This window comes from Actinopolyspora biskrensis, from assembly GCF_013408175.1.
In the GTDB taxonomy this organism is placed as follows: domain Bacteria; phylum Actinomycetota; class Actinomycetes; order Mycobacteriales; family Pseudonocardiaceae; genus Actinopolyspora; species Actinopolyspora biskrensis.
In genome coordinates this window covers 115,343-173,013 of record NZ_JACBYW010000009.1, presented here as the reverse complement: position 1 = coordinate 173,013, position 57,671 = coordinate 115,343, and the positions used below count along the sequence as shown (strand labels likewise).

Annotated in this window: 48 protein-coding genes (2 of these 48 running past the window's edge); 21 read left to right on the top strand and 27 right to left on the bottom strand. The window is 69.5% G+C overall.

Annotated features, from left to right (window positions below; all coding sequences use genetic code 11):
* A protein-coding gene (locus FHR84_RS20505) for an acyl-CoA dehydrogenase (protein ID WP_179537167.1) crosses the window boundary here: on the top strand, window positions 1-334 show its 3' portion. It extends 1,511 nt beyond the left edge of the window; the window shows 334 of its 1,845 coding nt (coding positions 1,512-1,845); the start codon falls outside the window, past its left edge; it ends in the stop codon at window positions 332-334.
* A 167-nt stretch (window positions 335-501) separates the two neighbouring features.
* Here the strand turns inward: FHR84_RS20505 and FHR84_RS20500 are convergent, their stop codons facing one another.
* The 4 genes from FHR84_RS20500 to FHR84_RS20485 form a co-directional block, all read right to left on the bottom strand.
* Window positions 502-1,536, bottom strand: a complete 1,035-nt coding sequence (locus tag FHR84_RS20500) for a zinc-dependent alcohol dehydrogenase family protein (RefSeq protein WP_179537166.1) — start codon at window positions 1,534-1,536, stop codon at window positions 502-504.
* A gap of 119 nt (window positions 1,537-1,655) precedes the next feature.
* Window positions 1,656-4,004 carry a VanW family protein gene (locus FHR84_RS23410; protein WP_179537165.1) on the bottom strand — a complete coding sequence of 783 codons (2,349 nt, stop codon included), beginning with the start codon at window positions 4,002-4,004 and terminating at the stop codon, window positions 1,656-1,658.
* Between the two features lie 162 nt (window positions 4,005-4,166).
* Window positions 4,167-4,487, bottom strand: a complete 321-nt coding sequence (locus FHR84_RS20490; protein ID WP_179537164.1) for a co-chaperone GroES — start codon at window positions 4,485-4,487, stop codon at window positions 4,167-4,169.
* A 133-nt stretch (window positions 4,488-4,620) separates the two neighbouring features.
* Window positions 4,621-6,504, bottom strand: a complete 1,884-nt coding sequence (locus FHR84_RS20485; protein ID WP_179537163.1) for an NHL domain-containing thioredoxin family protein — start codon at window positions 6,502-6,504, stop codon at window positions 4,621-4,623.
* 245 nt (window positions 6,505-6,749) lie between these two features.
* Between FHR84_RS20485 and FHR84_RS20480 the strand changes: the two genes are divergently transcribed.
* From FHR84_RS20480 to FHR84_RS20450, 7 genes are all read left to right on the top strand, one after another.
* Window positions 6,750-8,558 (top strand): thiamine pyrophosphate-requiring protein, encoded by a 1,809-nt coding sequence (locus FHR84_RS20480; RefSeq protein WP_179537162.1) that lies wholly within the window; start codon window positions 6,750-6,752, stop codon window positions 8,556-8,558.
* Entirely contained in the window at window positions 8,558-11,704 is a 3,147-nt protein-coding gene (locus FHR84_RS20475; RefSeq protein WP_179537161.1) for an FAD-binding and (Fe-S)-binding domain-containing protein, read from the top strand. Before FHR84_RS20480 ends, FHR84_RS20475 begins: the two co-directional genes overlap by 1 nt.
* Window positions 11,701-13,458: a glycoside hydrolase family 15 protein gene (locus tag FHR84_RS20470; RefSeq protein WP_179537160.1), complete on the top strand. Its 1,758-nt coding sequence runs from the start codon at window positions 11,701-11,703 to the stop codon at window positions 13,456-13,458. The genes FHR84_RS20475 and FHR84_RS20470 overlap by 4 nt, the downstream gene beginning before the upstream one ends.
* A 43-nt stretch (window positions 13,459-13,501) precedes the next feature.
* Window positions 13,502-14,524, top strand: coding sequence for an SDR family oxidoreductase (locus tag FHR84_RS20465; protein ID WP_179537159.1), 1,023 nt, complete (start codon window positions 13,502-13,504; stop codon window positions 14,522-14,524).
* A gap of 219 nt (window positions 14,525-14,743) precedes the next feature.
* Entirely contained in the window at window positions 14,744-15,025 is a 282-nt protein-coding gene (locus FHR84_RS20460; RefSeq protein WP_179537158.1) for a hypothetical protein, read from the top strand.
* Between the two features lies 1 nt (window position 15,026).
* Window positions 15,027-16,004 (top strand): TIGR03557 family F420-dependent LLM class oxidoreductase, encoded by a 978-nt coding sequence (locus FHR84_RS20455; protein WP_179537157.1) that lies wholly within the window; start codon window positions 15,027-15,029, stop codon window positions 16,002-16,004.
* Window positions 16,005-16,104: 100 nt separating this feature from the next.
* Entirely contained in the window at window positions 16,105-17,199 is a 1,095-nt protein-coding gene (locus FHR84_RS20450; RefSeq protein WP_179537156.1) for an AI-2E family transporter, read from the top strand.
* A 241-nt stretch (window positions 17,200-17,440) separates the two neighbouring features.
* Here FHR84_RS20450 and FHR84_RS20445 read toward each other — a convergent pair whose 3' ends face one another.
* Together FHR84_RS20445 and FHR84_RS20440 are read right to left on the bottom strand one after the other, a co-directional pair.
* Window positions 17,441-17,659, bottom strand: coding sequence for a hypothetical protein (locus FHR84_RS20445; RefSeq protein ID WP_179537155.1), 219 nt, complete (start codon window positions 17,657-17,659; stop codon window positions 17,441-17,443).
* Between the two features lie 867 nt (window positions 17,660-18,526).
* On the bottom strand, window positions 18,527-19,804 hold the full coding sequence (locus FHR84_RS20440; RefSeq protein WP_179537154.1) for an acetyl-CoA C-acetyltransferase: 1,278 nt from the start codon (window positions 19,802-19,804) through the stop codon (window positions 18,527-18,529).
* A 133-nt stretch (window positions 19,805-19,937) separates the two neighbouring features.
* Here FHR84_RS20440 and FHR84_RS20435 point away from each other — a divergent pair, with 133 nt between their 5' ends.
* Both FHR84_RS20435 and FHR84_RS20430 read left to right on the top strand, forming a co-directional pair.
* Window positions 19,938-21,275, top strand: a complete 1,338-nt coding sequence (locus FHR84_RS20435) for a 3-oxoacyl-ACP reductase (RefSeq protein WP_179537153.1) — start codon at window positions 19,938-19,940, stop codon at window positions 21,273-21,275.
* Between the two features lie 293 nt (window positions 21,276-21,568).
* The gene (locus FHR84_RS20430; RefSeq protein ID WP_179537152.1) at window positions 21,569-22,453 is read left to right on the top strand and encodes a MaoC family dehydratase; all 885 of its coding nucleotides are present in this window, start codon (window positions 21,569-21,571) and stop codon (window positions 22,451-22,453) included.
* 280 nt (window positions 22,454-22,733) lie between these two features.
* Here FHR84_RS20430 and FHR84_RS23020 read toward each other — a convergent pair whose 3' ends face one another.
* Together FHR84_RS23020 and FHR84_RS20425 are read right to left on the bottom strand one after the other, a co-directional pair.
* Window positions 22,734-22,856, bottom strand: coding sequence for a hypothetical protein (locus tag FHR84_RS23020; RefSeq protein WP_281361440.1), 123 nt, complete (start codon window positions 22,854-22,856; stop codon window positions 22,734-22,736).
* 313 nt (window positions 22,857-23,169) lie between these two features.
* On the bottom strand, window positions 23,170-23,373 hold the full coding sequence (locus FHR84_RS20425; protein WP_017972566.1) for a cold-shock protein: 204 nt from the start codon (window positions 23,371-23,373) through the stop codon (window positions 23,170-23,172).
* A gap of 370 nt (window positions 23,374-23,743) precedes the next feature.
* On the opposite strand from FHR84_RS20425, the gene purS reads away from it, so the two are divergent.
* Genes purS through purL form a run of 3 tightly spaced genes read left to right on the top strand, consistent with a single transcriptional unit; the run spans window position 23,744 to window position 26,987 of the window.
* The gene (gene purS, locus FHR84_RS20420; protein WP_179537151.1) at window positions 23,744-23,983 is read left to right on the top strand and encodes a phosphoribosylformylglycinamidine synthase subunit PurS; all 240 of its coding nucleotides are present in this window, start codon (window positions 23,744-23,746) and stop codon (window positions 23,981-23,983) included.
* Window positions 23,980-24,666 carry a phosphoribosylformylglycinamidine synthase subunit PurQ gene (gene purQ, locus FHR84_RS20415; RefSeq protein WP_179537150.1) on the top strand — a complete coding sequence of 229 codons (687 nt, stop codon included), beginning with the start codon at window positions 23,980-23,982 and terminating at the stop codon, window positions 24,664-24,666. The genes purS and purQ overlap by 4 nt, the downstream gene beginning before the upstream one ends.
* Window positions 24,663-26,987 carry a phosphoribosylformylglycinamidine synthase subunit PurL gene (gene purL / locus FHR84_RS20410; RefSeq protein WP_179537149.1) on the top strand — a complete coding sequence of 775 codons (2,325 nt, stop codon included), beginning with the start codon at window positions 24,663-24,665 and terminating at the stop codon, window positions 26,985-26,987. The genes purQ and purL overlap by 4 nt, the downstream gene beginning before the upstream one ends.
* Before the next feature lie 315 nt (window positions 26,988-27,302).
* Here the strand turns inward: purL and FHR84_RS20405 are convergent, their stop codons facing one another.
* Window positions 27,303-28,124 carry a lysozyme gene (locus tag FHR84_RS20405; RefSeq protein WP_179537148.1) on the bottom strand — a complete coding sequence of 274 codons (822 nt, stop codon included), beginning with the start codon at window positions 28,122-28,124 and terminating at the stop codon, window positions 27,303-27,305.
* Between the two features lie 394 nt (window positions 28,125-28,518).
* Between FHR84_RS20405 and FHR84_RS20400 the strand changes: the two genes are divergently transcribed.
* The gene (locus FHR84_RS20400; protein WP_179537147.1) at window positions 28,519-30,708 is read left to right on the top strand and encodes an EAL domain-containing protein; all 2,190 of its coding nucleotides are present in this window, start codon (window positions 28,519-28,521) and stop codon (window positions 30,706-30,708) included.
* 211 nt (window positions 30,709-30,919) lie between these two features.
* On the opposite strand, the gene FHR84_RS20395 is transcribed toward FHR84_RS20400, so the two are convergent.
* A complete protein-coding gene (locus tag FHR84_RS20395) occupies window positions 30,920-31,771 on the bottom strand; it encodes a GGDEF domain-containing protein (RefSeq protein WP_246300849.1) in 852 nt (283 codons plus the stop codon).
* A 370-nt stretch (window positions 31,772-32,141) separates the two neighbouring features.
* Between FHR84_RS20395 and FHR84_RS20390 the strand changes: the two genes are divergently transcribed.
* A complete protein-coding gene (locus FHR84_RS20390) occupies window positions 32,142-33,398 on the top strand; it encodes a glycosyltransferase 87 family protein (RefSeq protein ID WP_343075358.1) in 1,257 nt (418 codons plus the stop codon).
* Window positions 33,399-33,709: 311 nt separating this feature from the next.
* On the opposite strand, the gene FHR84_RS20385 is transcribed toward FHR84_RS20390, so the two are convergent.
* Both FHR84_RS20385 and FHR84_RS20380 read right to left on the bottom strand, forming a co-directional pair.
* A complete protein-coding gene (locus FHR84_RS20385) occupies window positions 33,710-35,242 on the bottom strand; it encodes a hypothetical protein (protein ID WP_179537145.1) in 1,533 nt (510 codons plus the stop codon).
* 227 nt (window positions 35,243-35,469) lie between these two features.
* On the bottom strand, window positions 35,470-36,528 hold the full coding sequence (locus FHR84_RS20380; RefSeq protein ID WP_179537144.1) for a hypothetical protein: 1,059 nt from the start codon (window positions 36,526-36,528) through the stop codon (window positions 35,470-35,472).
* Window positions 36,529-36,949: 421 nt separating this feature from the next.
* On the opposite strand from FHR84_RS20380, the gene FHR84_RS20375 reads away from it, so the two are divergent.
* Window positions 36,950-38,131, top strand: a complete 1,182-nt coding sequence (locus FHR84_RS20375) for an AI-2E family transporter (RefSeq protein WP_179537143.1) — start codon at window positions 36,950-36,952, stop codon at window positions 38,129-38,131.
* A 121-nt stretch (window positions 38,132-38,252) separates the two neighbouring features.
* On the opposite strand, the gene FHR84_RS20370 is transcribed toward FHR84_RS20375, so the two are convergent.
* On the bottom strand, window positions 38,253-39,449 hold the full coding sequence (locus FHR84_RS20370) for a diguanylate cyclase (protein WP_179537142.1): 1,197 nt from the start codon (window positions 39,447-39,449) through the stop codon (window positions 38,253-38,255).
* Between the two features lie 446 nt (window positions 39,450-39,895).
* On the opposite strand from FHR84_RS20370, the gene macS reads away from it, so the two are divergent.
* Both macS and FHR84_RS20360 read left to right on the top strand, forming a co-directional pair.
* Entirely contained in the window at window positions 39,896-41,146 is a 1,251-nt protein-coding gene (gene macS, locus FHR84_RS20365; protein ID WP_179537141.1) for a MacS family sensor histidine kinase, read from the top strand.
* The gene (locus FHR84_RS20360) at window positions 41,143-41,820 is read left to right on the top strand and encodes a response regulator (RefSeq protein ID WP_179537140.1); all 678 of its coding nucleotides are present in this window, start codon (window positions 41,143-41,145) and stop codon (window positions 41,818-41,820) included. Before macS ends, FHR84_RS20360 begins: the two co-directional genes overlap by 4 nt.
* A 268-nt stretch (window positions 41,821-42,088) precedes the next feature.
* Here the strand turns inward: FHR84_RS20360 and ptsP are convergent, their stop codons facing one another.
* From ptsP to FHR84_RS20345, 3 genes are all read right to left on the bottom strand, one after another.
* Entirely contained in the window at window positions 42,089-43,726 is a 1,638-nt protein-coding gene (gene ptsP / locus FHR84_RS20355) for a phosphoenolpyruvate--protein phosphotransferase (protein ID WP_179537139.1), read from the bottom strand.
* Between the two features lie 922 nt (window positions 43,727-44,648).
* Window positions 44,649-45,014: a glutaredoxin family protein gene (locus FHR84_RS20350; protein ID WP_179537138.1), complete on the bottom strand. Its 366-nt coding sequence runs from the start codon at window positions 45,012-45,014 to the stop codon at window positions 44,649-44,651.
* 177 nt (window positions 45,015-45,191) lie between these two features.
* Complete coding sequence (locus FHR84_RS20345) at window positions 45,192-47,357, bottom strand: MMPL family transporter (protein WP_179537137.1); 2,166 nt, start codon at window positions 47,355-47,357, stop codon at window positions 45,192-45,194.
* 122 nt (window positions 47,358-47,479) lie between these two features.
* On the opposite strand from FHR84_RS20345, the gene FHR84_RS20340 reads away from it, so the two are divergent.
* Entirely contained in the window at window positions 47,480-48,241 is a 762-nt protein-coding gene (locus FHR84_RS20340; RefSeq protein WP_179537136.1) for a TetR/AcrR family transcriptional regulator, read from the top strand.
* 197 nt (window positions 48,242-48,438) lie between these two features.
* Here FHR84_RS20340 and FHR84_RS20335 read toward each other — a convergent pair whose 3' ends face one another.
* From FHR84_RS20335 to FHR84_RS20285, 11 genes are all read right to left on the bottom strand, one after another.
* Window positions 48,439-48,819 (bottom strand): hypothetical protein, encoded by a 381-nt coding sequence (locus tag FHR84_RS20335; protein WP_218863503.1) that lies wholly within the window; start codon window positions 48,817-48,819, stop codon window positions 48,439-48,441.
* Window positions 48,820-48,882: 63 nt separating this feature from the next.
* The gene (locus tag FHR84_RS20330) at window positions 48,883-49,545 is read right to left on the bottom strand and encodes a response regulator transcription factor (protein WP_179537135.1); all 663 of its coding nucleotides are present in this window, start codon (window positions 49,543-49,545) and stop codon (window positions 48,883-48,885) included.
* Complete coding sequence (locus FHR84_RS20325) at window positions 49,542-50,981, bottom strand: sensor histidine kinase (RefSeq protein ID WP_179537134.1); 1,440 nt, start codon at window positions 50,979-50,981, stop codon at window positions 49,542-49,544. Before FHR84_RS20325 ends, FHR84_RS20330 begins: the two co-directional genes overlap by 4 nt.
* Window positions 50,968-51,273: a hypothetical protein gene (locus FHR84_RS20320; protein ID WP_179537133.1), complete on the bottom strand. Its 306-nt coding sequence runs from the start codon at window positions 51,271-51,273 to the stop codon at window positions 50,968-50,970. The genes FHR84_RS20325 and FHR84_RS20320 overlap by 14 nt, the downstream gene beginning before the upstream one ends.
* Before the next feature lie 132 nt (window positions 51,274-51,405).
* Entirely contained in the window at window positions 51,406-52,230 is an 825-nt protein-coding gene (locus FHR84_RS20315) for an ESX secretion-associated protein EspG (RefSeq protein WP_179537132.1), read from the bottom strand.
* 225 nt (window positions 52,231-52,455) lie between these two features.
* The gene (locus FHR84_RS20310; protein WP_246300848.1) at window positions 52,456-53,778 is read right to left on the bottom strand and encodes a hypothetical protein; all 1,323 of its coding nucleotides are present in this window, start codon (window positions 53,776-53,778) and stop codon (window positions 52,456-52,458) included.
* Between the two features lie 12 nt (window positions 53,779-53,790).
* Window positions 53,791-54,405, bottom strand: a complete 615-nt coding sequence (locus FHR84_RS20305) for a DUF3558 domain-containing protein (RefSeq protein ID WP_179537131.1) — start codon at window positions 54,403-54,405, stop codon at window positions 53,791-53,793.
* A gap of 5 nt (window positions 54,406-54,410) precedes the next feature.
* Window positions 54,411-54,743, bottom strand: coding sequence for a hypothetical protein (locus tag FHR84_RS20300; protein ID WP_179537130.1), 333 nt, complete (start codon window positions 54,741-54,743; stop codon window positions 54,411-54,413).
* Window positions 54,744-55,079: 336 nt separating this feature from the next.
* Entirely contained in the window at window positions 55,080-55,715 is a 636-nt protein-coding gene (locus tag FHR84_RS20295) for a DUF3558 domain-containing protein (RefSeq protein WP_179537129.1), read from the bottom strand.
* A gap of 262 nt (window positions 55,716-55,977) precedes the next feature.
* Window positions 55,978-56,178, bottom strand: coding sequence for a DUF397 domain-containing protein (locus tag FHR84_RS20290; protein WP_179537128.1), 201 nt, complete (start codon window positions 56,176-56,178; stop codon window positions 55,978-55,980).
* Window positions 56,175-57,032 carry a helix-turn-helix domain-containing protein gene (locus tag FHR84_RS20285; protein WP_179537127.1) on the bottom strand — a complete coding sequence of 286 codons (858 nt, stop codon included), beginning with the start codon at window positions 57,030-57,032 and terminating at the stop codon, window positions 56,175-56,177. Before FHR84_RS20285 ends, FHR84_RS20290 begins: the two co-directional genes overlap by 4 nt.
* A 138-nt stretch (window positions 57,033-57,170) precedes the next feature.
* Between FHR84_RS20285 and FHR84_RS20280 the strand changes: the two genes are divergently transcribed.
* Both FHR84_RS20280 and FHR84_RS20275 read left to right on the top strand, forming a co-directional pair.
* Complete coding sequence (locus FHR84_RS20280) at window positions 57,171-57,470, top strand: HC3 family zinc finger protein (RefSeq protein WP_179537126.1); 300 nt, start codon at window positions 57,171-57,173, stop codon at window positions 57,468-57,470.
* Window positions 57,470-57,671: the start of a hypothetical protein gene (locus FHR84_RS20275; protein WP_179537125.1), read on the top strand. Its footprint extends 248 nt past the window's final position; 202 of the gene's 450 nt are visible here — the first part of the coding sequence; it begins with the start codon at window positions 57,470-57,472; its stop codon lies off the right edge, out of view. The genes FHR84_RS20280 and FHR84_RS20275 overlap by 1 nt, the downstream gene beginning before the upstream one ends.

The following is a 57,671-nucleotide window of genomic DNA, read 5'->3' as shown; positions in this document are numbered from 1 at the left end:
GGACGACGCCCAGGCCATGCTCGGTGCGCTGATCGGCTTCGCCACCTCCGCCCAGGAGGACGTCAACGAGATCTACAAGGTCGGGCAGCAGGCAGTGACCCTGCTGATGAGCATGGGCGACCTGGTGATCGGCTGGCTGCTGCTGCGCCAGGCCGAGCTGGGGCTGCGGGCCCTCGACGGAGGGGTCTCCGACAGGGACGCCGCGTTCTACAACGGCAAGGTGGCCGTGGCCCGCTTCTTCACCAAGAACGTGCTGCCCGAGCTCTCCTCCAGGCGCCGTGTCGTCGAGTCCACCGACAACTCCCTGATGGAGGTCGACGAGTCCGCCCTCTGACGTGATCGAGGTTTCTGCTCGGCGTCCCCTCCGGTGCTGGCACACCGGAGGGGACGTTCTTTGCCCGGCACTCCCGGAGGGCTCGGCAGGACTTCGTCGGGTGCGCTCGTCCGCCGGTTCCGGACTCGGTCCCGTTCGGCGCCCCTGGTGCCGGACGGAGCACTTCTTCAGGGGCGGACGAGCACCTTCAACGACTCCCGCTCGGCCATGGCCGTGTAACCGGCGGGAACTCCGTCGAGATCGGTCTCCCTGTCGAACACCCGCGCGGGGTCGATCTTTCCGTACAGCACGTCGGGGAGCAGCTCGGGAATGTAGGCCCGCGCGGGGCAGACCCCGCCGGCGAGTCCCACGTTGCGCCCGAACAGCTCGCGCACGTCCACGCCCTCGCCGTCCTGGGGGACACCGACGTAGCCGACCCGACCGCCGTCCCGTGCCAGCCGCAGCGAGGTCCGCAGCGAGTCCCCGGTACCCACGCACTCCAGGACCGAGTGGGTTCCCGCGCCCTTCGTCAGCTCCCGCACGTGCTCGACGGCATCGTCCCCGCGTTCGGGAACCACGTGGGTGGCGCCGAGCTCGACGGCGAGGTTCGTGCGGGCGGTGTGCCTGCCCATGACGATGATCTGCTCGGCACCGAGCCTGCGGGCCGCCATCACCCCGCACAGTCCCACCGCGCCGTCACCGACGACAGTGGCGGTGCCTCCGGGGCGCACCCCGGCCGACACCGCGGCGTGGTGCCCGGTCGGCAGCACGTCGGCCAGGGTCAGCAAGGCGGGCAGGGACGCGTCGTCGTGCTCCACCGGCAGCCGGACCAGGGTTCCCTCCGCGTGGGGGACCCGGACGGCCTCGCCCTGAGCGCCGTCCGAACCGGCCGAGCCCCACAGGCCTCCGTTCACGCAGGAGGTGAACAGCTGTTCCCTGCAGTGGGTGCACTCCCCGTCGGACCACGTGAACGGGGAGACCACCAGGTCCCCCGCGCGCAACCCGCTCACCCCGGAACCGGTCTCCTCGACCACGCCGACGAACTCGTGGCCGATCCGACTGCTCGGCTGATCCTCGCCCATGCCGCGGTAGGGCCACAGATCGCTGCCGCAGATGCAGGTCAGGCTGACCCGCACGATCGCGTCGGTCGGCTCGGACAGCACCGGGTCGGGAACCTGTTCGACCCGCACGTCTCCTGCACCGTGAATAACAGCGGCACGCATGAAACCACTCCGTTTCGGGTTGAACCTCCTCCGAGGGGTTCACACACCGAAACGGCCGCTGAGATTCCCGCAAACGCTATGTGACATCCCACCGTGGGACGCGTCCCACGGTGAGGTGATCAATCCTTGGGTTTCTCGGCGCACTCCACGATCGGTTGCGGCTCGTAAACGGTCTTCTCCCGGTTCCTGGTGACCTCGCCGGTTTTCAGGTCCTTCCGAACCCGGGTGTCGTGCACGGTGAAGCCCTCCTTCCCCTCGGTGGAGATGCACTCCTCCCCTGCGGGCACCGTCTTCTTCTCGGGCTTGACGACGTCGGTCTTTTCCCCGGTCTCGGACTTGACCTCGTACTGCTTGGTCCCCCAGAAGGTGACGGTGATCGAGTCCGGGGTCCACTTGGTCCGGATCAGGATCCCGCTGTCGGAGACGTTCTTGAACTTCACGTCGATCATGCTGGTGCCGTCGGATCTCTGGAACACCGTGGCCTCGCGCCCCATCGGGTAGCGGCTTATGTAGTAGCTGTGCTCGGAGTGCTCGACGTCCTTCATCCCCGCGAAGTAGGAGGCGTTGAACAGGGTCGTCGCGAACTGGGATATGCCACCGCCGACGGCCTCGTCCGGGCGCCCGTCCTTGATGATGCCCGAGGCGACGTAGCCCTGTTCCTTCTGCCGAATCCCGGTGTGTCCGTTGAGGCTGAAGGTCTCACCCGGTTCGACGATCGCCCCGTCGACCTCCTGGGCGACCCTGCGGATGTTCACTCCCGAGTCCTTGCTGAAGCCTTTCGTGGTGAAGGTGCTCACCTTCTCCTCGATGCCGAGCGATTTGGCCTTCTCGGTGGTCAGCTCCGCCGGAACGTCGGTGTAGACCGCCTCGACCGTGTCGGAGCCGGACTCGGTCAGCATCTTGTTCAACGGGGAGAAGGTCTTCTCCCAGTCGATCGCCCTGCCCTTCTCGGAGGGCTGGACCGCCGGTTTGCCGTTCTCGAACTCGAACGAGGCGCTCTTGCTCTCCTTGAGGGTCGACTTCAGCTGCGGCCGGACGACCTCCTTGGCGCCGGGGACGTCCAGGTGCCACTTGAGACCACCCGAATCGTTCGGCTCGAAGCGCAGCGAGGAGGCGATGTCGGCCGGCGCGAGAGTGGCCTGCACCCCGTCACCGTTGACGGTCACCGGTCCGGACACGGCAGGCTTGGCCACGTTCTCCAGCGCCCTCCGCACCCCGGCCTCGGTGGTTTTGACCTCCTGCGTGGTGAAGGGCAGCTCGACCGGGCCCCTGCTCGCCCAGTCCCGCACGACCACGTCCATGGCCTGGTCGACGTTGACGTTGCGCCCGGTCACGGGGAACACGGGCGCGGGCTCGGAACCCTCGAAACGGATCGTTCCCTCCACCGGTTCGCGGTGCAGATCGGAACGTGCCCGGCTCAGCTCGCTCCGGAGGCTCTCCCGGTCGACATTGCTCACCGGGGTGACTTCCCGGGTGGTGAAGAAGGAGGTCACCCGGGTGACCGGATTGAGTGGTTGCGATCCGGCCTCGTCCAGCGTCGCCTTCCAGTCCATCGACAGGCCGGCCGCCTCCGGTTCGATGCTGCTCTGCGCCTTGCCCACGCGCAGTTCGACGGGTTCGCTCAACGTGGTGTCGAGCTCGGAGCGCAGTTTCCGCTCGGCCGCCGCCCTGTCCAGCCCGCCGACGTCGACGCCTGCCACCGCGGTGCCGCGCGGTACGGCGCCGCTGCTGAAGGCCAGGTCCCCGATGTAGAGCAGCGCCAGCACGCCGAGCGCGAGGCCCGCGGTGACCAGCGTGCGTAACAGCGTCCTGTTGCGGCCGGAGCCTCCACGCCCGCCGTTCGCCTCCGGCCGCTGCTCCGCCCCGGACGGCCCCCAGGCCATGCCGAACGGAGGTGCTCCGCTCTGCTCGGTCCGGTACTGCTCGCCCCCCGCCAACGGGGTCGGTTCACCGGCCGGGTAGCCGGGCATCGCCTGCGTGGACATCGCCTGCGTGGTCGCGGGCTCGGCCACCGGTTCGGGGATCTTGTCGGTCACCACCGGAATGGACTCGGTCCGCTCGGTGTCCTGCTCGGCGGGAGCCGGATCGGCGGCGGGAACGACCGGGATGGTGTCGGTGCGTTCGGCGTCCGGTTCCGCTTCGGTGTCCGGCTCCGCTTCCTGGGCGGAGGCGGAACCCGTCCCCCCGGGGCGGTCGTCCGGCTCGGCCTCCACGGCTTCGGTGTGGCCGAGCTCCCCCGGGGCCCGCATCCTGGGCTTGGTGTCCCGTTCGGAAAGGTCGTCCTCGCCCTCCGGCGCACCGTCGTCCCGGTGCGGATCGGAGCGGGAGCCCCGGTCGCCTTCCGCGGCACCGGATGCCACGCTCTCGCTCAGATCACCGGAAAGAAACCGGATACGTTCGGTCGGCTCGTCCGCTCGCGGTTCCCGCTCACCCTCGGTGTGCTCGGGGCGTTCGTGGTCTTCCGGCACCGCGTCCTCTTCTCCTCGGTCGTGCGGTGGGGTCGGCGACGAACAGCAGCCAGCCGACCACCATCACCGGTACCGCCCGGCTGCGGGGCATTCCACTGCTTCCGACCTGATCCTACGTGCGGTCAACCGCACGACGGCCACGTCGAACCGGGCGCACCTCGATCAAAGATACAGTCCGGTCCCCTGTTCGGTCCGCTCGGAAGCCACGGCGTGCAGGTCTCGCTCGCGAAGCACCACGTAGATCTCACCCTGAACCTCGACCTCGTACTGCTCCTCGGGGTTGAACAGCACCTGGTCCCCGGCCTGGACACTCCGCACGTGACTGCCCACGCCGTAGACCTCTCCCCAGAGCAACCTCTTGGCCACCTGGGCGGTCGCCGGGATGACGATGCCGCCGCTACTGCGACGTTCACCGGATTCTTCGGAGACCCGCACCATGACCCGGTCATGCAGCATCTGGATCTCAAGCTTGGCATCGGTCACCCGGAAAGTTTACGCGCCGCGTCGAGCCGACCGAGAGCGCAGGGCTTCATCGAAATCCTGCGCGGCGAAAGGGCCGTTCAGCCCTCCCGGACGCCACGCGGCGCGTCCCACCCCTCCGCGGGCGACGGCGCGGTCACTGCGCGTCGAGACCACCCATGACCAGCGGAAGCCTGTCCGCGCCGTCCGGGGTCACCCGTACCGGCACGCCCCAGTCCTGCCTGGTCAACCGGCAGGCCGGGTGCTCGACGCCGCTGTCGTCGTCGCAGCTCGCCGCCTGCGCCACCACGTGCAGGACCCCGTGCTCGAAACCGTCGCCCAGCACCAGCCTCCTGCTCAGCCCGGTCCCGGAGCCGGATCCGGAGACCAGCATCCCCTCCGGCGAGGAGCTCACCTCCAGACGGGTCGACGGGCCGTACCGCTCGTCCAGCTTCTGCCCCGGGGGAGGGTCGAACACCACGACGAGTTCCACCTCGCCCGGTCCGATCTCGGTGGCCGGGCGGGCCACCCGCTGCGAGGCTCCTTCGACCAGCCGCGCGGTGACCCCGGGAGGGACCGGACGCTCCAGGCGGTGCGCGGCACCGGCCACCACCACCAGCTCCCCTTCCGAGGTGATCGCACCGGAGGGCTCGGCGACCTCCGTCGCGAGGGTGGACACCGCGTCGCTCTCCGGGTCGTAGCGGCGGATCGCTCCGTTGTAGGTGTCGCAGACCGCCACGGTTCCGTCTGGCAGCACCGCGACCCCGAGCGGGTGCTGCAGCAGGGCTTCGGAGGCGGTTCCGTCCGCGTGGCCGAAGTCGAACAGCCCCTTGCCGACGGCGGTGCGCACCTCGAAGCCGTCCGAGACCGGTCGCACCCACCGCAGCGCGGAGGTCTCGGCGTCGACGAGCCAGAGCCTGTCGCCCCCCTCCGACTCGGGGGCTCCCCCGGCGACGGCGAGCCCGGAGGTCTGGGCGAAGAAGGCCTCGTCGAGGGCACCGTCGCGCAGTCCTTCCACGGTGGTTCCGCCGAAGCGGGAGACGGCGCCTTCGACGGGGTCGAACAGCCCCAGGGTGTGGTTGCCCGCCATCGCGATCACCACGCCCCCGGCACGCTCCCACCAGGCCACGTCCCACGGGCTGGTCAACGCGGTGCTCAGCGCGGGCCCGGTGTGCTCTTCGTCACGCCACTGCCGCCCCGTGCCCGCCACGGTGGTGACCGCGCCGTCGGCCAGCCGGACACCGCGCAGCAGGTGGTTCACCGTGTCGGCTACGACCACGTCGTAGCCCACACGGGCCGCGACGTGTTCCGGAAGCAGCGTCATCCCACCGGGTTCGCGGAAGGAGGCCGTTTCCGGGTCGCCGTCCGCGGCTCCGCGCGAGCCGTTTCCGATGCGGCGCAGCGGAGTCTCCCCGTCGGCGGCGAACTCGACCAGCGAGTGGCGGGCCGAGTCGGCGACCAGCATCGTGCCGCCTTCCAGGCCGAGCACCTTGCTCGGATAGCGCAGCGTGGTGTCCGGTTTCTCCTCCACCACGCGGGGGCCGCTGCCCCGGTGCAGGGTGCCGCGCGCGTCGTGCTCGGCGACCAGGTCCGTGACGATCCTGCGCAGCGCCTCGGCGTGTCCTTCACCGGCGGCCTCGTGCACCACGTAGCCCTCGGGGTCGACCAGCACCAGCGTCGGCCACGCCTTCACCGCGTAGTCGCGCCACGTGGCGAGCTCGGGGTCGTCGAGCACCGGATGATCGACTTCGTAGCGTTCGACGGCCGCGGCCAGCGCGTCGGCGTCGGCCTCGTGCTCGAACTTGGGCGAGTGCACCCCGATGGTGACCAGTTCCTCGGCGAACTCGCGTTCCAGCGGGCGCAGCTCGTCGAGCACGTGCAGGCAGTTGATGCAGCAGAACGCCCAGAAGTCCAGCAGCACGATCTTTCCGCGCAGGTCGGCCAGCCGCAGCTGCTCGCCTCCTGTGTTCAGCCATGCCCGGCCGGTCGGCTCGGGAGCGCGGACGCGGGCTCGTCGGGGGGTGTGCCGCTCGGTGCTCATACGCACAGTCAACAACAACGGGTTGCGGAGGTGTTCCCGGCGGGGCACCCAGGTGTCGGACGGCTCACCCGGCTCGACAGCGGAGCCTCGCGGCTGGGGCCCTCCGGCGTCCACGACGGTCGAGCGGACCACCGTCAGCGGCAGGCCGAGCAACCGCGCGCACAGGCCACTCGGGTTTCACAGCTGTTCACCGGGGGTAGCACCAGGACCGCGTCCGTCAGCTACGTCCGAGGGGGACGAAACCCATGCCACAAACGGCCGACTTCATACTGGAACGACTCCGCCAGTGGGGCGTCCACCGGATCTTCGGCTACCCGGGGGACGGGATCAACTCCCTGCTGGGGGCGCTGGACCGCGCCGACGGCGACCCGGAGCTGATCCAGCCCAGGCACGAGGAGATGGGCTCCTTCATGGCCACGGCCCACGCCAAGTTCACCGGTGAGCTCGGCTGCTGCATGGCCACGTCGGGCGGTGGAGCGATCCACCTGCTCAACGGTCTCTACGACGCCAAGCTCGACCACCAGCCCGTGGTCGCCATCGTCGGCCAGCAGAAACGGATCGCGCTCGGCAGCGCCTACCAGCAGGAGATCGACCCCAACACGCTGTACAAGGACGTCTCGGAGTACGTGCAGACCTGCATGCACCCCGCGCAGGCTCGTCAACTGATCGACAGGGCGTGCAAGGTCGCGCTGACCAACAGGACGGTCGCCACGGTCATCGTCCCCGAGGACGTGGCGATGGAGGAGCAGCAGACCTCGCCGCCGCGCGTGCACGGCGGCGTCTACACCACGGCCGGGCACGCGGCCTCGCGGACGATTCCGGCCGAGGAGGAGCTGCGCAGGGCCGCCGACGTCCTCAACGAGGGACAGCGGGTGGCCGTGCTGGTCGGTCAGGGAGCCGCCGAGGCAACCGACGAGGTCGTCGAGGTGGCCGAGAAGCTGGGTGCGGGCGTGGCCAAGACCTCGCTGGGCCGGGAGGTGCTGCCGGACGACCTGCCCTACGTCACCGGGCCGATCGGACTGCTCGGCTCCACCGCCAGCCACGAGATGATGATGAACGCCGACACGCTGCTGTTCGTCGGCACCAGCTTCCCCTACGCGGAGTGGCTGCCCCCCGAGGGGCAGTGCAAGGGCGTGGAGATCGACGTCGACGGGCGGATGATGGGGGTCCGCTACCCGATGGACGCCCAGCTGATCGGGGGCTCGCGGGAAACGCTGCGTGAGCTGATCCCGATGCTCGAGCGCAAGCCGGACCGCTCGTGGCGGGAGAGAATCGAATCCGAAGTGGACGAGTGGTGGCGGGTGCTCGACGACCGCGCTCACGACGAGGCCGATCCGCTCAACCCCGAGCTGGTGGTCCACGAGCTGTCCCAGCGGCTTCCGGACGACTGCGTGCTCACCACCGACGCCGGTTCGGTCGCCACCTGGTGGTCGCGGCACCTCAAGCTGCGCAGGGGGATGTCGGCCTCCCTCGCCGGCAACCTCGCCACGATGGGGCCGGGCACGCCCTACGCGATCAGCGCCAAGTTCGCCTACCCCGACCGCCCGTGCATAGCGCTGGTCGGTGACGGCGCGTTCCAGATGAACGGCATGCTGGAGCTGATCACCATCAAGCGTTACCTGGACCGGCTGAACCGTTCCCCGCTGATCTTCTGCGTGTTCAACAACGGCGACCTCAACCAGGTCACCTGGGAGCAGCGGGCCATGGGCGGTGAGCGGAAGTTCCCCGGCTCGCAGGACATCCCCGACGTGCCCTACGCCGAGTGGGCGAAGCTGCTCGGGTTCACCGGGATCCGCTGCGACACCCCGGACGAGATCGGCTCGGCCTGGGACCGGGCGCTGGGGGCCGAGGGGCCGGTCGTGCTGGAGGTCGTGGTCGACAGCGAAGTTCCCCCGGTTCCGCCGCACATCAAGGGGATGCAGGCCCAGAAGGTGGCCCAGGCGCTGCGGGACGGGGACCCCCAGAGCTGGGGGATCGTCGCCAAGGGCGCCAAGCAGAAGATGCACGAGTTCACCGAGTCGGTCAAAAGCTCGATGCGGAGCGGGGAAAGCTGATGGCGGACGGCAGCACCACCGTCCCGGCGCATCCGGACTCCCACCTCGCGGCCGGGACGGCCGGAACCGGCGCGGTCAACGTGAAGGGGCTCGAGGCGCAGCTGCGCAGACACGTTCTCGGGGAGGTGCGCTTCGACTCCGGCACGAGGGCGATGTACGCCAGCGACGCGTCGAACTACCGCCAGGTGCCGCTCGGGGTGGTGCTGCCGGCCACGGTCGAGGACGTGGTCGCCACCACCGTGGCCTGCCACCGCTACGGGGCACCGCTGCTGTCCCGCGGTGGTGGGACGAGCCTGTCCGGTGAGACGGTCAACATCGCCGTGGTGCTCGACTTCTCCAAGTACCTGACCGCCACCGGGGAGGTCGACGCCGCGCGGAGAACGGTCACGGCCCAGCCGGGGGTGATCAACGAAGAGCTCAACAAGAGCACCGGAGAGCACGGGCTCGTCTTCGGCCCGGACCCGTCCTCGCACTCCAGGTGCACCATAGGCGGCAACATCGGGAACAACTCCTGCGGCATCCACTCGGTGCAGGCCCACTTCCACGGCCCGGGCCCCCGCACCTCCGACAACGTGCGGGAGCTGGAGGTGCTCACCTACGACGGCGCACGTTTCCGGGTGGGCACCGACGAGGAGCAGGACCTCGACGGGATCATCGCGGCGGGCGGGCGCAAGGGCGAGATCTACGCCGCGCTGCGCGACCTCAGGGACCGCTACGCCGCGGACATCAGAGCGGGGTTCCCGTCGGTGGACGAGCTGCCCCGCCGGGTCTCGGGGTACAACCTCGACGAGCTGCTGCCGGAGAAGGGGTTCAACGTCGCACGGGCCCTGGTCGGCACCGAGGGGACCTGCGCCACGGTCCTGGACGCCACGCTGCTGCTCACCCCGGCGATGTTCCACCGCACCACCGTGATCGTGGAGTACCCGGACATCGTCGACGCCGCCGGGGACATCACCCGGATCAGGCAGTGGGGGCCGATAGGACTGGAGGGCATCGACTCCCGCCTGGTCCGCGACCAGCAGCAGGAACGGATCAACCTGGAGGGACTGCACGAACTCCCCCGGCTGGGGGGCAACCACGCGTGGCTGATGGTGCAGTTCGGCTCCGACACCGAGGGGCGCTCCCAGCAGCGCGCCGAGCGGTTCGTCGAGTGGCTGCGTACCGAACTCGGCTGCGAGTCCGACCGGATCGTGATCTCCAGGAGCGTGCAGGAGGGCGGCAACAGCCAGCTGCTGTGGAGCATCCGGGAGAGCGGGCTGGGTTCCACGGCCTTCCCGCCGGGGGAGAAGGACCACTGGCCCGGTTGGGAGGACTCGGCGGTACCTCCCGAACGCCTCGGCGACTACATAGGCGATCTCCGGGAGCTCTACACCGAATACGGGCTGCACGGGGCGATGTACGGCCACTTCGGCGAGGGCTGCATCCACTCCCGCATCGACTTCGACCTGGTCAGCGCCGAAGGGCTGAGCGACTACCGCTCCTTCATGGAGCGGGCGGCCGACCTGGTCACCTCCTACGGGGGGACGCTGTCCGGCGAGCACGGCGACGGACAGCAACGCGGGGAACTGCTGGAGAAGCAGTACGGCCCCCGGCTCGTGGAGGCGATGCGCGAGTTCAAGCGGATCTGGGACCCGGACTGGAAGATGAACCCGGGCAAGGTGGTCGACGCCTACCGGCTGGACGAGAACCTGCGGCTGGGCGAGGACTACAACCCGGCGCGGCCGGAGGTCGAACTCGCCTACCCGCGGGACGGCGGGGACTTCGCGCACGCCGCGCTGCGCTGCGTGGGCGTGGGCACCTGCCGCACCCCCTCGGCCGAGCACACCATGTGCCCCAGCTACCAGGTGACCCGCGAGGAGAAGCACACCACCAGGGGACGGGCGCGGCTGCTGTTCGAGATGCTGCGGGGCGAGGTCATCACCGACGGTTGGCAGTCCGGGGAGGTCTCCGAGGCGCTGGACCTGTGCCTGGCCTGCAAGGGTTGCACCAGCGACTGTCCGGTGGGTGTGGACATGCCCGCATACAAGGCGGAGTTCCGCCACCACCACTACCGGTCGCTGCGTCGCTGGCGCCCCCGGCACGCCTACGCCTTCGGCTTCATCGACCAGGTCTCCCGGCTCGCCGCGCTGATGCCGGGGGTGGTCAACGCGGTCACCCGCACCCCGCTGCTGCGCTCCGCCGCCAAGTGGCTCGGCGGGATCGACCAGCGCCGCGAACTGCCCGGTTTCGCCCCGGTAACCCTGCGGCGCTGGTTCGCCGACCGGGGTGGAACGTCCAATCCGCACGGCCGCCGGGTGCTGCTGTTCCCCGACACCTTCAACAACCACCTGCACACCGACGTCGGGGTGGCCTGCGTCGAAGCGCTGGAGAACGCGGGCTGGCAGGTCGTCGTGCCCGAACGGCACGTCTGCTGCGGAAGACCGCTGTACGACTACGGATTCCTCGGCACGGCCCGGAGCTACCTGCGCACCGTGCTGACCACGCTGCGCGCGGACATCCGGGCGGGCACCCCCGTGGTCGGCATGGAGCCGAGCTGTCTGGCCGTGTTCCGGGACGAGCTGGGCAAGATGCTGCCGCACGACGAGGACGCCCGCAGGTTGGCGGCCAACTCCTACCACTTCGCAGAGTTCTGCCAACGGTTCGAGCTGCCCGTGCCCGCGCTGTCCGGCCGGGCACTGCTGTGGGGGCACTGCCACCACCGGGCCACGGGCGGGCTCGATCCCGACCGGCGGATGCTGGAGCGGATGGGCGTCGAGGTGGACCCGGTCAGCGGCGGCTGCTGCGGGGTGGCCGGGGCCTGGGGCTACGAGCGGGGCAAGTTCGGACTCTCGGTGGACTGCGGCGAGCAGGCGCTGCTGCCCGCGGTGCGGGAAGCCGACGAGGACACGCTCGTCGTCGCCGACGGGTTCTCCTGCCGCAGCCAGATCGAGCAGGTCGGCCGGAGACGGGCGGTGCACAGCGGCCAGGTGCTGCGGCTGGCGCAGAACGGTTCCGCCGAAGAGCACCCGCCCGGAAGCCCACCGGAAAAGCCCCCCGCGGGGGCGGGCAGGAGGGCACTCAGAACAACGGCACTGCTCGGCGGGATCGGCGCGCTCGGAGCGGGCGTGGTCGGCGCGGGCAAGCGGCTGGCACGGCGCCCGCTATGAGCGAGCGCCCCCGATTCCGTCCGGAGGTGCTGCGCGAGTACGCGTTGCTCGCCGACGGGGAGCGAGGCGCGCTGATCGGTCCGCACGGCGAGATCGTCTGGATGTGCGCCCCGCGGTGGGACTCCGGGGCGGTGTTCTCCACGCTGATCGGAGGAGCGGGCGTCTACGCGGTCTCACCCGGCGACCCCTGGTACGTCTGGGGCGGTTACTACGAGGAGACCTCGCTGATCTGGAACTCCCGGTGGTTGACCTCCTCCGGGGCGATCGAGTGCCGCGAGGCGCTGGCCTTCCCCGCTGATCCGCACACCGTCGTCGTGCTCCGCCGGGTCCGGGCCCTCGAAGGGCCCGCCGAGGTACGGGTCTGCCTCGACCCGCGCGCCGACTTCGGGCGGCACGGCCTCGGTTCGCTCTCCCGTGAAGGGGACGTGTGGACCGGCAGGGTCGGACCGCTGCACCTGCGCTGGTCGGGTGTGGAACAGGCCCGCCGGGCCGACGGCGGGCTGCTGACCACGCTGCGGGTTCCGCCCGGTTCTACCCACGACCTGGTGCTGGAACTGTCCGATCGCCCACTTTCCGAGCACCCCGTGGTCGCCTCCCGCGCGTGGGAGGCGACCGAGCACGGCTGGAGGAGCGGGGTCCCCGCGCTCGGCCGCGTGGTCGGGGAGCGGGACGCCCAGCACTCCTACGCCGTGCTGCGCGGGCTGACCAGTTCCGTCGGCGGGACGGTCGGGTCGGTGACCACTTCGCTGCCCGAACGGGCCGAGGCGGGACGCAACTACGACTACCGCTACACCTGGATCCGCGATCAGTGCTACGTGGGGCAGGCGGTGGCCGCCGACGGGCCGCACCCGCTGCTGGACGACGCCGTGGAATTCGTCACCGCACGGCTGCTGGACGACGGCCCGGAGCTGCGCCCGGCGTACACGGTCACCGGAGGTCGGATGCCCGACATGCACAGGTTGCCGCGCGTGCACGGCTACCCGGGCGGTGGGAACCGGGTCGGAAACAGCGTGGCCGAGCAGTTCCAGCTCGACGTGTTCGGGGAGGCCCTGCTGCTGTTGGCCGCGGCCGCGCGCCAGGACCGGCTGGACAGCAGGCACCGCCGCGCGATGGAGATCGCGGTGAACGCGATCGAGCGGCGGTGGACCGAGCCCGACACGGGGGTGTGGGAGCTCTCCCCGGCACGCTGGGCACATTCCCGGCTGATCTGCGCCGCGGGGTTGCGCTCCTTCGCCGCTGTGGAGGTCACGGCCGCGCGGGCCGCCTCGTTGAGTTCCCTGGCCGATGCCCTCGTCGCCGACACCGGCCGGGATTGCCTGCACCACTCCGGGCGTTGGCAACGCTGCCCGGACGATCCCGGTGTGGACGCGGCGCTGCTGCTCGCAGCGGTGCGGGGGGCCGTGCCCGCTTCCGATCCGCGCAGCACGGCCACGCTGCGCGCCGTGCGCGACGAGCTGACCCAGGACGGCTACGTCTACAGGTTCCGGCACGACCGGCGACCGCTGTACGAGGCGGAGGGGGCTTTCCTGCTCTGCGGTTTCCTCACGGCGCTGGCCACCCACCAGCAGGGGTGGGAGACCGAGGCACGGGCGTGGTTCGAACGCAACAGGTCCGCCTACGGCCCCGCGGGACTCTACTCCGAGGAGTACGACGTCAACCAGCGTCAGCTGCGGGGCAACCTTCCCCAGGCGTTCGTACACGCGCTCGCGTTCGAAACGGCCTCGAGACTGGCGTCTCCCCGGGCGGAGCACTGACCACCCCCGACGAGCACCCCACGGCACGAACGAGGAGGACGTGATGAGCACGACGAGCGGACGCGGAGTCGCCGTGGTCACGGGCGGGACGGCTGGTGTCGGCAGGGCCGCCGTCCGCGCGCTCGCCGGCTCCGGATACGACGTGGCGGTACTGGCCAGAGGACGTGCCGGGCTGGAGGGCGCCATCGCCGATGTCGAGAGCGCGGGCCGCAGAGCGATGCCACTGCCCACCGACGTCAGCGACCATCCTGCCGTGCGCGAGGCGGCCCAGCGGGTCGAGGACACGCTCGGGGAGATCGACGTGTGGGTCAACGCGGCCTTCGTCGGGACGCTGACCTTCGCCACCGACAGCGACCCGAACGAGTTCCGGCGGGTCACGGAGGTGAGCTACTACGGACAGGTGCACGGGACCCTGACCGCGCTGGAACGGATGCGTCCGCGCGACCGCGGGGTGATCGTCAACGTCTCCTCGGCCATGGCCTACCGGGCGATCCCGCTGCAGGCCGCCTACTGCGGGGCCAAACACGCGGTGAAGGGGTTCACCGAGTCGGTGCGGACCGAACTGGTGCACGAGCGCAGCGCGGTGAGGCTGTGCATGGTGCAGCTGCCCGGTCTGAACACCCCGCAGTTCAACTGGAACGCCTCGCGGATGCCGCGTCATCCGATGCCCGTGCCGCCGATCTACCAGCCCGAACTGGCGGGCAGGGCGATCGCCTTCCTCGCCGAACATCCGCGGAACAACATGTGGGTGGGGGTGGCCACCGCCTACACGATCCTCGGGCAGCGCCTGGCCCCCAAGGTGGTCGACCTCTTCCTCGGACGTACCGGCGTGGACTCGCAGCAGACCGACCGGCGACTGCCCCGCTGGGGCGCGAACCTGTTCGAACCGCGCGACGAGGAGGCCGACCGGGGCGCGCACGGCTCCTTCGACGAGCGGGCTCACTCCGGGGACCCGGTGCTGTGGATGTCGATGCGCAGGCGGGCGCTGCTGGCGGGATTGGGCGGGCTCGCCGCCGTGTGCTCGGCCGTCACCGTCGGGGTGGCGCGTTCCCGTGGCAGGGCCTGAAAGGAGCTCGTCGAGCCCCTTCCCCCGGGCGTCCCCGGACGGTCCCCGGCCCGGGGACCGCTGGGAGGGTCCCGGGCGGTCCGCCGGAACGACCTCGCCGGAGGTGCGTCCCGGTCGGGAGGTGTCACGGGCCGGAGGGCACGGGTACCCGGCGGGAGACCGCACCCGCCGGGACTGACCGGTTCGGTGCACCGAATCCCTTCGAACCTGGAGGCCGCGATGAGCGAGCGGGTCGACGTTCTTCGGTTGGGCGAACGCAGGTACGCCGCCGAAGTGCACGAGGGCGAGCAGACGACCGAGCACCGGGTGACCTTCGGGCAGGACACGCTGGAGGACCTGACCTCCCCGCCTCCCGAGGAGAACGAGGTGGTCGCGGAGTCGGTGCGTTACCTGCTGGAGAAGGAGCCCTCCACCTCGCTGCCGCACGACATCGATCTCGGCGATATACGCCGCAGTGACGCGGAATTCATCCCCGAACTGCGCGCACGGCTCGGAGGCTGACATGGTCGGAATCGGCTACACGCTGTTGACCGAGCAGTCCGGTCCGCGGTCGCTGGTGGAGCACTCGGCGTCGGCGGAGCGGGCGGGGTTCGACTTCGAGGTGATCAGCGATCACACCTTCCCCTGGCTGACGCCGCAGGGACACTCGCCCTACGCCTGGAGCGTTCTGGGCGCGGTGGCCCAGGTGACCAGCGATGTCGAGCTGATGACCTACGTGACGGCACCGACCATGCGCTACCACCCGGCCGTGGTGGCCCAGAAGGCCGCCACCGTCGGGCTGCTGTCCAGGGACCGGTTCCTGCTCGGTCTGGGTGCGGGCGAGAACCTCAACGAGCACCTCCTCGGACGCGGGTGGCCACCGGTGAACGTGCGCCACGAGATGCTCTCGGAGGCCCTGGAGATCATTTCCGCGTTGTTCGACGGCGGCAGCCTCGACTACCTCGGCGAGCACTACCGGGTGGACTCCGCGAAGCTGTGGGACCTGCCGGACAGGCGGGTCCCCATCGGCACAGCCGTCTCGGGCTCGCAGTCGGTGAGGCGGTTCGCGCCGGTCTCCGACGCGATGATCGCGGTGGAACCGCAGGAGTCGTTCTGCCGCGAGTGGGAGCAGGCCTCCGGCGGCTCGGGCGACCGCAAGATCGGCCAGCTGCCCATCTGCTGGGATCCCGACCGCGCCGCCGCCACGGAGCGGGCCCACGAGCAGTTCAGCTGGTTCGCGGGCGGGTGGAAGGTCAACTCCGAACTGCCGAGCCCCCAGTCCTTCGCCGCGGCCACCCAGTACGTGCGTCCGGAGGACGTGGCCGCCGCGATCCCGTGCGGTCCGGACGTGGAGCCGATCGTGAAGTCGGTGTCCGCCTTCTGGCAGGCGGGCTTCACCGACGTGGCGCTGGTGCAGGTGGGCGTCGACAAGGACCCGGCCGGGTTCTTCGCGTTCGCGAGCAACGAGCTGCTTCCCGCCCTGCGTTCCGCCGCGCCGTGACGCCCGCCGGGCACCGGTCCGCCGGCCGGTGCGCGGCGCTTCCGGGCGGTCTCCGGTCGAGCCCGTTTCCGTTCAGCGGGAGGCGGGTACTCCGAATCGGATGATCGATTCTTCGGGAGGCGACGACCGGACCGGGGCGGAGCGGGGCTTCGCCCTGGTCGCCACGTGGTCGATGCGGTGGCTGCTGATCGCGCTCGCGCTCTGGGCGCTGTTCAAGGCGGGGAGCCAGGTCACGGGAATCCTCGTGCCCGTGGCCGTCGCGATCCTGCTGGCCGCCCTGCTCGGGCCCTTGGTGCGGCAGCTGCGCGACCGGGGTTGGCCGCGGTGGCTGGCCGCGGTGACGGTGCTGCTGGGTGGGCTGGCCCTGGTGGGCGGCGTGCTCGGCTTCGTCGTGATGTCGTTCCTGGCCGGGCTGCCCGACCTGCTCCGCCAGTTGACCACGGTGGTGCGTTCCCTGCACGAGTGGACCGTGCACGGCCCGCTCGGGCTGGCTCCGGAGCGGATCGGCTGGATGCGGCAGGAGGCGCTGGGCTGGTTGCAGCACAACCGGCAGCAACTGACGCAGGGGGTGATGTCGACCGTATTCACCCTCGGATCGCTGCTCACCGGCGCGCTGCTCGTGGTGTTCTCCCTCGTGTTCTTCCTGTACGAGGGCGAGCGCATGTGGAGCAGGACCTGCGGGGTGCTGCCGGAACGGCACCGGGAGCGCGTCGCCGGGGCGGGGCGGGACGTCTTCCGCTCGCTGGTCGCCTACACACGTGCCACCACCGTGGTCGCGATCGCCGATGCCACCGGGATCGGGGTGGGGCTGTTCGTCCTCGGCGTTCCGCTGGCCGGGCCGCTGACCGCGCTGGTCTTCCTCGGGGGGTTCCTGCCGATACTCGGGGCGCTGGTCTCCGGGATCGTCGCGGTGCTGATCACGCTGGTGAGCAAGGGGCTGATCACGGCGGCCGTCGTGCTGGCCATCGTGGTGGTGGTCCAGCAGTTGGAGGGCAACGTGCTGCAACCGTGGTTGGTCGGGGACGCGGCCCGGGTACACCCGCTGATCGTCGTGCTCGCCGTGACCGCGGGCGGACTCGTGGCCGGGGTGGTCGGGGCGCTGCTGGCCGTGCCCCTGGTCATCACCGCCCGCTGCGTGTTCCTCGCGATGCTCGGCCGGCAGGAGTCCGAACCGGAGGGCTCGGAGGCGGGGTGAACATCCCGGTGCGGGACGGTTCCGGCGCCGCGGAGCACGCCGGTCGGGCGGGCGCGCTCACGTCACCCGGGAAACCGAGATTTCAGAGAATTCTAAGGAATTTCGAAATTGATTCTCAGCGAAAATTAATTCACCTGGACGCCACCGTGCTCCCGAACCGGGGAGCACGGCAGGTCCCGATTCGCGAAAACCATCCTGAGCCGTTCTTCGTCCGGCTCGGGCCGCCGAACGGCCGTATCGTTCAGTATCGCTCGGCTCCGACCGTCTCCCCCACCGTTCCCGGCTCGCCCGCCGTCTCCAGGACGGGATCACCGGAGCCGGAAATCCCTTCCGAGCTCGCCCCGCCCGTCATCGGGGAAGGGCGGTTGCCCTGGGGGGACACTCGGCGATCGCTCACATAGAACACGCTGGCCGCCAAGATGGGCAGCAGCGCGCCCATCATCACAATCGCGGTGTTCATGGTGCCTCTCCTTAGGGCTGTCCGAGACCGCAAGTGATCAATTGATCACCCGCGGTAGTAAAGCTTGGGCCGCGGCATCGCCCTGCAGCACAGGGGACACCGGTTATCGGACTCGTCGCTCGCGCGACGAAGAGACACCTCGTCCGGCGGCGTGGAAACCACCCGTTGGGCGAGGAAGTTTCGAAATGCCCATCCAACGTCGACCGAAGAATGGACAAGGGAGTTGTGGAAACCCCGTGATGCTGCCAGGTCGGGGGTCCGACAGCATCACGGAGTCACCCCGTTCATCGTGCCTGTACATCAAAGCGTTACACCTTCGACATGAAGTGATCTACGTCACATTATTGATCGTGCGTGCAACGCCGCGGCGAGCACTCCGAACAACTGGCACCGACCGTGTTCGATCCTGCCCGTTGCGTCGCTCCCGGCGATCACGAGACCCCGCCACGCGGGCTCTCACCACCGCCCGGGGCGGACAAGACCAGGACGAGCGCGCATTCCCGGAAAGGACAAAAAGGGTGAACCGTCGCGAGCGTCCCGCACGACCTCGCCAAGGCCGACCACAGTGGGCTGATCAGCGCCGCCTCGGAGCGAGCAGCCGAGATCCAGCCAGGAACCTCCGATCAGGGCCACCGAAGCGAGCGCTTCCGAGCCCGAGCTACCGGCACCGCCGAAAAGCCTCAGCCCCCAACCCGAGCGCTTACGAGCCTGGGCAATCGGCACCGCCGCGGGTTCTCCCGTGGTGCTCTCGCGCGGAAGGCCCGACGTGGTGTAGGTGCCTACCCGATGTCGGGCCTCCCCGGAGCGAGAGCTCGCGAGAGGTTCCGCCACGCAACCCACCAAGCAAACCGAGCCGCCGACCCGCACCTAACGTGCGACGATCGCGGTGACCCCCTGGCCGCCCGCGGCACAGATCGAGATCAACCCGCGCCCGGAACCGCTCTCGGCCAGCAGCTTGGCCAGTGTCGCGACGATTCGTCCGCCCGTGGCCGCGAAGGGGTGGCCCGCGGCCAGCGAGGAACCGTTCACGTTCAACCGGTCGGTGTCGAGCTCGCCCAGCGGCTCGCTCCTGCCGAGACGCCGGGAGCAGAACTCCCGGTCCTGCCAGGCCTTGAGCGTGCACAGCACCTGCGAGGCGAAGGCCTCGTGCATCTCGTAGAAGTCGAACTGGTCGAGCGTGTTGCCCGCGCGGTCCAGCAGCTCGGGAACCGCGTACGTGGGAGCCATCAGCAGCCCCTCGTCACCGCTGACGTAGTCCACGGCCCCGGAGACGAAGTCCTCGAGGTAGGCGAGCACGGGCAGTCGGTGGTGGTTCGCCCACTCCTCGCTGGCCAGCAGCACCGTGGACGCCCCGTCGGAGAGCGGGGTGGAGTTGCCCGCCGTCATGGTGGCCTGCTCCCCGCGTCCGAACACCGGTTCGAGCTTGGCCAGCTTCTCCTCCGAGGAGTCCGGACGCAGGTTCTGGTCGCGGGACAGCCCCTGGAAGGGAGTGATCAGGTCGTCGAAGAAGCCCCGGTCGTAGGCGGCCGCGAGGCGCTGGTGGCTGCGGGCCGCGAGCTCGTCCTGCTCCGCGCGCCCCACCTGCCAGGCGGCGGCCGTCTTCGCGGCGTGCTCGCCCATCGAGAGGCCGGTGCGCGGTTCCGCGTTGCGCGGGATCCCCGGAACGACGTGCTGGGGGCGCACCCCGCTCAGCGCGCGTAGCTTTCCGCCGGGGCCCTTGGCGTGGTTGGCGCGCAGCAGCACCCGGCGCAGCTCGTCGTTGAGCTCTATCGGCGCGTCGCTCGCCGAGTCCACGCCCCCGGCTATTCCCGACTCGAGTTGTCCGAGCGCGATCTTGTTGGCGATCGAGACGACGGATTCCAACCCGGTCGCGCAGGCCATCTGGACGTCGTGCGCGGGTGTGCGCGGGTCGAGCCCCGAGCCGAGCACGACCTCGCGGGCGAGGTTGAAATCACGGCTGTGCTTGAGCACGGCTCCCGCCACGAACTCCCCGACCCGCTGCCCGGACAGCCCGTGGCGTGCAAGCAGCCCGTCGAGGGCCGCCGTGAGCATGTCCTGGTTGGACGCGTGCGCGTACGGGCCGCCCGCTCGTGCGAACGGGATCCGGTTCCCTCCGACGATGGCGACCCGGCGAGTTGTGGACATGCCCGACTCCTTCGCGGAAGCTGGTCAACGGATACCGACACCAGGATGGTGCCCATCCTGGCTGGCAACTTAACCTACCGACGGGTAGCTTGTGCGTCGAGTGCTGGACCACGCGCGTTGAGGAGTCTCAGTCATGGCGGACCCGTACAGCAAGCTCGTCTCCTCGCAGTTCGGACGGCGAATGGCCGGACGCCTCGGGCTGCCCACCCCGACCCCGCTGCGCAGGTACCGTCCCGGCGATCCGGTCGTCTCCGGCCCGGTACTCGTCGGCGCGGCCGAGGGCTCCCGGCTCGGCGCCCCTCTCGCGCGGACCCTCGAGGCGGTGCACGCGGAGGTCCACGAGACCCCGGCGGAGGACGAGCGCTACGCCGGTCTGGTCTTCGACGCCACCGGAATCGAGAGCAGCACCCGGCTGGGACAGCTGCGCGACTTCTTCTCCCCGGTGATCCGCCGGACGGCCCGCTGCGGGAGGCTGATCGTGCTCGGCACCCCGCCCGAGGAGATCGAGGACCCGGCGGAGCGAACCGCACAGCGCGCGCTGGAAGGCTTCGTGCGGACGGCGGGCAAGGAACTCAAGGGGGGCTCGACCGCCCAGCTCGTGTACGTCTCGCGCGGCGGGGAGCAGTCCGTGGACTCCACCGTGCGCTTCCTGCTCTCCGCCAAGTCGGCCTTCGTCTCCGGACAGGTGATCCGCGTCGGAGCGCGGCGGGCCGGACAGGCCGACGGGCAGCAACCGCTGCGCGAGAAGGTCGCGCTGGTCACCGGCGCTTCCCGCGGCATAGGGGCTTCGATCGCGGAGACCCTCGCCCGCGACGGGGCCCACGTGGTGTGCCTGGACGTCCCCGCCCAGGGCGAGGACCTGACGAAGGTGGCCAACCGGGTCGGCGGTTCGGCGCTGCAGCTCGACATCACCGCGCAGGACGCCCCGCAGCGCGTCGTCGAGCACTTCGCCGAACGCCACGAGGGCCTCGACATCGTGGTGCACAACGCGGGCATAACCCGGGACAAGACCATCGGACGCATGAGCGAGGACAAGTGGGATCCGGTGCTCACGGTCAACCTGGCCGCGCAGGAACGCCTCAACGCCGCGCTGCTCGCGGATTCCTCACCGCTGCGCCGGGGCGGAAGGCTCATCGGCGTGGCCTCGATAAGCGGTATAGCCGGCAACGTCGGCCAGGCGAACTACGCCACCTCGAAGGCCGGGGTGATCGGCCACGTGCAGGCACTCGCGGACCGCGCGGCCGAACGCGGCGTGACGATCAACGCCGTGGCGCCCGGTTTCATCGAGACCGCGATGACGGCAGCCGTTCCGCTGGCGATCCGCGAGGCGGGCAGGCGGATGAACAGTCTCGCGCAGGGCGGGCTGCCGGTCGACGTGGCCGAGACGGTCGCCTTCTACGCCGATCCCGGCTCCGACGGGGTGAACGGCAACGTGATCCGGGTGTGCGGGCAGAGCATGTTGGGCGCCTGACCGGGAAAGGCAGGAGGAAACGGCGAAACCCCTCTGAAGAGTGTCCACGGGTTGGGCGGTGACTCACTCGGTCGGGTCAGCATTCAGGTAAGTGGCAGAGCCGCTTGCGTCCACCTGCACCCCGGCACCGCCGGAGGTTCTCAGCTGCGGGTCGCGTGAGCGACAGCCCCGACGTTGTGTAGGTGCCTACCCGATGTCGGGGATCCCGCAGCGAGACCCCGGCTGAGGTTCTCCCACCCGCGCCGCCACGCCAACCAATCCGAGCACTCCCCAACGGGAAGGCGAAACCGACGATGTCTACAGCAGAACTCACCGAGACCCCGAAACTCGGCCCGCTGTACCTGAAGGCCGCGGCCACGGCCCCGCTGCGCCGTGGTGACCCGGCGAGAGCGGAACTGCCGGACACCGAGTACGTCCGCTCCGACGTCCCCGTCGACAGCGAACACCTGGCCGACTACAACCGGATCTGCGGATTCGGCACCCGGGACGAGCTGCCGCTCACCTACCCGCACGTCACCTCGTTCCCGCTCGCGGTCCGCCTGATGACCGACCGGGGCTTCCCGTTCCCGCTGGTCGGTCTGGTCCACGTGGCCAACAGCATCACCAGGCACGAGCCGCTGCTGGTGACCGACACGCTGACCCAGCGGGTGCGGTTGGCCGGTCCACGTCCGCACCCGAAGGGGACCCAGTTCGACGTGGTCACCGAGACCGGTGTCGGCGGGCGCACCGTGTGGACCGAGACCAGCACCTACCTGCACCGGGGTCCCGAGAACGATTCGGCCCCCCGGCAGGAGGGCATCGCCGAGGTCGAGGCGGGACGGCCGACCGCGAGCTGGAAACTGCCCGGTGACCTGGGCAGGCGCTACGCCGCGGTGTCCGGGGACCGCAATCCGATACACCTGCGTCCGCTCGCGGCGAAGGCGTTCGGTTTTCCCCGGGCGATCGCTCACGGCATGTGGTCCGCGGCGCGCTGCCTCGCGGCTTTCGAGGGACGCCTGCCCGCGGCCTGCACCGTGGACGTCGAGTTCGCCAAGCCGGTGCTGCTGCCCTCACGGGTGGAGTTCACCGAGCGAGGAGCCCCGGACTCGGCGGAGAAGTCGTTCGCGCTGCACTCGACCGCGGGCAAAACCCATCTGCGGGGGCGGGTACGCCGGAACGGCACGGAGAACGCCGCGTGAGTCGAAGGCGGCTCGGACGCCCGAGCCGCGCGAGGGGACGTTTCACGCGAAACGTTCTTTCTGGAGCCATTCCAGAGTGGCGGTTTCGCGCGAAACGTTCGAAGGTTCCGGGAGCTTCGGCCCGAGCCCCCCGGGGGGTCCCGGTGCGTGAGCCGCATCCGTCGCGAGGCCGGGCCGCTCGCCGCGCAGGTCGCTGCTCGGGAGCGTCCCAACGCTCCCGAGGCGCCGACTCACGGGACGGCTACCCGGTCACGATCACGACTCACCACGTAAATGGTTCTCAGGAAGCTGGTTCGAAGGGGTTGCTCAGCCCGCCCTTCGTGGCCTGCCGGTAATCGACGGCCTCGGGTTCCGGCTCGAAGCCCTCGGTCGGCTCCGGTTCGATGAACCGGACCGGGCTCACGGAATCGTGCCGGCGGGGGAACTGCTTCCGCCGGGCGCCACGTCGGTCGACCCCGTGCGACTGCTCGGAGGAGACCGGTCGGCGGACCCCCGCCGACTCGTCGCGACGTAGCTGCTCACCGGAGAACGGTGATTTCGTTGTGGAGATAAATTTCCTTCCTCCGCCCGGGCCTCGTCGAAAGGCCCACGGCGTTCCTTCGAGAGCGCCACGGGCGGGAAGGACGCCCGCCCGTGGCGGTGAGCGGAGCTCCGCTCACCGGGCGAACGGTGGCTGCCGGAGCGAGCCGGCAGCCACCGTCACGCGAAACGCGGAATCAGAGTCCGCGCACCATGTCCGCCTGAGGCCCCTTGGGCCCCTGGGTGACCTCGTAGGTCACCTGCTGGTCCTCGTCCAGGCTGCGGAAGCCGTCGGCGTCGATCGCCGAGTAGTGCACGAAAACGTCAGGACCGCCCTCGTCCGGGGCGATGAAGCCGAAGCCCTTTTCCGAGTTGAACCACTTCACGGTTCCCTGTGCCATGTTCTACCTCCTGTTTCGGAGCCGGAATAACGAACGACCACACCTCGTGGAAGCCCGGGTCGTGGATCTCAGACGGCACCTACTCCAGCTGAACTAAAGACGGAAGCTCGCCCGCATCGGAATCCTGCGAGCATGTTGAAACACGATCTCGGAAACAACGACCACTTCCCACCCTACCCCCCACGTCGCCGTTCCGCCGCACCGCCAGTGGGATACCCCGTGATCGGGTGACTCCGGACGTGACCCACACCCCATAGTCTCCCCGGCCACTCGGAGGGAACTCGCAGCTCAGTTACGCTTTACCCGTAACGCCGACCATCCGTCGCCGTACCGCGGGGGCGGATCCGCACAAGTTCCGGGAGCGACGCCCGTGGCCCGAGTCGTTGTCGACGTCATGCCGAAGCAGGAGATCCTCGACCCGCAGGGTCAGGCGGTGGCCAACGCGCTGCCCCGCCAGGGTTTCGAAGGCATTTCGCAAGTTCGCCAGGGAAAGCGGTTCGAGCTGGAGGTCGCCGACGACGTCGACGACGAGACGCTCGCCAAGATCGCCGAGAGTTTCCTCGCCAACCCCGTGATCGAGGACTGGGCCGTGCGCCGGGTGGAATCATGAGCGCGGCGGGGGCCAGGATAGGAGTGATCACCTTCCCCGGCTCGCTGGACGACGGGGACGCCCGTCGCGCGGTGCGCCGGTCCGGGGCCTCCGACGTGTCGCTGTGGCACGCCGATGCCGATCTGCGGGGTGTGGACGCCGTGATCGTCCCCGGCGGGTTCAGCTACGGGGACTACCTGCGCTGCGGGGCCATCGCCAAGTTCGCACCGGTCATGACCGAGGTCGTGCGCGCGGCCGAGCGGGGGATGCCGGTGCTCGGGGTGTGCAACGGCTTCCAGGTGCTCTGCGAGGCCGGACTGCTCCCCGGGGTGCTGACCCGCAACGAGGGGTTGCACTACGTCTGCCGGGACCAGTGGCTGCGTGCGGAGAACACCACGAGCACCTGGACCACCCGCTACGAGCCCGGCGCCGATCTGCTGATCCCCGTCAAGCACGGTGAGGGCTGCTACGTCGCCGACGAGTCCACACTCGACGAGATCGAGGGCGAGGGTCGGGTGCTTTTCCGCTACGTGGACGGAAACCCGAACGGCTCGCGGCGCGACATCGCGGGGATCACCGACGCGCGGGGCAGGGTCGCGGGGCTGATGCCCCACCCCGAGCACGCGATCGACCCGCTCACCGGGCCCACCGACGACGGCCTCGGCATGTTCCTGTCCGCTCTCGACACCCTGGTGCCAGCATGACCGAAACCCCCCACGAATCCGCCGCACGAGCCGACGGCGGCTCCGAGCGCGTGGACAGCACCGAGCACGCGGCGCGGACCCCGGAGGCCGCGCAGCCCTACCGCGAGCTCGGGCTGGCCGACGACGAGTACGAGCGCATCCGCGGGATACTCGGACGCCGCCCCACCGAGGCCGAACTCGCGATGTACTCGGTCATGTGGAGCGAGCACTGCTCCTACAAGTCCTCCAAGGTTCACCTGAAGTACTTCGGCGAGGCCACCACCGAGCAGATGCGGTCCAAGATGATCGCGGGCATCGGGGAGAACGCCGGGGTCGTCGATGTCGGTGACGGCTGGGCGGTCACCTTCAAGGTGGAAAGCCACAACCATCCCTCCTACGTCGAGCCGCACCAGGGCGCGGCGACCGGTGTCGGCGGCATCGTCCGCGACATCATGGCGATGGGGGCGCGCCCGGTGGCGGTGGCCGATCCGTTGCGCTTCGGCCCGGCCGAGGCAACCGACACCGCGCGGGTGCTTCCCGGGGTGGTCGAGGGCATCGGTGGCTACGGCAACTGCCTGGGTCTGCCCAACATCGGCGGTGAGGTCGTCTTCGACGAGTCCTACGCGAGCAATCCGCTGGTCAACGCCATGTGCGTCGGGGTGCTCAAGTCGGACGAGGTGCAGCTGGCCCACGCCAGCGGCACGGGCAACAAGGTGATCCTGTTCGGCGCGCGCACCGGTTTGGACGGTATCGGCGGGGTCTCCGTGCTCGCTTCGGAGACCTTCAGCGGGGACGAGACCGGCAGCGGGCGCAAGAAGCTGCCCAGCGTGCAGGTGGGCGACCCGTTCACCGAGAAGGTGCTCATCGAGTGCTGCCTGGAGCTGTACCGCTCCGGTCTCGTGGTCGGTGTGCAGGACCTCGGAGGCGCCGGGCTCTCCTGCGCCACTTCCGAGCTCGCCTCGGCAGGCGACGGCGGCATGTGGATCGACCTGGACGAGGTGCCGCTGCGCGCGGAGGGGATGAATCCGGCGGAGATCCTCTCCAGCGAGTCGCAGGAGCGGATGTGCGCGATCGTGCGCCCGACCGACGTGGAAGGCTTCATGGAGGTCTGCCGCAAGTGGGACGTGACCGCGACCGTCATCGGTGAGGTGACCGACGGGGAGAACCTGCGGATCGACTGGCGGGGGGAGCGCGTCGTCGACGTCCCGCCCCGGACGGTGGCCGACGAGGGGCCCGTCTACGAGCGCCCGCTCCAGCGTCCTGCCGAGCAGGACCTGATCACCGCCGACAACCCGGACACGCTCGCCCGGCCCTCCACCGCGGAGGAGCTGCGCGAGACGCTGCTGCGCATGGCGGCCTCCCCCAACCTGTGCTCCCGCGACTGGGTGACCAGCCAGTACGACCACTACGTTCGCGGCAACACCGTGCTGGCGCAGCCCTCGGACGGCGGGGTGCTGCGGATCGACGAGGAGAGCGGACGCGGCATCGCCGTGGCGACCGACTGCAACGCCCGCTACACCAGGCTCGACCCCTACGGGGGAGCCCAGCTCGCGCTGGCCGAGGCCTACCGCAACGTCGCGGTGACCGGTTCGAAGCCGGTCGCGGTCACGAACTGCCTCAACTTCGGTTCGGCCGAGGACCCCGCGGTGATGTGGCAGTTCCAGCAGGCGGTCCGGGGACTGGCCGACGCCTCGGCCGAGCTGGGCATTCCGGTGACCGGCGGCAACGTGAGCTTCTACAACCAGACGGGCAGCAGCCCGATCCTGCCGACCCCCGTGGTCGGAGTGCTCGGGGTGATCGACGACGTCACCCGCCGGATTCCCACTGGGATCGGTGCGGCCCCCGGCGAGTCGCTGCTGCTGCTCGGCGACACCCGCGAGGAGTTCGGGGGCTCCGAGTGGGCCGGTGTGACCCACGGTCACCTCGGTGGGACGCCGCCCGCCGTGGACCTGGCGCGGGAGAAGCTGCTCGGCGACATCCTGGCTGTCGGTTCGCGGGACGGCCTGGTCTCGGCCGCGCACGACCTGTCCGAGGGCGGATTGGCCCAGGCGCTGGTGGAGATGTCCCTGATCGGCGAGACCGGGGCGCGGATCGTCCTTCCCGAGGAGGCCGATCCCTTCGTGTGGCTGTTCTCCGAATCGGCCGGGCGGGCCGTGGTCTCGGTCCCGCGCGGTGAGGAGCTGCGGTTCACCGAGCTCTGCTCCGCCAGGGGCCTGCCGTGCGCGAAGATCGGAGTCGTCGACACCGAGTCCCAGTCGCTGGAGATACAGGGAGTGGGGGACATCCCGCTGTCCGAACTGCGCAGCACCTGGGAGGGAACCCTGCCCGCCCTGTTCGGCTGACGCCCCGCGACGGAGCTCCGCGTGGGCGGGGCCGCTCGGCCGTCACGTGGGCCGGTGTCTCGGGGGCGTCGGAGGGCACCTCGAGTAGCTGGCCGCACCACGTGCCCTGCCGCCTCGCAACGCATCCGGGTCACGCGCCGGGATCCACGCGCTGCTCGGGCTGAAGCGCCCGCGCCGAACGAAGCCTCCTGTCCGAGGTTCCGAGTCGAGGGGCATACCGACCGTGCGTCCCCTTCGGAGACGCACGGTCGGTCCGGCCGAATCGGAACGTCGCCACGCAGCTCGCCGGATGATCACACGTCTCCCATCCGTCGATCAGTTGTCGCGCGCCAGCTTCCTCAGCTGTTCGTAGGTGCCGTTGAACAGGTTCTGGTCCAGCGGCGAGGACGTGTACTGCCAGAACGTGTGGAACCCCCAGCCGTGGGGCAGTTCCCCGATGGAGTCGTTGTACCGCGCGATCCACAGCGGGTTCGTCGAACCGAATTTGCCGTCGACGCACTCGTTCCACCAGCGAGTGCTCGTGTAGATGGTGGGGTACCTGCCGGTGAGCTCCCGGTAGGTGTCGCTGAAGTCGCGAATCCAGGCGGTCATCTGACCCCGGTTCTTCCCGTAGCAGGTGGGGCCGTACGGGTTGTACTCGATGTCCAGCGCCCCGGGCAGCGTTTTGCCGTCGGCGGACCATCCCCCGCCGTTGCGGACGAAGTGTCGCGCCTGAACCGCTCCGCTGGAGCGGTCGGGCAGGGCGAAGTGATAAGCGCCCCTGATCATGCCCACCCGGTACGAACCGTCGTACTGGTGGTTGAAGTCCGGGCTGGTGTAGCCGGTTCCCTCGGTCGCCTTCACGTAGGCGAAGCGCATTCCCTCTCCCCACCAGTACCGCCAGTCGACCTTGTTCTGGTGACCGCTGACGTCCATGCCGCGCACGGACGGGTTGTTCAGCAGGTTCGGCCCCTTTCGGGGGACCGTCTCCTCGTGCTTCCGGATCTGTGAACCCATCGAGTGATCGCCGACTTGGCGCCCCGCGGACGAGGACCCCGCGGCGTGCGCGGAGGCGCTCAGCAGCAGAACCGCGCTGAAGATCGCTGATAATCCGTAGGTCAACGCGCCGGCGCGCCCGGATCTGACTGAACGGTGCATGCGCTTCCCCTTAGAACTTACAACAAAACCTTGCGTCGATGGTCGGGTTCCGGCCTGTGCCGGTGCTCTGCTGCATCCGCGGTCCTGCGGTGGCTGCCGTTTGTCGGGTGTCGGTTGCGCGGCGAACGAAGCGAGCGTTTCACCGCCTCCACCAGGTATCGTGTTACCGTTTGACCACAACGAGGCAAAACGGACAACGCTCAATCGGCAAAATTCGACCTGTTCGGGTGACATGAACGTCGGTTTCGATCTTGGTCCGCATCTCCTGCCGACCCGTCGGGGATAGCTACCCTGGACGACAGCAGGTTCCGCGTTCGACCGACGGGTGGCATCGGCCGTATGCTCCCCGAGTACCTTGCGCGGGCGACTACGACGAGCGGAGGGCGCCGCAGGCATGACCGGCTGGACAGCGCCTGTATCGAGCGCTCAGGACGTGACGGATGTGGACGGAGGACGCAGGCGGGACTTCGCCGCGGCCTGGACCCAAGCTCTGGTGGGGACCAGCTACGTCCCGATGACCGGAGCCGAGGTGGAGGAACAGCTGGAGGGCTACACCGCCCGGCTGGCCGATGCGTTGCTCGGCCGACCACAGAACACCGAAGGCGCTCGCGAAGTGGGCTCCGACCTCGTGTCGGCACACTTCACCGGGGCGGAATCACTGGCGAGGACGGTGGAGTGCGTCGGGGAGCGGATGCTTCCGCTGTTCGGCCTCACCGAGACCCCCGAACTACGTTCCCGTGTCTCCGCCGTGCAGGCGGCGATAAGCGCGGGCTTCATGCAGGCCGCGCGGAAGCGCACCCTGGACGAGCAGGAGGCGATCCGCCAGGCGGTCCTGGACGCCCGCGATTCGGTCGAGCAGGCCCTGCGGACCAGCGAGGCCAGGTTCAGGGCCATCTTCTCCGAAGCCGCCATCGGCATCGGCGTGGCCGACACCGAAGGACGGATCCTGGAGGCCAACGCCTCGCTGCGCCGCATCCTCGGACGCACCTCCGAGGAGATGAACGGCCTGATGGTCCACGACCTCATGGAACCGGAGGACAGCGACTCCATCTGGCGGACCCACGAGGAGCTCATCCGCGGTGAGCGGGAGCAGTACCGGGTGGAGAAGCAGTTCAGCCGCCCCGACGGGAGCAAGTCCTGGACGGAGCTGATCGTGTCCCTGGTGCGCGGCGAGGACGGCCTGCCGCTGTACCAGGTGGCCATGATGGAGGACGTCACCGACCGCAAGAGGCTGCAGGACAGACTGCGGCACCAGGCGCTGCACGACCCGCTCACCGGGCTGCCGAACCGCGCGCTGTTCCTCGAACGCATCACCGAGGCGCTGCGCGAGGACCCGGACCCGGACGAGGCACCCAGGCGCGTGGCGCTGTGCTACCTGGACCTGGACGGCTTCAAGGTCATCAACGACAGTCTCGGCCATCACGTCGGCGACGACCTGCTGGTCACGGTCGCGCAACGGCTGGCGGCGACCGTGAACGGCGCGGACAGGATGGTCGCGCGCATGGGCGGGGACGAGTTCGTGATCCTCATAGAGGGTTCCCAGGGCACCCAGCAGGCCATCGACGTGGCCGACCGGGTCCTCGAAACCCTGAGTCCCACCATACGGGTGGGCAACCAGGAGCTGTCCGTGTCGGCGAGCATCGGCATCCTGGAACGCCCCGTGACGGGGCAGACGGCTTCCGAACTGATGCGCGACGCCGACGTCACGCTCTACTGGGCCAAGGCCGAGGGCAAGAACCAGTGGGCACTGTTCGACACCGAACGCAACGCCAGCGAGGTCGCCCAGTTCAGACTGTCGGCCACCATGCCGGCGGCCCTGGAGCGCAACGAGTTCTACGTCGAGTACCAGCCCCTGGTCGGTCTCGGGCAGTACCGGGTGTCGGGGGTGGAGGCACTGGTGCGGTGGTGGCATCCCGAGCTCGGCAGACTGGGGCCCGACCGGTTCATCGGACTCGCCGAGGAGACCGGGATGATCGTCCCGCTCGGCCGCTGGGTGCTGCGCGAGGCGTGCAGGCAGGCCAAGGCGTGGCAGGACGAGTTCGGGCGCGACGCCCCGTTCATGAGCGTCAACCTGGCCGTCCGGCAGTCCCGGGACCCCAACATCGTCTCCGACGTGGCCGGGATCCTCGAGGAGACCGGGCTGGACCCGGCCATGCTTCAGCTCGAGCTGACGGAAAGCGCGATCATGAGCACCGCGGACGAACCGCTCGAGAAGCTGCGCGCCCTCGCGCGCATGGGGGTCCGCATCGCGATAGACGACTTCGGCACCGGCTACTCCAACCTAGCTTACCTCAAGCACCTTCCGGTCCACGAACTAAAGATCGCCGGATCCTTCATGGAGGGCCTCGCCGACGGCGGGAACATCGACCCGGTGGACTCCAGGATCGTCGGCACACTGGTGGACCTCTCGCACACCCTGGGGCTGACGGTCACCGCGGAAGGGGTGGAGACCCGGGCTCAGGCTGAGCGCATGAGCGAGATCGGCTGTGAGACAGGTCAGGGCTGGTTCTTCGCCAAACCCGACGCGCCGGGCACGATCCGGGGGCTGCTGGCTTCACCGGAGGAAAACGCCCGGTGGCTGTAATCGGGGACGCGAGCCCCGCTTCTCCGGTCCGGGACGGGACGCGGGTCGGTGCGCTCGGGATGGAGTCCCCGGGGGCACCGTGGCTTCCGGGCGGCCGCGCCGCCCGGCAACGATTCCTGCGCGGTGCCGAGAGCGACACCCGGATCGGATCGCACGGTGCCTGCCCGTGGACAACACCCGAGCGCTGGAATCCGTTCGCCGGAACACGAGCTCAGTTCTCCAACTGCTGCTCGGCGCGACTGATCACCGAGTGAACCGAGGCGTTACCGTCACTGGTTACCCAGGAGACCCGAACGCTCGGTCTGATCTGCTTGTTCTCCAACCGCATCGGCCGGACCACGGCACCGCGGGCCCGCTCGGCGATCTCGGCGCCCGTCCCGCTGGGATGTTCCACCACCAGGGCGAATTCGTCGCCCCCGTAGCGGGCGACGGTGTGCTCGTCGCTGAGGCTCTGCCGCAGCCGCCCCGCCAGCACGGTCAACAACTCGTCGCCCTGGGCGAAGCCGTGCTCCACGTTGAACTGTTCGAGCCTGCGGACGTCGGCCAGCACCAACGTCGCCAGTGTCCCGCGAGAACGCGCCCTGGCCAGTGCCTGGTCCAACCGGTCGAGCAGCAGTACACGACCGGGAAGACCGGTCAGCGGATCCACCATCCCCCGCGAGTGCGAGACGTCGGTGTCCACCGGTTGCAGGAACATCAGCACGCGTTGCTGCGAGTGCATCCGGACGGGCTGGTAATCCATCCAGACGTGCCCGCTCGGCGCGCCGTGTTCGGTAACGACCACCGGAGTGGACATGCGAGTGCCGGTACGCAGCACCTGGCTGGTCAGATCCGACCAGTCCGGCAGGTGCGCGCCCGTGCTGTCCCGCATGGCCCAACCATCGGGACGTGACCCGGTGAGCAGCTCGGTGCGGTCTAGCCGCAACAGGTCCGCGGCGGCGTCATTGGTGGCCAGCACCTGACCCCGCTCGTCGGTGAGCATGAATCCGGCGGTCAGTCCCATGATGAGTTCATCCCACACTCCGGTGAGCTGGGATGCGCTAGTGGCATAGACAACACTCATTCGGAGCTACCCTCCCCACCAGATGGAGCAGTGAATTTGAGCCTCCCCTTGTGACGGGGCCAAATTCAAGAGTCCGACTACCACACGTCATGGTGTTTTTTCGTTGTGCTACTCACATAGCGTCAACACACAGGCGGAAAAAGCACTCCGAATGATCGATTTTCATCCACAGGACAACGGTTCCACAACAAGTGCGTGAACACGGTGGGGAGCCCCCGTCCGGGAGCTGACCTCCTAATCTGGTGTCGTTTTCCGAGCAGTCGACACACGAGTGGAACCGACGGGCGGTGGAAGAGTGCGGCCTACCGAGCCTCCCTCTAACAGGGGACCCCTTGCGAGACTGATCCACGAGCACCGCAGGATCATTCCGGTGATCGTCCTGTGCGAGTTCTTCGCCTTGGTCATGGTCTCGGCGATCAACCCGCACGGACACATAGACGGTGAGGTCTACCAGCTCGGGGCACGGGCCTGGCTCAACGGGATGCCCGTCTACCAGGACCTTCCCCCCACGGAGTCGGGCCTGAACCTGCCTTTCATCTACCCGCCGTTCGCCGCGATCGTGTTCACCCCGCTGGCGCTGGTGTCCAAGACGAAGGCCGTCGCCGCGATCATGCTCGTCAGTCACCTCGCGCTGTTGAGCACGCTCTACGTGGTGCTGCGGGCGGCGCCGTTCAGCGCACGCCGCCGCGAACGGACCATACTGCTGACCGCGGCGGTGCTGCCGCTGGCCACGATCATCGAGCCCGTCCGCGAAACGCTGACCTACGCGCAGATCAACCTGGTGCTGATGGCGCTGGTCGCCGTCGACTCGCTGTGGCGCATCGACGGGCAGCGCAAACTGCCCTACCCGCGCGGCCTGCTGATCGGAATCGCCGCGGGCCTCAAACTGACCCCCGCGGTCTTTCTGCTGCTGCCGCTGCTGCGCCGTGACGTCCGCACGATCGTCACCGCGTTGGTGAGCCTGCTCGGCACGGTCGCGCTGGGGTTCCTGCTCGCCTTCGACGACGCGCGCAGGTTCTGGCTCCACGAGGTCTTCAGCAGCAGTGACGTTTCCTTCGGCCCCCAGTTCGAGGGCGACGCGTCCATCTACGCGGGCAACGTCTCGCTGCGCTCCCTGCTGGCCAAGCTCGCCGTCCCCGAACCGTGGCAGTCCGGCGGGCTGGCCGTGCTGATCCTGCTCGCCGCCGCGTTGACCGTTTTCGGGATGCTGTCCGCGCTGTCCCCCCGGGTGGGCAAGCGCGACCTCCCCACGGCGCTCGTCCTCAACGCCGTGTTCGGCCTGCTGGTCTCGCCGATCTCGTGGTCGCACCACTGGGTCTGGATCGTTCCGGGGCTGGTGCTGCTGTTCGGCAACGGCTACGCGCGGCGGGACTGGCCGCTGCTGATCGCAACGGCGCTGGCCACGGAGCTCTACATGATCGGGCCGCACTGGTCGGTCCCGCAGGGCGAGGGCAAGGAGCTCACCTGGAACTTCTTCGAGCACCTGATCGGAAACTCCTACGTCTACCTCGGACTCGCCTTCCTCCTGTACCACGCTTGGCGCGGTTTCGCGGACCGGAAGTCCGGCAGGGTCTCGGACATCCCCCCACTGGATTCCGCCGACCCCGCGAGCGCCCGGAACTCGTAGCGAAGTCCCGCCCGAGCGGGGCACTCGGAGCTCCGGCGCGGCAGCGCCGGAGCTCCACCCGGCCCACGCGGTGGGAACGTTTCGCGCGAAACGTACCGAAGTTCCCAGGGCCCCTTCGAGCGACGAAACCGCTCGTAGCCGCCCTGGCAGTCGGCACCGCCACGGGACCGCCCGAGCGGACCGAGCAGAACCATTGAAAAGGGGCCGGGGAGCTCGTGGCTTCCCGGCCCCTGTTCCCCCGCGGCGAGCGGCAACCGACAATCGCCGAAACGGTCACCGCCGCGCGGGGCGGACACGTACATCCGGTGTGGTCAGGCCCGGCTGTACGCGCCCCGCGGCATCGCCGCGGTGTCCGGCGCGCCGAACCTCGGCGTGCCGTTGGCGTCGAGCGCGGGAAGCGGCATGGTCATGCCCTCGGCGGCTTGGAAGCTCAGCGCTTTCCCCAGCACGGGAAGTGCCATGCCCCCGTCCTCCTTCCGTTCCGCGTCCCTGTCCGCGTTCCGCGTGGTCGTCGTCTCCCGGAACGGGTTGGAGGCCACCTGTTTGCGTTCCGGCATGGCCGCGGCCAACTCGTCGACCGCCCGCACCGTCGCCGGGGAGAGCTCGGGGAAGGCGGAGAACCGGATCTCCTCCTCCGGAGCGCTCCCGCGCAGCGCGTCGGGACCGTCGACGTTCAGGGCCCGGGCGACCCTGGAGAACTCGCCCGCCTCGGAGTTTCCTCCCAGCGTGTTGAGCTCGCCGAATCCGGGCAAGGTGGTCCCGGCATCCGGACCCCGGGTGGGCTCGGCCGCGGCTTCCCCGGGGAACTCGGAGAACAGCAGGGCCGGATCGACGTCCGCCGGGATCTCTTCCACCCGCTGGTGCACCTCACCGGGCAGTTCGAGCGGTGCGGAGTCCTCCGCCGCGCGGACTCGGTTCGCGGTCCGGGTCGACAGCGCCGAGCGGAACACCTCGTCCGGAACGGTTCGCAGATCCGGACCGGTTTCGAAGCCCACGCTCGTCAGGTCGACCGCGCTGGTGGCCAGCATCCCGTCCGGGTTGGCCTGCCGCCACATCGAGAGGAGCCCTCCCGAGCGTTCCGAGAGCCCGGGGGACTCCGCGGGATCACTGCTCGGAACCACCAGGGCGGAACGTCGCGGTTCTGCGCGGTCGACGTCCTCCGCCTCACCGGAGGGGCCGGTCTCGGAGACGCTTCCTATGGGACCCGACCAGCTCAGCGACCGGTGGAACCCCTCGGCCGGTTTCGGATCTCCCGAGTCGGCCGCGTGCCTGCCGCGTGACCGCTCCCTGGGCTGCTTGCCCGTGGACACGTGCCCGCGGGTGAGGTGGGCCGACGGCGCGGCGGCTCCGGCGGGGGAGTCCGTTCCGGCGGAGGCCGGTCCCGAGGTGGGCGCCTCGCGGGAGCGGTGCCTCTCCGGGAGCTCCTGAGGCGGGATCCACTGCCGCTCGGTGTCGGCCGCGGGGTCGGGGGCCCGCTCCTCCGTGATGCGCGGGATCCGCAGGGTCCGCTCGTTCTCGGCTTCGACGGGTTCGTCGGTGATCGGGGCGATCGTGCCGACCAGGGTCTCCGCCTCGGCCAGCCTGGCGTCGAGTTCCCGCTCACCGCCCAGGGCCGGTAGGATCCGCGTTTCTTCCTGGTCGGGGAACAGTTCCCCCGCGAAGCACAGCCCGCTTCGGCTGGGGGTGCCGTCCCCCGCGGCCTCGGCCGGGGTCCGCGGTTCGTCGAGCGGGGAGGTCGGGCGCTCGGGGCAGTCCCCCGAGGCCGACGCGACACCGGTACCGGCCGCGAGCATTCCGCCGGTGACCAGTGCTGCCTGCACGCCTCGCCTGGCCCAAGTCTGCATGAAACTCTCCTTCGGACTTTTCTCCCGCGTCAGGAATGAGTCCTGCACGCAAGCCTGTTGCTGAATCGCTTGAAGAGGTGGGGGAGCACTTTCGGTGCTCGATCCGCTGTCGAACTTTTCCGGGCGTCGATCGATGCCGCGGGCGTACGCGTGCGTCGGCCCGGGGCTCGGGGGTCCTGCGCGGACACGAGCCGTGTGGGGACGCGTCGCCTCGGCGGCCGGAAGATTCAGTCGGGGGTGGTTCCCGGCTGGGGGCCGTCGGATTCCACGGGAGCTTTGACGCCCGAGATCCTCGGCGAGTCGAATTCCTGGGTGTCGGTCGGCAGAGCCGGTGTCCACCCGGTCAGTCCGAATCCGGGGGAGCCACCGCCGCCCGGGGTGCTCGCGTCGGTACCGCAGCCACAGCCGCCGGACGGGAACGGGGGCAGGTCACCGGGGCGGTGGGCGTTCCGGTGCTGTCCGCCGCGCTTGCCGGCGTCGTCGGTTGTGCGGTCCTGCACCGTCGTCCTGGCGGTGAACGAACGTTTCGTGAGGTTCGGTTCCCGCTCGGAGAGCTCGGCGCCGTCGGGACGGGGGCCCGCCGCGGTGTTCTCGGCCGGACTCGGAGTCCGGCCGAGACCGTCGGCCGGGGGGTGTTCGGTGTGCTGCTCGGCATCGGGCGGAACGTTCTCCGCCGCGCCCGTTCCCAGCGAGTCGCTCACCCGACCGAGGCCCGATTCCACGACTCCGGTTACCGACTCCTCTCCGGTGGCACCGGAGAGCACCGTGCCGGTGACGTGACCGACGGGCCGGAGCACGGGCTCGGCTCCGCGCCGCACCGTCTCCACTCCTTCGGAAACGGGGTCGAGCACCGGTTCCAGTGAAAGTTCTCGTTCCGAGTCACGGTCGTGCCGATCCTCCCCGCGGGGTTCGCGAGCGGAGTCCGCGGTGGCTTCGGAACGGGGTCGCCTGCTGTCCGGGGCGGAGGGTTCCTTCGGGGCGGAACGTCCTTCCGCACCGTCCTGTCCGGTCAGGGTGCGCGACAGGTTCCGCAGCGGCCCGTCGGCACGGTCGAGCCGTCGCTCACCGCTGTCGGGGTGCTCGTCGTTCTCCGGAGCGGAGGAGCGGTCGAGCCGAATGAGGGCTCCGCGGTCCTCCACGGAGTCGGTTCCGGAAGCGGCGGCCTGGGCGGATCCGAACAGACAGGCGGCCGATATGCCGGCCACCGTGCCGCCGACCACGATCAGCGCACGGCACAGCCACCGCCGTTGGCGGTCACCTGCCGAAGTCTGATCGTCAACGGACATCGGACTCCGCGGCCTCCTTCGGAGAGCGTTCCCGCCGGAACACCGCCGAGTACGTCCGGACGCTGCCGTCCGGCCACCCGGGCTCCGTGATCGTGCTCCGCACGGCCGTTCTCCGGACCGTGGGAACCTCACGGAAGCGAGGCGCTCCAAGCGGATTACCGAGGATCACTCTTCCAAAACGACTCCGGGAAACGCATCCGCTCCGCGCCGAGTTACTCACATCGTGTGAGTGGTCCAGTACTCCGCGCATCCACTTCGGAGTTTCCCGCCCGGCCGCTCCCGACTCGCCGCCGATCCGGCCCGCGGCACCGGCTCCGCACGTCCGAGCTGCGCCGAGGGGAGGCGACTCCGGGCGTGGCCGACCGCGTCCGAAATCGACTGGTCGTACCAACCGCCCCTCCAACGCAGATACGGTTACGGTGTGAGCGCCATCAAGGTCACGAATTCCGACGAGGCCGCCAGGGTCCCCCCCGCCATCCGCCTGACCGCCGCCATCGGTTGGCGCATGCTGATCATTTTCGGGATGCTGTACGCCCTCGGGTGGATCGTGGGCAAGCTTTCCGTCGTGGTGATCCCCGTCGCGATCGCACTCCTGCTGTCCGCCCTGCTCGCTCCGGCCGTCTCGATGCTCACCAGACTGCGCGTGCCCAGAGGGGTGGCCACGGCGGTGGTGCTCGTCGGGGGGCTGGCCGCCGTCGGCGGCATTCTGAGCTTCGTCATCAACGCCTTCATCCTCGGCCTGCCGGACCTGCAGCGGCAGCTGACCGCGAGCTTGAACACCATCCGGGAGTGGCTGGCCAGCGGCCCGCTGCACCTGGGGCAGGAACAGATCAACGACTACATCGGCCAGGTCGGCACCTGGTTGGAGGACAACCAGCAGCAGCTGACCAGCGGGGCGCTGGCCACGGCGACCACGGTCGGCAACTTCCTGACCGGGATGCTGCTGATGATGTTCACGCTGATCTTCTTCCTGCACGACGGGCGGAGGATCTGGCTCTTCCTGATCGGCCCGCTTCCGGAGTCGGTGCGTCCCCGGATCGATCTGGCAGGCTCGCGCGGCTTCGAGTCCCTGGTCGGTTACATCCGCGCGACCGGCCTGGTCGCGATCGGGGACGCGCTCGGCATCGGGCTCGGACTCGCGATCATCGGGGTGCCGCTGGTCGTGCCGCTGGCGGCGCTGGTCTTCCTGGCCGCGTTCATCCCGATCGTCGGCGCGGTGGCCTCCGGCGCGGTCGCCATTCTCGTCGCACTGGTGGCCAACGGGCCGATCGCGGCGCTGCTGGTGCTGGCCGTGGTGCTCGGTGTGCAGCAGTTGGAGGGCAACGTGCTCCAGCCGCTGCTGATCGGCCGCGCGGTGCGGCTGCACCCCCTCGCGGTGGTGCTGGCGATCAGTGTCGGTGTCATAGCGGCGGGCATCATCGGGGCGCTGCTGGCCGTTCCGGTGATGGCGATGCTCAACTCCGCGGTGCGTTCCCTGGCCGGTTCTTCCGAGGAGGGGGACTCATCGGGAGAAGGCGACGAGGACGATGGAACCGAATCGGGGGCGGACGACGAACGGACGCCGGATCCCTCCGATGAGGACCAAACCGAGCGGCACCCCTGACCGAGGTCCGACGGCTCGGTTTGCTTGGGCGGTCACTCGGCCTGGCAGGCCCGGTCGTCTCGGCGCGGGCGGTGCGGGGCGCCGAGAAGTCCCACCCCGGCGCCCCGCACCACGGAAACTCTCAAGCCAGGGTGACCGCGTTCCTGCCCGCGGCTTTGGCCTCCAGCAGCGCCGCGTCGGCGGCCACGAGCAGGTCGCCGAGTTCGTACCCGAGGCGCGCGGTTCCGGCCACTCCGATGCTGATGGTCAGGTCGTCGAGTTGGTGCTGCACGCCTGCCGTGTCCCTGACCGGCACGGACAGCGACGCGGTGGCTCTCCTGATCCGGTGGGCGACTTCGCCCGCGGCTTCGATGCCGGCCTCGGGCAGCAGCACCACGAATTCCTCGCCGCCGAACCTGCCCACCAGGTCCCCCTTGCGCACACTGCCGCGCAGCATCAGCGCCACCGAGGCCAGCGCCGCGTCCCCGGCGAGGTGCCCGAGTTCGTCGTTGACGCGTTTGAAGTGGTCCAGGTCCAGCAGCAGAACGGTGGCTTCCTGACCTCGGGAGCCGACTTTGGCCAGTTCGGTGCGCGCGAGCTTGTCCCAGTGCATCGCGTTCACGAGGCCGGTCTTTCCGTCGCGCTGCGCCGAACGCCGCCACTGCGGGAGCTGCCCGGCGAGGTCGAGCAGCGCCATCGGCGGGGCCGCGAGCAGCGCGCTGGCCGGGTGGAACTCGACCGCGACGGCGATCAGCACTCCGAGGCTGATCGCCACGATGCCCAGCAGCACGTCTATGGGGTCACCGAGCACATCGGACTTGGGGGCCTGCGGGCTGCGTAGCCGTAAGCCGGTCGCGACGAGCGCGGCACGCGTCAGCAGCAGGGTGGCGCACGCCGCCAACAGCGCCCAGAAGGACCAGTGCGGATTTTCCCAGCCCAGCACGGCGCGTGCGGTGAACGTGGCCAGCACGGTCGCCGCGTTGATGAACATCCAGCGGTGCGGCGCGTCCCGCACGTCGAGCACTCCGTGCAGCGCCGGTCCGAGCAGCAGCAGCACGAGCAGGTTCGGGGGCAGGCTCAGCAGCCCGGCGACGAGGTAGCAGACGTGGATGGTCCACGGGTTGCGCCTGATCCCGTCCCGCAGGTGGATCGACAGCGAGGTCCCCACGATCACCGCGCCTCCGGTAACGGCGAGCGCGCCGAATTCGTGCAGCTCCTCCGCGGTGGGGCGCTCGGTCACCACGACCACGGCGGAGATCGACGCGACCGCCGTGAGCTGCACGACGAGCACGTACCACAGGGCCGCGGGCCGCAGTCTCCACAGTGGCCATTCCCCCACGGTTTCCTCCCCTTGCTCCTCTGCGGGAACCCTCGTACGAGCACCGGCCGGGAACGCGGTCCGAGTTCCCCGCACCGCCCGGAAGGACAGTGTGCACAATCACCCCAACCCTGCCAGGCCCTCTCGGGGAGCGGGCCCCGTACCGAGCGCCGCTCCCGTCCGCACCATCCCGCTCGTGAGCCGGTGTTTCCCACCGGACTCGGGAGGTCTCCCGCTCCGTGGACGGCTTCGGCCGTTCCGCGGTTCCCTCCGGCGCTGCGGCAGGATGTCCCGCGGGCTTCCACGAATGCCGCGGCGGCGGAACGGACGGGGGGCGGCAGCCGTCGGAACGGGCGGGCCCCTGGCAAGTCAGCCGGAAAGGATTTCCGAAGTTGGGCAGCGTGGGCAGTCGTCGAACGGACGCGGACGGGCCGGCCGGTGAGTCGTCCCGGAAGGAGGAGTCGGGGTTGTTACGGACGATCGTGGCACGCGGCACCCCGGGGGCCGATTCCGGGAACTCCGCTTCCGAGCGGGGGGAGACGGTCACCGACGGCCGGATTCCGTTGTGGAGGGCGCACAACGGGCTCCGCGTGATAGCACTGCTTTACGCGTTCGTGTGGTTCGTGATCATGTTCCCCGCTTACGAGCGTCCCGCGCTCGGTGTGGTGGTCATGGTGGGGATGGTGTTCTGGACCGCCTTCACGTGCTGGCGCTACAGCAAACCCTCCGGCCGGACCAACTTCCTCGTCGTCGTGGACCAGGTCGTGCCCATGGTGCTGTTCGCGGCGTGCTACCTCGTGCTCACCGAGGAGCAGCTGCGAAGCGGTCAGCCCACCGTGGTCACCATCTGGCACGCTTCGATGGTCACGGCGGCCGCGGTACAGTGGGGAACGTTCAGCGGACTGCTCAGCGGTGCAGTCGCCGCGGGCGCCAACTTCGCCATGCGCGGCTACATCGACCCCAACATGTGGATGGACACGATCCTGCACGTGACCATAGGCGTGCTGCTCGGGCTGGCCTCGGACACTGCGAGGACCTCCACGGAGCGCCTCGCGAAGGCCCTGCGCACCGAGGCGGCCACTGCCGAGCGGGAACGGCTGGCCAGGGACATCCACGACAGCGTGCTCCAGGTGCTCGCGCGGGTGCGCGGGCGCGGACGCGAGCTGGGCGGGGAGGCCGCCGAGCTCGCCGCGCTGGCCGGTGAGCAGGAGACGGCGTTGCGTGCGCTGGTCTCCACCGGTCCGGTCGAGACTTCGACCGGGAGCACGGACCTGGCCGGGCAGCTGCGGGCGCTCGGCAGCGGGCGGGTCAGCGTCTCGGTTCCCGCCACGAAGGTCACTCTTCCCGCGGCCGACGCCTCGGCGCTGTTCTCGGTGGCCAGGGAGGCCCTGCACAACGTCGCGGAGCACGCCGGGCCGCGGGCCCAGGCCTGGGTGCTGCTGGAGGACCTCGGCGACGAGGTGGTGCTCAGCATCCGCGACGACGGCCCGGGCATCCCCGAGGGGCGGTTGGAGCGGGCCGCCTCCGAGGGGAGGATGGGTGTGGCCCAGTCGATCCGTGGTCGTGTGGAGAGTCTGGGTGGGACGATCACCTTGGACACGGCCGAGGGCGAGGGGACCGAGTGGGAGATCCAGGTTCCCCGCTCCGGAGCGGAACGTGGCGATTCCGCGCACAGCGGGGATCGGGCACGTGGGCAGCACGGAGGAGCGACGGCATGACTGGCTCGGGGATTTCGGTGATGGTGGTCGACGACCACCCGATCTGGCGGGACGGTGTCGCACGGGATCTCACCGAACGCGGTTTCGATGTAGGCGCGACCACGGGCGATGCCGTGTCGGCGCTGCGGATAGCGCGAACGGTGCGTCCCGACGTGGTGCTGATGGACCTCAATCTCGGCGACACCTCCGGAGTGGAGGCGACCAGGCAGATCACCCAGGAGATCCCGGGGACCCGGGTCCTGGTGCTCTCGGCCAGCGGGGAGCACGCCGACGTGCTGGAGGCGGTCAAGGCCGGTGCTTCCGGGTACCTGGTCAAGTCGGCCTCGGTGGAGGAGCTGGTGGACGCGGTGCGGCGCACCGCCGTCGGTGACGCCGTGTTCACGGCGGGGCTGGCCGGGCTCGTGCTCGGCGAGTACCGCAGGATGGCCGTCAGCCCCGACGACTCCGCTCCGCAGCCGCCGCAGCTCACCGACAGGGAAACCGACGTGCTCCGCCAGGTCGCCAAGGGGCTGACCGCGCGCCAGATCGCGAACAAGCTGGTGATCTCGCACCGCACCGTCGAGAACCACGTGCAGTCCACGCTGCGCAAGCTCCAGCTGCACAACCGCGTCGAGCTGGCTCGTTACGCGATCGAGCACGGCCTCGACCAGGAGGGCGAGCAGCAGGAGGGCTGATCGACTGAGGTTTTCTGTTCGCCCCTTGATCAGGTAGTCGCTTGGCGGAACCTCTCGCGGCGGCACCGGTGGGCAACGTAGTCGTTCCGGCGCCGAAAGCACCACACCGGCCACCGATACGGCAGGAAAGCGTCAGCGAAGTTTTCCGTTCAGGTTGACCGGGTTCCAGGTCGGTGGTTTCGGCGCTGCCCGCGCCGAAGAGACCCCCACGAAGTTCCGCAGTGGTGGTGCCCGACGACTTCGCGGGGGAAATCGCCGGGCGGTTCGATCACTCCAGCGCGTCGCGGGCGGCGGCGCGCGCCCTCGTCGAGTCCGGGGCCGCCAGTGCGGCCTCGGCGGCGCGTTCGCAGTTCCGCCGAGAGGCTCCGGCCAGCGCGGAGCCCACGGAGGGCACGGCCGTGGCGACCATGGACAGGCTGCTCGCGCCCAGCCCGACGAGTACGCGGCCCAGCAGCGGGTCGGCGGCGGCCTCCCCGCAGACTCCGACGGGTTTGTCCGCGGCGACTCCGGCCTTGCCGATCATTCCGATGAGCCGGAGCAGGGCGGGTTGCCAGGGATCGTTCAGCGCGGCGAGCGCGCCGAGCTGCCGGTCGGCCGCGAAGGTGTACTGGGCCAGGTCGTTCGTTCCGATGCTGACGAAGTCGACGGCCTGGAGCAGTTCGTCGGCGGCCAGCGCCACGGCGGGGACTTCGACCATGACCCCGGCACGGGCGATTCCGGCGGCTCTGGCCCGTTCGGCGAACCACGCGGCTTCCTCGGCCGTGGCCACCATGGGGGCCATGACGGAGACTTCGGCCCCGGAGTCCCGCGCCGCCCCGGCGACTGCCTCCAGCTGGCGGTCCAGCACGTCCGCGCGGTCGAAGGCGATCCGCAGTCCGCGGACCCCGAGCGCCGGGTTCGGTTCGGTTCCGGTGTCGAGGAATCCGAGCGGTTTGTCGGCGCCCGCGTCCAGGGTGCGCACGATCACGGGCTTGCCCGCGAACGGTTCGAGGACCTCCGCGTACGCCGCGCGCTGTGTCGCCACGTCCGGCTCGTCCGAGACCGCCAGATAGCAGAACTCGGTGCGGAACAGCCCCACGCCCTCGGCTCCGGAGGCCACCGCGGCCGCGGCGTCGGTGGCCGCGCCGACGTTTGCGAGGATCTTGATGCGGTGGCCGTCCGAGGTGCTTCCGGTTCCCGTCCAGTTCTCTCCGCCGCCGCGTTCGGGGGCGCGTACCGCGATCCGTTCCTCGGACAGTCCCAGGGTTCCGGCGTCGCCGTCCACTTCGGCCGCGATGGCCGAGGTCTCGGCCAGCGACCCGCGCACGGCCACCACGGCCGGTATTCCCAGGGAGCGGGCGAGGATGGCCGTGTGGCTGGTCGGCCCGCCTTCCTCGGTGACCAGGGCCAGCACCAGTTCCGGGTCGAGGTCGGCGGTGTCGGCGGGGGCGAGGTCGCGGGCCAGCAGCACGCTCGGTTCCGCCAGGGGCGGGACGCCGGGAGGGTGCACTCCGAGCAGTTCGGCGATGATCCGGTCGCGCACGTCGTGGACGTCGCGCACTCGTTCGGCCAGGTAGCCGCCGGTGGCGCGCAGCGATTCGGCGAACTCCTCCGCGGCTTCCAGCACGGCGCGCGCGGCGGGCAGCGAGTTCTGGCGGACGAGTTGTTCGGCGCGGGAACTCAGCGACGGGTCCATGGCCATGGCCGCCGTGGTTTCCAGTACCGCTTTCGCGTCCCCCTCTACTCCCGCGGCGCGGGCGAACAGGCCGTTGGCCACGGTTTCGGCCGCCGGGCCGATCCGGGCCGCTTCGGCATCGTGGTTCTCGACCGCCGGGGTGGCGGTCGGTTCGGGCAGGGGTTCGGCCACCCGCACGAGGGGCCCGGCGGCCTGCCCGCCGCTGACGCCGACACCACTCAATCGCAACATGGTCTAGACCATACCTTTCGTACCGGAGTCACCGCGATGCCCAGCGTCCGCTCCGAAACACCGTCGCACCACCGACACCGAAGAACAAGCGGACACATCGTGCCCCGGAGATCGCCGGCAGCAACCGAAGTGCCCGCGCGGATCCGGGCGCGCACTCGCCCCGCGGGTCCGGTAGCCGGGCAAGCGGTGAAGCCGCTTTCACCCACCTGCCAGGGCAAACCGAGCCGCCGGCCCGCTGATCCCGGGGTTCCTACTTCACTCTTCCGGCCCAGCGGTTCTCCGACAATAGGTAACTCCTGAGTAGCAGCACGGATCCGCCTCCCCTGTTCCGACCAGCAGGCTGGAGGCATGACACAACGAAACGTGAGGGCTCCCCGCAGCACCCGTCCGGCACAACCGTCCGCCTCGAACCCGCGGATCGTGCTCGGTGAACCGGTCGACACCAGCGCGATACCTCCGGAACGGATCCCGGAGGCGGGGACGGGAACCCGTACCGGCTCGGCCGAGGACTCCCCGCCCCGAAGAACCCGGAAAAGACCCCCGACGCGGTCGTGCCGCCGCGGATCACCGCGAACCCCGCGCCCGGCGGGACGGTGCTCCACAGCGGCCCGGGTCTGACCCGGACGTGACCGGGTGAACTTTTCACCCGATCATCCGATTTCTGCAGCGGTATCCGCCCGAATACACCCCCAATCGGGGGTCATTCGGAGCAAAACCGCATCCTTTTCGGGTTCTTACGCGTCACACTGGGACAGTTGCTGCTCGTCGATATCGCGCCATCGACGATCACAACCGCTGGGGTCGGTCGTAATGCCCCCCGTACGGCTGACCCCAGCCCCTCGAACCTCCTGCCGCGCGGGCACCCGCGGTGAGAGCCCGCGAGAGGTTCCGCTCATCAGAACCACCTACGGCAGCCGAGAAGTCACGACTCGTTCCGCCGCAGCCCGAGGGCCTTCAGCGTCCCGTCCACCAGCCCGGGCTCGCTCGCGGGCAACGCCGCGGGCGCGTGTTCGGAGGCTGCCTCGCGCACCGCTTCGGCGGAGGGGTTGACCGCCGACCACGAGCCGATCACCACGGTGGGTACCGTCTCGTTGCCCGCGGCCAGCGAGCGCACGGTCGCTGCGGCCTGCTCGTCCTCCCAGATGTCGACCTCGTCGAAACGGACGCCGTGCTTGCGCAGCCCGGCGCGCAGGGTCGTGCAGAACGGGCAGCCGGGTCGGCTGTAAACGAGCACGCCCGCGTTCTCCCGTTCGGCGGCGCCTTCCCGATTGGACTGTTCCGCGGTCATGGGGTTACCTCCGACATCTCTCGAATCCGTGAGTCTCGCACAGCGGCCCGCCCCGACGGTCCGCGAGGCCGCGCGAACGCGCCCGCTCGGCGGGACCGAACCGGCGGGCTCACGGACGACGCGTCCCGCCACCCCGAGCATGCGCGTCGCCTCCGCTCCTGGAAACCCCAAACGGGATCAGCGCGTCGACTGCAGCCGGTGCTGCTCGGGGGCGGCTCCGGAGTCGTCGTCCGAAGCGCCGGTCCGCCGCCTCCGCCGCAACGCGCTCGGCGCCCACCACGAGGCGTCGCCGAACAGCCGCAGCAGCGCGGGGACGAGGATCATCCGCACCACGGTGGCGTCCAGGACCAGGGCGACGATCATCCCCACGCCGATGAACCGCATCATCGCCACGCTGGAGAAGGCGAAGGCTCCCGTCACCACGATCAGCAGCAGGGCCGCCGCTGTGATCATCCTGCCCGTGCGGGCCAGCCCGTCGCGCACCGCGTCCGGGGTTTCGGCCCCCGCCTCGCGCGCCTCGACCATCCTGGACAGCAGGAACACCTCGTAGTCGGTGGACAGCCCGAACACGACCGAGGCCATCAGCACCACGATGCCCACCGACAACGGCGCCGGGGTCACGTTGAGCGGCCCGGCCCCGTGGCCGTCGACGAATATCCAGGTCAGCACGCCGAAAGTGGCCGAAAGGCTCAGCACGCTGAGCACGACGGCCTTGATCGGCAGCACCACCGAGCCGAAGGCGAAGAACATCAGCACCAGCGTGGCCCCGACCAGCAGGGCCGCCACCCAGGGCAACATGTCGACGGTGTCGCGCAGGCTGTCCAGGTTCAGCGCGGTCATCCCCCCGACGAGCACCTCGCTCTCCCCCGGAGAGCTCAGCGAGCGGATCTCGTCCACCGCGTCGTTGGCGCGCTCGCCGAACGGCTCGGCGTCCAGACCCGCTTCGAGCACGACGACGCCCTCTCCGCTGCCCACCGGCCGGACCTCGCCGATGCCGGGAACCTCGGAGACCCGCTGCGAGTAGCGGCTCAGCTCCGGCTGAGAGGGCGGGGTCTGCCCGCCGTCCACGACCATCCGGACGTTGTCGCCACTCATCGCGGGGAATTCCGCGCGGAGCTTCTCGATGCCCTGCCGGGCCGGGTCGTCGTTCGGCAGCACGCGCTCGTCCGGGGTGCCGAACTTGGTCCCGAGGAAGGGCGCGCCGAGCAGCAGCAGGACGGCGATGATCGGCAATGCCGTGAGCAGCGGGCGTTTCATGACCGCCGAGGCGAAGCGGTACCACCCGCGGGCGGGGGCGCTTCCGGCTTCCCGTCGCCTCCCGCGCCACGGCACCGCCAGTTTGTCCACGCGGTGCCCGAGCATCCCGAGGATCGCGGGCAGCACGGTCAGGGAGATCACCGCGGCCAGCGCCACCGAGGACATGCCGCCGTAGGCCAGCGAGCGCAGGAAGCTCTGCGGGAAGAGCAGCAGGCTGGCCAGCGCGATCACCAGCAGGGTCGCGGAGAACACGACGGTGCGGCCCGCGGTGCTGACACCGCGCCGGACCGCCTGTCCGGTCTCGGCGCCCGCCGCGAGCTCCTCCCGGAAACGTCCGACCATGAACAGGCCGTAGTCGATGGCCAGGCCGAGTCCGAGCAGGCTGGCCACGTTGACCGCGAAGGTGTTGACCTCGGTCAGCAGCGAGATCAGGTGCAGCAGTCCCAGCGAGCCGAACACGGCGGCCCCGCCGACCAGCACCGGCAGCGCGGCGGCGACCGCGCCGCCAAAGATGATCACCAGCAGTACCAGCACCACGGGAAGCGAGACGGCCTCGGCCATGGCCAGGTCCTGTTTGGAGTGCTGGTTCATCGAGGCCTGCATCGGCACGTCCCCGGCCACGTCCGTGTCCGCGCCCGCGACGTCGAGCCGGTCGGCGATGCGTTCGTAGGAGGCCGTTTTGCCGCTTTCTTCCCCGGAGAGGTCTATGGTGGCCAGACCTACCGTTTCGTCGTCGCTCGCCAGGGCGGGAGTGGGGGTGGACCAGTACGAGGTGACCTCGTCGACCGCGGAGTCCGGCAGCGCCGCGAGCCTGTCCCGGATCCGGCTGCCCAGTTCAGGGTCGTCGATGCTCGCGCCGTCGCCGACGTCGTAGAGCACGACCACGTCGCCGCCCGTGGAACCGAGGGCTCCGTCGGCGACCTCCTGGGCTTCGGCCGCTTCGCTGTTCGGCGATTCGTAGCCGCCCTGCCCGAGGCGGTCGAACACTCCGAGCCCCCAGATTCCGCCCGCCACGACGACGAGCAGCACCGTGAGCAGCACGGGAAGTCGATGTCGGTAAGCGAGGGATCCCCAGGAAGAGAACACGCGGACCTCCGGCGACGTGATGGGGGCCGTACAGTGGCTGCGGCCACCGATCCCGAGTTAACGGCGTTTACTTCGCCCACTGTAACGACAACTGCCGTTACGAGCACCCGATGGAGTGACCCATGAACGAAGTCACTCGGCGTGAACAGTCCCGAGCCGCCACGGAGCTCGACATCCGCAGGCAGGCGCGCGAGCTGTTGGTCCGGGAGGGACAGGAAGCGGTGACCCTGCGCGCCATCGCGCGGGAGCTGGGCATCACGGCCCCGGCCCTGTACCGCTACTACGCCTCCCGTGAGGAGCTGCTCTCGCGGATCCGCGAGGACATCTGCGGCGACCTGTCCGCGGAGTTGACCGCGGCCATGCCCACGGAGCAGGGCCACCTGAGCAAGGTTTTCGCCGTGTGCCGGGGTTTTCGGTGGTGGGCGCTGGCCCACCCGCGCGAGTTCGCCCTCGTGTTCGCCACCCCCGCGGCCAAGGGCACGCGGAAGCGGGGCGGCCCCGAGCGGCAGGGCGGTGGCGGCACTGCCCACGAGCAGGAGATGCCCCGCCGCGATGAGCTGGGCAGTGTCTTCCTCAAGGTGGCCGGCCCACTGATGGCCGAGGGGGTGGCCGAGTCGCCGCCCGCGCACATCCCCGAAGAGCTGCGGGACGGGTTGGGGGACAGCAGGCGCGATCTCGCCGAGGCCTTCGAGGCCGAGGGCATCGACATGCCGCGGGAGGCGCTCAGCGCCGAGGCCGTCTACCTGCTGCTGCGCTGGTGGGCTCGGTTGTACGGGCAGGTGGCGCTGGAGGTGTTCGACCAGTTCCCCTTCGACGTCAGCCAGGCCGGCCGGCTGTTCGAGTCGATGCTGGTCGAGCTGGCAGGGGAGTCCGGACTGAGCTGACGAGGTAGGACTTGGTCCGTCCCTTCGCCCGGCGGTGCGGGGAACCTCTCGCGGGCTCTCGCTGCGGGGTGCCACGACACCGGACAGCGCGGCGAGCTGCTTGCTCGGGTGTTCCGCGCCGGCGACTCCCCGGAGCGCCGCGCGTGGCGCTCCGGGGAAACCGGTGTCACACCGTCCCGACAGCGATAACGAGCGGATCAGTCATCGCGGCCGTCATCTCCGTCGTCCCCGTCCTCCCGGTCGTCGTCCTTGTCGTCGTCGCGGTCGCCGTCCCGGTCGTCGTGATCGTCATCGGTCCCGACGCGACCGTCGTCCCGGTCATCCCGGTCGTCCCGACGATCGTCCCGGTCGTCCCGGCGGTCATCGCGATCCTCGCGGGCGTCATCCCGGTCGTCGTCCCTGGTGACAGCGCCGTTCTGCCCGCCGGAGGGTTGCGGTGCGTTCGACGCGCCCTCACCGGCGAGGGCCAGCCCCGCACCACCGAGTCCCAGCGCGCTCGTCACCGCGGCCACGATCCAAATCCGCTTCTTGTTGCGCAAGGTCTTCCCCTTCTCTTCCGTGCTTGCGCCGACAACCACGAGACTCCGCCGCGGATCTGAGGGAGGACTGAAACCGACATGAAAGGGTCTTCACCCGGTTGATCACCTCCCGAGCCGGTAGCCCATCCCGCGGACGGTGCCGATGCGCTCGGCTCCGATCTTGCGGCGCAGCGCCCGCACGTACACGTCCACGATGTTCGAACCGGGGTCGAAGTCGTACCCCCACACGTGCGACAGGATCTGCTCCCGCGAGAGCACCTGGCCCGGATGCCGCAGAAACAGCTCCAGCATCGCGAACTCGCGCGCCGTGAGGTCCACCGTGGTGTCCGCGATCCGGGCGCGCCGGGAGCGCAGGTCCAGGGAGAGCTCCCCGTTGCTCAGCGCGGTCGTCTCGGGAGCGCCGTCCGAGGATCGCAGCCGCAACCGGACCCGCGCCAGCAGCTCCTCGAACCGGAACGGCTTGGTCATGTAGTCGTCGGCACCGCCCTCCAGCCCCGCGACGGTGTCGTGCACCGTGTCCCTGGCGGTCAGGATGACCACCGGGATGTTGACGCGCTGGTCCCGCATCCTGCGCAGCACGACGAATCCGTCCTGGTCGGGTAACCGGAGGTCGAGCACGATCAGGTCGAAGTCACCGGTGATCGCGTAGTGCAGCGCGCTCTGCCCGTCGCCGACCACCGTGGCGGCGAAACCGTTGGCGGAGAGCCCCTTCTCGATGAACCGCGCGATGCGGTCCTCGTCCTCGACGATCAGGATCTTGCTCATGAACAGGGCTCCTCACTGCGTTCGTCCGGGACCGGAACGGGGATCTCGATCTCGAAAGTCGCCCCGCCCTCCGAACGCACCCGCACCTGCCCGTGATGGGCGTCGACGATGGCGCGCACTATGGACAGTCCGAGTCCGGCACCACCGCGGCGCTCGTTGCCGTGCGCGAAACGTTCGAAGATCCGGGCTAGCTGTGCCGGGTCGATTCCTGGACCGTTGTCGCTGACCCACAGCGTCAGCCTGCCCTCGGTCAGCGCGCAGCCCAGCCGTATCTCGGAGCCCTTCCCGGTGTGTTGGACGGCGTTCTGCGCCAGCTGCACCACGGCCTGGGTAAGCCGCTGCGGGTCAACGGGCACCTCCCCGTCGGCGATGTGCTCCAGGATCCAGCGCCGGTCGCCCAGGGTCCGGACCTTGGCGTCGATGTCGCTGATCAGTTCGAGCACGGAGGTCCGCTCCGGGGTGACGAAGTCCGGCCGGTCCACTTTGGCCAGCACAAGCAGGTCCTCCACGATCCGGCCCATCCGGTCCAGCTCGTCGGTGCACAGCCGCACGACCTCGTCGCGCTCCTCGGGGTCCGGACCGAGCAGCTCCAGGTTGCCGCGCACGATGGTGATCGGGGTCCGCAGCTCGTGGCTGGCGTCGTCGACGAACTCCCGCTGGGCGGCGAACGCCTCCTGCAGGCGGTCCAGCATCCCGTTGAACTGCTCGGCCAGCGCGGCGATGTCGTCGCGCCCCTCGACGGGGATGCGCTGCGTCAGGTCCCGTTCGCCTATCTCGGCCGCGGTCCGCCGCACCTGGCGCACCGGGGCGAGGATCGCTCCGGCGACGAGCCAGGCCGCCACGGCGGCCATTACGACCCCGATACCGCTGACCAGCACCAGCGTCCGGACGATCCGGTCGACCTGCGCGGTGTCCTCGCTGGTGAACCGGGCGACGACGAACCAGGCCCGCTGTTCGCCGCCGGTCACGGCCCGTACCCGTGCCCAGCGCATCGGACCGGCCTCGGTTCGTTCCATCCCGGAGGTCCCGGGGCTCGTGGTGATCCGCCGCAGCAGCGCCGGGTCCCCCACGATGCGTTTGATCCCGTCGTCCTGGGCCTGAGGCAGCGATCGCGGGCCGTCCGGCCCCCGCCACACCCCGATCAGCGCTTCCGAGGTGTCCGGGTACTGGTTGCTCAGATAGGACCGGAACAGCTTCTCCGGTTCGGTGGAGGACCCCGCCGAGGGGGTGCCTTCCGCGGCGAACCTGGCGAACTCGCCGACCTCCTGCTCCAGGGAGGTCGTCACCCGGTCGGTGGCCTGGTTGTGCAGGTGTTGGCGCACCAGCAGCACGACGGTGCCGAGCACCACCACGAGCACCAGCAGCAGCCACGCCATGATCCGCACCCGGGCGGGCGCGCGGGTGCCGCGTGGCCGTGCCGGGTCACTCCTCGTCATCGTCGCGATCGTCGTCGGGGGCGGGCGGACCGAGTCCGTCCTCGTCGTCGCGATCGTCGTCCTCCGGTGGCGCGGGTGCCCGCGACGGGGGTTTCGAGGTGTTCGGGGAGGCCGGGGAGCGCTGGGGGCTCGGCGGGGGCGGCGGTGTTTCCGTGGAGGTGTGGACGACGCGGACCCGCTCCGGCACCTCGGGCTGCCGGGGGGCGCTGCTCAGCGCGTAGACGCCGAGCACTGCCACGGCCGGCAGCACGAGGGCCGTCACCAGCAGGGCGGTCCGTAATGTCGATCTCATGTTCCACCACCCTGGACCGGTGCGGGCCGACTCGGGATGAAACGGAGATGAAAGTCTTTTAATCCCCGTGGAGTGGCTCTGTCGGATGGGCGTCGTCGCCCCGCCGGGTCGGCACCGCCTCGGCGGTGGTTCCTACCGTTGCATGGAGGCGCGCAGCTGCTGGATCATCTCGTCGATCTTGGCCGATATCTTGCGCCCGTCGGCGGGGGCCATGGTGTACCACTCGCGGCCGTCGCCCCCGGGTTTGCGCTGGGTCATGTAGGAGCCGTCCTCGGTGGTGAGCACCTGCAGGCCGAACGGCAGCGTGTGCGTCCGGCGCACCCGCTGGTCGTAGAGGCGGACGGTGATCAGGGCTTCCATGCTGCGCTTCGCGCTGATCGCCTTGCCGAGCACCTGAGCGTCCTCCCGGCGCACCCCGGAGGCGGCCAGGGCGGTCAGCGCGCTGCCGCTCGGGTCGGCGGACATGCGGTCGCCCGCGTTCTGCAGCAGCTCCGTGGGCAGGCTGGCCGAGCCGCCGGGGGCGAGTCTGAGCTCGCCGAGCAGGTTGACCGCGTTGCCGGTCACGCCGCCCTGGTCGTGCCGGGTGAGCACGATGTCGTGCAGTGTCTCGTTGTCCTCCCCGTCGGCCTGGTAGGCCTGGAAGGTGTTGCGCCCCTGTTCGACCAGCACGGCGTTGAAGTTCTCGCGCCTGTGGTCGAGCACCGCGACCCCGAGCGCCAGCGGCGGGTGCGCCAGCAGGTGCCAGGCGTCGTCCAGGAAGGGGTGCACCTCGTCGGTGTCGATCACCCCCTGCTGTTGGAGTTCGCGTCGCCCCTGGTCACTGGCTTCGCGTCGCTGCTGCTCGTCCGGCTCGCCGGGCAGCGTCCCGATGCGCAGCATCGGGTGCGGGCGCATGTCGTAGCGCTCGCACAGGTAGGCCGCTGCCACCGGGCTGATCGAGATCTGGTTGCGCGCCATCACTTTCCGCTTTTTCCGCTTGTTCCTGCCGCGGGGGTGGCGAGCGGCCGTGCCGTGGGGGCCGTGCTCGGCCGCTCGCGGTACCGGTGCTCGGCAGTTCTTCCTCCGGTGTCGTCCGCCCCGGCCGTTCGAAGTAGGCCTTCGGCGCGGCCGCGCCGAAGCATCCACCCCAGCAACTCGCACCGCCGAGTGACCGCCTAGGACAACCGAGCCGACGACCTCACGTCAGTTGCCTTGTTCGTAGGGGGTCTCCCCGATGACGGGCGGGGCGACGCGTTGCATGTCGTTGGTGAACACGTCCTCGGTCTCCATCAGCCAGCTGGGACGCTCGTGTTCCTCCTCCTCGCCGCCCTGCTGGGCTCCGCCACCGCCCGCGCCGCGCATCATGCCGCCGCCACGGCCGCCGGCCGCGCCGCCTCCGCCCGCAGTGGTGGGGGTGGTGCCGCCGCCCTTGGAGCCGGAGGAGCCGGTGCCGGAGCGTCCGCCGGGGGCCAGTTCCGAGCTGCCGCTGCCGCGCGGGCCGAAGCCGCCGCCCGCACGTCCGCCCGCTCCCGCGCCGGCACCGCCGCGCGGGGCCGCGCCGCCACCGCGAGCACCGCCGCCCGCGCCTCCGGGAGGGCCTTGCGGGGAGGGGGCCCAGCGCCCGTTGTAGGGGTTCTGCCGCTGCCAGTTGCCGTCGGAGCCCTGGCGGTAGAGGGTGCCGTCCGGGCCGCGCACCGTGCCCGGCGGGGTGGACCAGGCGGAGCCGGTTCCTGCTGGTGTCGCCGCCGCGTTCGAGCCCGAGGGGGCGTAGGAGCCGCCTGCCACGACGCCGCCCGCGCCCACACCGGCTCCCGCCCCGGCTCCGCTCGGGGCGGAGGCCCAGGCCGAGCTGGTTCCGGCCGAGCCGGAACCGCTGCCGTAGGAGGTGCCGTCCATGATCCCGCCCGCGCCGCGGCCGTAGCCGCCCTGGTCGTTGCCGGTGCGGCCGGAGTCGTCCGGCGGTTTGAACTCGGGGACGGACTGGGTGGTGCTGGCGGTCTGCGCGTTGTAGCGGCTCATCGCCTGCTGGGCCTCGTCGTTGGTGGCCTGGAACCGCGCCTGCTTGTCCTCGTAGTCGCTGGTCCAGCCCAGGCCGGGGAAGTCGTCCACCCCGTTGCGCTCGGCCCAGTTCTTGTCGGGCGGCTCCATCTGCGCCTGACGCCCGTCCGAGAGCTTGCCGCCCTCGATGGGGAGAGAGTAGAAGGTACCGTGCTGGTTCTGGTTCTGCTCGGCCAGCTTTCCGCTTACTTCTTCGGCCGTCTTCGCGGCGTTCTCGGCGATCGGCTTGATCTCGGCGATCGACGCGTTGGCGGCCTCGGCGGCCCGGCCGGTGTGGGCCTCTTCGGCCTTCTTCAGCGCGGTTCCGATTTCATCGATAAGGTCTCGGAACACGCCCGCCGAGTTGCTCACCTGCTCAGCACCCTCTTTAAGCGGCGAAGGCAGGTTCGCCGCGTCGGAGGAACCGGCCATGTTCGCGCGGAGCTGCAGCGCCTGGCTTATGTAGCACATCTGCGGAGCAGAAGACATTACCCCCACCTCTCACTTCGCCGCGGGCCACGACGAGACCGACAGCTTCAGAGCCTTCTTCGCCTGCGCACAGGGATCGACCTTGCCCGTGTCTTCAGCATTGAGAGTCGAATGTGACTGAACAACCTGATCCTGCTTCGGAGCCAAGAAGATATTGCAACTCCCCGCGCTCATCGGATCATCCTTGTTAGCACGGACAGCAGGATACCCGGAAATATTCAACTTATTGAAATCGTAGAAAGAATCAGGGTTGTCGTAGTACTGCTGGATCGACCGACCGTCGGACACCGCAAAAGAGTTCTTGGTCGCACCACCGTCCGGACTCTCCCAATAACAGGCATCAGAAGCTTCCGGATTGGTCATGCTGGACTCTTTTTCGCCTTGCTCCTTGAACCCAAGTTGGGAAGCTACCTCAACAGGCAACAGGCTGCACACATCGGCAGCCGCAGCATCCTTCGGGTTGGTGATCTCCGCCCCCGAGGAGGACTGCGAATCAGAGGTGCCTGTGGACTGGTCCTCGATCGACGGCGATTCGGCCCCGGAACCGCCGCACGCCGTCAACACAGCGCTCAACACGACACCACCCACGACGATGGCGCTACGACGAAATCCACTGCTGAAGGTCATGACGGTCAGCTCTGCCTTTCGGTGTCCCGGGTCGCGGCGTCCGCGTTGTCCTCGGCCTTGTCGTACTCCCCCAGGACCGCTTTGTACGAGTCGATCTTCCCCTGAAGCCTCTCTCTTATATCGTTAGCCGCACTCGTGAGTGATCCTTCGGGACCATTGATACGTTGCTCGAACACCTCACGCGCCTGGCCGGTAGTCTCGTCCTTGGCCGTGAGCTCACCCGGGGCCGCATTTCCCATCTCCCGAGATAACTTGGCAGCCTTGTCACGAGTGTCTTCGAGTTGCCCGATGGCCTTGCTCAGGCCCTCCTTGTCAACAGCGAACCCGTCCTGGGTCACGTCGTACCTCCCCCACGCAGGTCGTGGTCCGAAACCGAGCCACATCCTGCCCGATCACCACGCCCGGCGTCAGCGGAATCAGCCCGTCCGCACTATGACGATCGACACCCTAACGTGGTGCCCGAGTCACCTTCCGATCACTCGAACGGAGCAACCACCAGCTCACCCGGGCACACCGCGCACACGGTCAGCACGATCGAGCGCGACCACCTTCCCCACCCCGGTTCACTAAGGCCGATCAGGTCACGCGTCCCAGCGTCGAGTCCGCCGCTCCGAGGTGGACAGCTGTACGCACGGCACGCCTCCGCTCCACGGCTCAACCCGCCCCCTCGGGGCTCACTTCGCCGCGGGCCACGACGACACCGACAGCCGCAGAACCTTCTTCGACAGCTCGCACGGATCCACCTCGCCGATGTCATCGGGACTCACCCGCGTGTAGGACTCGACGGTCTGGTTCTCCTGAGTCGCCATGAGGATGTTGCAGCGCCCCCACTTCATCGGATCCAGCTGGTTGATCCGTACGGCGTGATATCCGGCGATCTTCAACTTCGCCGGGTTGTCGTACTCGGTGGGTCGGCCGTAGTACTGCTCGATCGAGTGCTCGTCGGACACCACGATCACGTTCTTGGTCCCGTCGTGGTCCTGGCTCCTCCGAGAGCAGGAGTCGGGGTCCTCCGGCGTGAATCCGTCGGAGAGCTTTCGACCTTCGAGCTCGAGGCCGAACCTCGCCGCGACCTCCTCGGGAACGAGATGGCACACGTATTCGGCTCTCGCGTCCTTCGGATCAGCGACCGTCACATCCGAGTAGGGGATCACAGTGGACATGTCCTTGTACTCGCGTCCGCTCGTTTCATCCTCGTACACGCTCGACACATCGGAGCGCACCGCCGTAGCGATGCTGAGAACCACGCCGCTCAGCATCACGCCGCCCACGACGACGGCGCTGAGACGGAATCCGCGCTTGAAGTCCACGACGGGTCAGCTCTGCCTTTCGGTGTCCGGGGAGCGGCCTACGCGCTGTCCGCGGCCTCGGCAACGAACCCGCCCACGAGCACTCCGCACCTCGCCCACGCGGGCCGCGATCCGAAACCGGACAGCATCCTGCCCGTTCACTCCACCCGGTGTCAGCGGAACCGACGCATCACCGCCGTGAAACCCCGCACCCCGGCGTGGCGAACAGGCCGCGCTCCGAGCGCTCAACCAACGAGCACAGTGGACGGAACAGCCGTGGTCCTCACCCGCGGTCGCAGCCGCCGTCCTTGACCCGTCCCACGAAGGCCGACCAGACCTCCGGCGCGAGCACCAGAGTGCCACCACGCCGATCCTTGGTGTCCCGCACACCGACCGCACCGGTGGTCAACGCGACCTCGACGCAGTGGCCGGTGTCGTTGGTTCGGCTGGAAGTGCGCCATAAGCACGCGGGGAAGTCACTCATCGCAGTTCCTTTCTCTTGCCGTCGAGCAGAGTACGTGACTGCTCGGGCGTAAGCGCCAGAGTTCGCAGGTGGTCCATGATCTCCGTGTGCTGGTCCACTTCGGCCTGCTTGTCGAACCAGATCGTTTTGACGCGGGTCTCGAAGCACACCAGGCCTGGATCATCGGGGATCGGCACGTGGATGATCGTGAATGGCGCGGTCAGCGCCGGGTGCGGCCCCAGCGAGGTGGGGCACACCTGCAGCTGCACGTTGTCGAGATCGCCCAGTTCCAGCAGGTGCCCGAGTTGATCGACCATGACTTCGGACGAGCCGACGGGGCGATCCAAGGCTTGTTCCTCGATGATCATCCACGCTCGAACGGGGTGGTCGGCCCGAGTCAGGATGTCCTGACGCCGAGTTCGCAGCTCGATCTTCTGCTCCATGTTGCTGTCCGAGCGCTGCCTTCCCCGGATCACGTGACGAGCGTAGTCGTAGGTCTGCAACAGTCCGGGAACCAGCCGTGACTCGTAGCCTTCGATCTTGGAAGCCCCACGTTCCAGTCCCAGGTAGTCCTCGTAACCGATGGGATCAGCAGTGAGATCGATGTGCTCCCATCCTGCCCTGTCGCCCTTCGCTTCCCCCAGCAGGGCGAGGTACTGCTCGGTTTCTTCCTCGCGTCCGTAGATGCGAAGGAGCTTCTCCAGGAACTCTGGTTTGGGAAGGTTGCGCTGCCCTTCGATGTTGGCTATCCGTCCCTCCGAAGAGGACATCAGACGCGCTACATGTGCCTGTGACCAGCCGAGATCCAGACGTATTCGTGTAAGCCCAAAAGCTATTCGTCGTTTCGACACCCGGGGACTTCCAGTAAATCCCATGGATCCTCCTTGCCGCCCTTGCCGCTCAGCAGCGTACGCAACGCCCGATCAGGTGAAGCAGCTTGTATTCCTCACAAAATAGGGATCATGCTTATTTGTGAAGGTCACAAAGTATGGATCACATAAGGAGCGATCACCATGCTCGAGGTGCCGTTGGACGGGTTCGAGTGGCCGGGCCCGGTGGTGTGGTGGAACCCGGTCGACGGGTTCCGGCACGCCTTCGACGCCGGGCAGCGCACCCGTCCCGGCCAAAACCGCGAAACCCTGTGCGGCAGCAACGTCGTCCTGATCGACCCGAGCGAGCTGGACTGGTTGCTGCCCACCTGCGACATCTGCATGAGCGCGGCCGTCGAACGCGGCCGCACCAAGGAGGAACGCCTGGCCGAAACCCGCCGCAGGCTGCGGGAACGCTTCGGCCGCAGCGGGGAGGTGTTCTGATGCACCCGCTGGCCCTGCTCGACGAACCCGCCGGACTGCTGCCCGTCCTCGGCACCGTGCTGGCCCTGGCACTGGGCAGCGTGCTGGCCCCGCTGCGCGGCGGGCACGGTCAGCACGCCGGAGCCGGACCCGGCGCCCTCACCGTGCACACCCTGACCGCCGAACCCACCGGCACGACCCCGCCGCACCGGACCGGCCCAC

Bases quoted from the DNA above. Each gene is read 5' to 3' on its own strand.
- FHR84_RS20280 (WP_179537126.1), top strand. From the start codon at position 57,171: ATGCTCGAGGTGCCGTTGGACGGGTTCGAGTGGCCGGGCCCGGTGGTG.
- FHR84_RS20475 (WP_179537161.1), top strand. From the start codon at position 8,558: ATGGCGGACGGCAGCACCACCGTCCCGGCGCATCCGGACTCCCACCTC.
- FHR84_RS20460 (WP_179537158.1), top strand. From the start codon at position 14,744: ATGAGCGAGCGGGTCGACGTTCTTCGGTTGGGCGAACGCAGGTACGCC.
- FHR84_RS20380 (WP_179537144.1), bottom strand. From the start codon at position 36,528: ATGTCCGTTGACGATCAGACTTCGGCAGGTGACCGCCAACGGCGGTGG.
- FHR84_RS20500 (WP_179537166.1), bottom strand. From the start codon at position 1,536: ATGCGTGCCGCTGTTATTCACGGTGCAGGAGACGTGCGGGTCGAACAG.
- FHR84_RS20320 (WP_179537133.1), bottom strand. From the start codon at position 51,273: ATGAGATCGACATTACGGACCGCCCTGCTGGTGACGGCCCTCGTGCTG.
- ptsP (WP_179537139.1), bottom strand. From the start codon at position 43,726: ATGTTGCGATTGAGTGGTGTCGGCGTCAGCGGCGGGCAGGCCGCCGGG.
- FHR84_RS20400 (WP_179537147.1), top strand. From the start codon at position 28,519: ATGACCGGCTGGACAGCGCCTGTATCGAGCGCTCAGGACGTGACGGAT.
- FHR84_RS20405 (WP_179537148.1), bottom strand. From the start codon at position 28,124: ATGCACCGTTCAGTCAGATCCGGGCGCGCCGGCGCGTTGACCTACGGA.
- FHR84_RS20470 (WP_179537160.1), top strand. From the start codon at position 11,701: ATGAGCGAGCGCCCCCGATTCCGTCCGGAGGTGCTGCGCGAGTACGCG.
- purL (WP_179537149.1), top strand. From the start codon at position 24,663: ATGACCGAAACCCCCCACGAATCCGCCGCACGAGCCGACGGCGGCTCC.
- FHR84_RS20325 (WP_179537134.1), bottom strand. From the start codon at position 50,981: ATGACGAGGAGTGACCCGGCACGGCCACGCGGCACCCGCGCGCCCGCC.
- FHR84_RS20435 (WP_179537153.1), top strand. From the start codon at position 19,938: ATGGCGGACCCGTACAGCAAGCTCGTCTCCTCGCAGTTCGGACGGCGA.
- FHR84_RS20290 (WP_179537128.1), bottom strand. From the start codon at position 56,178: ATGAGTGACTTCCCCGCGTGCTTATGGCGCACTTCCAGCCGAACCAAC.
- FHR84_RS20330 (WP_179537135.1), bottom strand. From the start codon at position 49,545: ATGAGCAAGATCCTGATCGTCGAGGACGAGGACCGCATCGCGCGGTTC.
- FHR84_RS20485 (WP_179537163.1), bottom strand. From the start codon at position 6,504: ATGAGCACCGAGCGGCACACCCCCCGACGAGCCCGCGTCCGCGCTCCC.
- FHR84_RS20305 (WP_179537131.1), bottom strand. From the start codon at position 54,405: ATGACCTTCAGCAGTGGATTTCGTCGTAGCGCCATCGTCGTGGGTGGT.
- FHR84_RS20445 (WP_179537155.1), bottom strand. From the start codon at position 17,659: ATGAACACCGCGATTGTGATGATGGGCGCGCTGCTGCCCATCTTGGCG.
- FHR84_RS20430 (WP_179537152.1), top strand. From the start codon at position 21,569: ATGTCTACAGCAGAACTCACCGAGACCCCGAAACTCGGCCCGCTGTAC.
- purQ (WP_179537150.1), top strand. From the start codon at position 23,980: ATGAGCGCGGCGGGGGCCAGGATAGGAGTGATCACCTTCCCCGGCTCG.
- FHR84_RS20480 (WP_179537162.1), top strand. From the start codon at position 6,750: ATGCCACAAACGGCCGACTTCATACTGGAACGACTCCGCCAGTGGGGC.
- FHR84_RS20455 (WP_179537157.1), top strand. From the start codon at position 15,027: ATGGTCGGAATCGGCTACACGCTGTTGACCGAGCAGTCCGGTCCGCGG.
- FHR84_RS20310 (WP_246300848.1), bottom strand. From the start codon at position 53,778: ATGTCTTCTGCTCCGCAGATGTGCTACATAAGCCAGGCGCTGCAGCTC.
- FHR84_RS20350 (WP_179537138.1), bottom strand. From the start codon at position 45,014: ATGACCGCGGAACAGTCCAATCGGGAAGGCGCCGCCGAACGGGAGAAC.
- FHR84_RS20360 (WP_179537140.1), top strand. From the start codon at position 41,143: ATGACTGGCTCGGGGATTTCGGTGATGGTGGTCGACGACCACCCGATC.
- FHR84_RS20465 (WP_179537159.1), top strand. From the start codon at position 13,502: ATGAGCACGACGAGCGGACGCGGAGTCGCCGTGGTCACGGGCGGGACG.
- FHR84_RS20450 (WP_179537156.1), top strand. From the start codon at position 16,105: ATGATCGATTCTTCGGGAGGCGACGACCGGACCGGGGCGGAGCGGGGC.
- FHR84_RS20425 (WP_017972566.1), bottom strand. From the start codon at position 23,373: ATGGCACAGGGAACCGTGAAGTGGTTCAACTCGGAAAAGGGCTTCGGC.
- FHR84_RS20440 (WP_179537154.1), bottom strand. From the start codon at position 19,804: ATGTCCACAACTCGCCGGGTCGCCATCGTCGGAGGGAACCGGATCCCG.
- FHR84_RS20395 (WP_246300849.1), bottom strand. From the start codon at position 31,771: ATGAGTGTTGTCTATGCCACTAGCGCATCCCAGCTCACCGGAGTGTGG.
- FHR84_RS20385 (WP_179537145.1), bottom strand. From the start codon at position 35,242: ATGCAGACTTGGGCCAGGCGAGGCGTGCAGGCAGCACTGGTCACCGGC.
- FHR84_RS20285 (WP_179537127.1), bottom strand. From the start codon at position 57,032: ATGGGATTTACTGGAAGTCCCCGGGTGTCGAAACGACGAATAGCTTTT.
- FHR84_RS20340 (WP_179537136.1), top strand. From the start codon at position 47,480: ATGAACGAAGTCACTCGGCGTGAACAGTCCCGAGCCGCCACGGAGCTC.
- FHR84_RS20315 (WP_179537132.1), bottom strand. From the start codon at position 52,230: ATGGCGCGCAACCAGATCTCGATCAGCCCGGTGGCAGCGGCCTACCTG.